General features: G+C 74.1%; 50 protein-coding genes (2 of these 50 running past the window's edge). 18 read left to right on the top strand and 32 right to left on the bottom strand.

The features are described 5' to 3' along the window. Positions 1–84, bottom strand: the 5' portion of a protein-coding gene (locus IEW07_RS08610) for a hypothetical protein (protein ID WP_188536261.1). 240 nt of this gene lie to the left of the window's left edge; only the first 84 of its 324 coding nucleotides appear in the window; it begins with the start codon at positions 82–84; its stop codon lies off the left edge, out of view. 144 nt (positions 85–228) lie between these two features. Here IEW07_RS08610 and IEW07_RS08615 point away from each other — a divergent pair, with 144 nt between their 5' ends. Next, a complete protein-coding gene (locus tag IEW07_RS08615) occupies positions 229–720 on the top strand; it encodes a YajQ family cyclic di-GMP-binding protein (protein WP_188536264.1) in 492 nt (163 codons plus the stop codon). A gap of 99 nt (positions 721–819) precedes the next feature. Here IEW07_RS08615 and htpX read toward each other — a convergent pair whose 3' ends face one another. Continuing rightward, entirely contained in the window at positions 820–1704 is an 885-nt protein-coding gene (htpX, locus tag IEW07_RS08620) for a zinc metalloprotease HtpX (protein ID WP_188536266.1), read from the bottom strand. A gap of 138 nt (positions 1705–1842) precedes the next feature. After that, on the bottom strand, positions 1843–3714 hold the full coding sequence (locus IEW07_RS08625) for a zf-HC2 domain-containing protein (RefSeq protein ID WP_188536268.1): 1872 nt from the start codon (positions 3712–3714) through the stop codon (positions 1843–1845). Positions 3715–3992: 278 nt separating this feature from the next. Here IEW07_RS08625 and IEW07_RS08630 point away from each other — a divergent pair, with 278 nt between their 5' ends. Next, entirely contained in the window at positions 3993–4478 is a 486-nt protein-coding gene (locus tag IEW07_RS08630) for a Fur family transcriptional regulator (RefSeq protein WP_188536270.1), read from the top strand. A gap of 15 nt (positions 4479–4493) precedes the next feature. Here IEW07_RS08630 and IEW07_RS08635 read toward each other — a convergent pair whose 3' ends face one another. Further along, complete coding sequence (locus IEW07_RS08635) at positions 4494–5936, bottom strand: SseB family protein (RefSeq protein WP_188536272.1); 1443 nt, start codon at positions 5934–5936, stop codon at positions 4494–4496. A 246-nt stretch (positions 5937–6182) separates the two neighbouring features. Here IEW07_RS08635 and IEW07_RS08640 point away from each other — a divergent pair, with 246 nt between their 5' ends. Further along, positions 6183–7448: a DUF6882 domain-containing protein gene (locus tag IEW07_RS08640; RefSeq protein ID WP_188536274.1), complete on the top strand. Its 1266-nt coding sequence runs from the start codon at positions 6183–6185 to the stop codon at positions 7446–7448. Positions 7449–7469: 21 nt separating this feature from the next. Then, a complete protein-coding gene (gene rarD / locus IEW07_RS08645) occupies positions 7470–8402 on the top strand; it encodes an EamA family transporter RarD (protein ID WP_229741673.1) in 933 nt (310 codons plus the stop codon). Positions 8403–8511: 109 nt separating this feature from the next. Here the strand turns inward: rarD and IEW07_RS08650 are convergent, their stop codons facing one another. From IEW07_RS08650 to IEW07_RS08670, 5 genes are all read right to left on the bottom strand, one after another. Then, the gene (locus tag IEW07_RS08650) at positions 8512–8661 is read right to left on the bottom strand and encodes a methionine/alanine import family NSS transporter small subunit (protein WP_188536276.1); all 150 of its coding nucleotides are present in this window, start codon (positions 8659–8661) and stop codon (positions 8512–8514) included. After that, positions 8658–10487: a sodium-dependent transporter gene (locus IEW07_RS08655; RefSeq protein WP_188536279.1), complete on the bottom strand. Its 1830-nt coding sequence runs from the start codon at positions 10485–10487 to the stop codon at positions 8658–8660. The genes IEW07_RS08650 and IEW07_RS08655 overlap by 4 nt, the downstream gene beginning before the upstream one ends. Before the next feature lie 93 nt (positions 10488–10580). Next, positions 10581–11636 (bottom strand): polyprenyl synthetase family protein, encoded by a 1056-nt coding sequence (locus IEW07_RS08660; RefSeq protein ID WP_229741674.1) that lies wholly within the window; start codon positions 11634–11636, stop codon positions 10581–10583. Positions 11637–11647: 11 nt separating this feature from the next. After that, positions 11648–12943: a geranylgeranyl reductase family protein gene (locus tag IEW07_RS08665; protein WP_188536280.1), complete on the bottom strand. Its 1296-nt coding sequence runs from the start codon at positions 12941–12943 to the stop codon at positions 11648–11650. After that, complete coding sequence (locus IEW07_RS08670) at positions 12940–13659, bottom strand: demethylmenaquinone methyltransferase (RefSeq protein ID WP_188536283.1); 720 nt, start codon at positions 13657–13659, stop codon at positions 12940–12942. The genes IEW07_RS08665 and IEW07_RS08670 overlap by 4 nt, the downstream gene beginning before the upstream one ends. Before the next feature lie 139 nt (positions 13660–13798). Here IEW07_RS08670 and IEW07_RS08675 point away from each other — a divergent pair, with 139 nt between their 5' ends. The 6 genes from IEW07_RS08675 to IEW07_RS08700 all read left to right on the top strand — a co-directional run bounded on the left by IEW07_RS08675 (position 13799) and on the right by IEW07_RS08700 (position 20441). After that, positions 13799–15283 carry an isochorismate synthase gene (locus tag IEW07_RS08675; protein WP_188536285.1) on the top strand — a complete coding sequence of 495 codons (1485 nt, stop codon included), beginning with the start codon at positions 13799–13801 and terminating at the stop codon, positions 15281–15283. Positions 15284–15471: 188 nt separating this feature from the next. Next, positions 15472–16236 carry an ABC transporter substrate-binding protein gene (locus IEW07_RS08680; RefSeq protein ID WP_188536287.1) on the top strand — a complete coding sequence of 255 codons (765 nt, stop codon included), beginning with the start codon at positions 15472–15474 and terminating at the stop codon, positions 16234–16236. A gap of 50 nt (positions 16237–16286) precedes the next feature. After that, positions 16287–17123 (top strand): ABC transporter substrate-binding protein, encoded by an 837-nt coding sequence (locus tag IEW07_RS08685; protein ID WP_188536289.1) that lies wholly within the window; start codon positions 16287–16289, stop codon positions 17121–17123. Between the two features lie 69 nt (positions 17124–17192). Then, entirely contained in the window at positions 17193–17987 is a 795-nt protein-coding gene (locus IEW07_RS08690; RefSeq protein WP_188536291.1) for an amino acid ABC transporter permease, read from the top strand. A gap of 10 nt (positions 17988–17997) precedes the next feature. Continuing rightward, entirely contained in the window at positions 17998–18816 is an 819-nt protein-coding gene (locus IEW07_RS08695; protein ID WP_229741675.1) for an amino acid ABC transporter ATP-binding protein, read from the top strand. Positions 18817–19058: 242 nt separating this feature from the next. Then, complete coding sequence (locus IEW07_RS08700; RefSeq protein ID WP_188536293.1) at positions 19059–20441, top strand: MFS transporter; 1383 nt, start codon at positions 19059–19061, stop codon at positions 20439–20441. A 145-nt stretch (positions 20442–20586) separates the two neighbouring features. On the opposite strand, the gene menD is transcribed toward IEW07_RS08700, so the two are convergent. The 3 genes from menD to IEW07_RS08715 form a co-directional block, all read right to left on the bottom strand. After that, entirely contained in the window at positions 20587–22320 is a 1734-nt protein-coding gene (menD, locus tag IEW07_RS08705) for a 2-succinyl-5-enolpyruvyl-6-hydroxy-3-cyclohexene-1-carboxylic-acid synthase (RefSeq protein ID WP_188536296.1), read from the bottom strand. Between the two features lie 106 nt (positions 22321–22426). After that, entirely contained in the window at positions 22427–24625 is a 2199-nt protein-coding gene (locus tag IEW07_RS08710; protein ID WP_188536297.1) for a PhoX family protein, read from the bottom strand. Positions 24626–24763: 138 nt separating this feature from the next. Then, positions 24764–25771, bottom strand: a complete 1008-nt coding sequence (locus tag IEW07_RS08715; protein ID WP_188536299.1) for an o-succinylbenzoate synthase — start codon at positions 25769–25771, stop codon at positions 24764–24766. Between the two features lie 159 nt (positions 25772–25930). Between IEW07_RS08715 and IEW07_RS08720 the strand changes: the two genes are divergently transcribed. Further along, positions 25931–26788 carry a phosphatase PAP2 family protein gene (locus IEW07_RS08720; protein WP_188536301.1) on the top strand — a complete coding sequence of 286 codons (858 nt, stop codon included), beginning with the start codon at positions 25931–25933 and terminating at the stop codon, positions 26786–26788. On the opposite strand, the gene IEW07_RS08725 is transcribed toward IEW07_RS08720, so the two are convergent. Next, positions 26712–27614, bottom strand: coding sequence for an MBL fold metallo-hydrolase (locus IEW07_RS08725; RefSeq protein ID WP_188536303.1), 903 nt, complete (start codon positions 27612–27614; stop codon positions 26712–26714). The two genes, IEW07_RS08720 and IEW07_RS08725, sit on opposite strands and share 77 nt — an antisense overlap. Positions 27615–27654: 40 nt before the next feature. On the opposite strand from IEW07_RS08725, the gene gluQRS reads away from it, so the two are divergent. Next, on the top strand, positions 27655–28602 hold the full coding sequence (gluQRS, locus tag IEW07_RS08730) for a tRNA glutamyl-Q(34) synthetase GluQRS (protein WP_188536305.1): 948 nt from the start codon (positions 27655–27657) through the stop codon (positions 28600–28602). Here gluQRS and aceB read toward each other — a convergent pair. Beyond that, positions 28578–30257, bottom strand: coding sequence for a malate synthase A (gene aceB, locus IEW07_RS08735; protein WP_371870223.1), 1680 nt, complete (start codon positions 30255–30257; stop codon positions 28578–28580). The two genes, gluQRS and aceB, sit on opposite strands and share 25 nt — an antisense overlap. Before the next feature lie 139 nt (positions 30258–30396). Further along, positions 30397–31680, bottom strand: coding sequence for an isocitrate lyase (gene aceA / locus IEW07_RS08740; protein WP_188536309.1), 1284 nt, complete (start codon positions 31678–31680; stop codon positions 30397–30399). A gap of 164 nt (positions 31681–31844) precedes the next feature. Here aceA and IEW07_RS08745 point away from each other — a divergent pair, with 164 nt between their 5' ends. Continuing rightward, positions 31845–33326, top strand: coding sequence for a helix-turn-helix domain-containing protein (locus tag IEW07_RS08745; protein WP_188536311.1), 1482 nt, complete (start codon positions 31845–31847; stop codon positions 33324–33326). Between the two features lie 141 nt (positions 33327–33467). Continuing rightward, positions 33468–34976, top strand: coding sequence for a sodium/proline symporter PutP (putP, locus tag IEW07_RS08750; RefSeq protein WP_188536313.1), 1509 nt, complete (start codon positions 33468–33470; stop codon positions 34974–34976). Positions 34977–35084: 108 nt separating this feature from the next. Here putP and IEW07_RS08755 read toward each other — a convergent pair whose 3' ends face one another. From IEW07_RS08755 to hrpB, 3 genes are all read right to left on the bottom strand, one after another. Next, positions 35085–36053 carry an L-lactate dehydrogenase gene (locus IEW07_RS08755; protein ID WP_188536315.1) on the bottom strand — a complete coding sequence of 323 codons (969 nt, stop codon included), beginning with the start codon at positions 36051–36053 and terminating at the stop codon, positions 35085–35087. A 178-nt stretch (positions 36054–36231) separates the two neighbouring features. Then, the gene (locus IEW07_RS08760; RefSeq protein ID WP_229741677.1) at positions 36232–37200 is read right to left on the bottom strand and encodes an HpcH/HpaI aldolase/citrate lyase family protein; all 969 of its coding nucleotides are present in this window, start codon (positions 37198–37200) and stop codon (positions 36232–36234) included. 272 nt (positions 37201–37472) lie between these two features. Further along, positions 37473–40055 carry an ATP-dependent helicase HrpB gene (gene hrpB, locus IEW07_RS08765; protein WP_188536317.1) on the bottom strand — a complete coding sequence of 861 codons (2583 nt, stop codon included), beginning with the start codon at positions 40053–40055 and terminating at the stop codon, positions 37473–37475. Between the two features lie 240 nt (positions 40056–40295). Between hrpB and IEW07_RS08770 the strand changes: the two genes are divergently transcribed. The 3 genes from IEW07_RS08770 to IEW07_RS08780 all read left to right on the top strand — a co-directional run bounded on the left by IEW07_RS08770 (position 40296) and on the right by IEW07_RS08780 (position 43434). After that, positions 40296–41267, top strand: coding sequence for a 1,4-dihydroxy-2-naphthoyl-CoA synthase (locus IEW07_RS08770; protein WP_188536319.1), 972 nt, complete (start codon positions 40296–40298; stop codon positions 41265–41267). Between the two features lie 23 nt (positions 41268–41290). After that, on the top strand, positions 41291–42457 hold the full coding sequence (locus IEW07_RS08775; protein WP_188536322.1) for an AMP-binding protein: 1167 nt from the start codon (positions 41291–41293) through the stop codon (positions 42455–42457). Positions 42458–42552: 95 nt separating this feature from the next. Further along, on the top strand, positions 42553–43434 hold the full coding sequence (locus IEW07_RS08780) for a 1,4-dihydroxy-2-naphthoate polyprenyltransferase (protein ID WP_188536324.1): 882 nt from the start codon (positions 42553–42555) through the stop codon (positions 43432–43434). A 101-nt stretch (positions 43435–43535) separates the two neighbouring features. On the opposite strand, the gene IEW07_RS08785 is transcribed toward IEW07_RS08780, so the two are convergent. Further along, positions 43536–43823, bottom strand: coding sequence for a DUF4229 domain-containing protein (locus IEW07_RS08785; RefSeq protein ID WP_188536326.1), 288 nt, complete (start codon positions 43821–43823; stop codon positions 43536–43538). A gap of 74 nt (positions 43824–43897) precedes the next feature. On the opposite strand from IEW07_RS08785, the gene IEW07_RS08790 reads away from it, so the two are divergent. Next, complete coding sequence (locus IEW07_RS08790; RefSeq protein WP_188536328.1) at positions 43898–44452, top strand: PLDc N-terminal domain-containing protein; 555 nt, start codon at positions 43898–43900, stop codon at positions 44450–44452. A gap of 158 nt (positions 44453–44610) precedes the next feature. On the opposite strand, the gene ccsB is transcribed toward IEW07_RS08790, so the two are convergent. From ccsB to IEW07_RS08855, 13 genes are all read right to left on the bottom strand, one after another. Further along, a complete protein-coding gene (gene ccsB, locus IEW07_RS08795; RefSeq protein ID WP_188536330.1) occupies positions 44611–45663 on the bottom strand; it encodes a c-type cytochrome biogenesis protein CcsB in 1053 nt (350 codons plus the stop codon). A 13-nt stretch (positions 45664–45676) separates the two neighbouring features. Beyond that, positions 45677–47425, bottom strand: coding sequence for a cytochrome c biogenesis protein ResB (gene resB, locus IEW07_RS08800; RefSeq protein WP_188536332.1), 1749 nt, complete (start codon positions 47423–47425; stop codon positions 45677–45679). Positions 47426–47469: 44 nt separating this feature from the next. Next, positions 47470–48231, bottom strand: coding sequence for a cytochrome c biogenesis CcdA family protein (locus tag IEW07_RS08805; RefSeq protein WP_188536333.1), 762 nt, complete (start codon positions 48229–48231; stop codon positions 47470–47472). Beyond that, positions 48228–48848 carry a TlpA family protein disulfide reductase gene (locus IEW07_RS08810; protein ID WP_188536335.1) on the bottom strand — a complete coding sequence of 207 codons (621 nt, stop codon included), beginning with the start codon at positions 48846–48848 and terminating at the stop codon, positions 48228–48230. The genes IEW07_RS08805 and IEW07_RS08810 overlap by 4 nt, the downstream gene beginning before the upstream one ends. Positions 48849–48901: 53 nt before the next feature. After that, the gene (locus IEW07_RS08815; protein ID WP_188536337.1) at positions 48902–49573 is read right to left on the bottom strand and encodes a histidine phosphatase family protein; all 672 of its coding nucleotides are present in this window, start codon (positions 49571–49573) and stop codon (positions 48902–48904) included. Positions 49574–49634: 61 nt separating this feature from the next. Next, positions 49635–49898, bottom strand: coding sequence for a glutaredoxin family protein (locus tag IEW07_RS08820; protein WP_188536338.1), 264 nt, complete (start codon positions 49896–49898; stop codon positions 49635–49637). Positions 49899–50040: 142 nt separating this feature from the next. After that, a complete protein-coding gene (locus IEW07_RS08825) occupies positions 50041–50139 on the bottom strand; it encodes a 30S ribosomal protein bS22 (protein ID WP_005504750.1) in 99 nt (32 codons plus the stop codon). A 177-nt stretch (positions 50140–50316) separates the two neighbouring features. Further along, positions 50317–51111, bottom strand: a complete 795-nt coding sequence (locus tag IEW07_RS08830; RefSeq protein ID WP_188536340.1) for a FadR/GntR family transcriptional regulator — start codon at positions 51109–51111, stop codon at positions 50317–50319. A gap of 114 nt (positions 51112–51225) precedes the next feature. After that, a complete protein-coding gene (gene gdhA / locus IEW07_RS08835; RefSeq protein ID WP_188536342.1) occupies positions 51226–52566 on the bottom strand; it encodes an NADP-specific glutamate dehydrogenase in 1341 nt (446 codons plus the stop codon). 32 nt (positions 52567–52598) lie between these two features. Beyond that, positions 52599–53198 carry an ArsR/SmtB family transcription factor gene (locus tag IEW07_RS08840; RefSeq protein WP_188536344.1) on the bottom strand — a complete coding sequence of 200 codons (600 nt, stop codon included), beginning with the start codon at positions 53196–53198 and terminating at the stop codon, positions 52599–52601. Positions 53199–53289: 91 nt separating this feature from the next. After that, positions 53290–54501 (bottom strand): acetoin utilization protein AcuC, encoded by a 1212-nt coding sequence (locus tag IEW07_RS08845; RefSeq protein WP_188536346.1) that lies wholly within the window; start codon positions 54499–54501, stop codon positions 53290–53292. A gap of 80 nt (positions 54502–54581) precedes the next feature. Beyond that, positions 54582–55292 carry a potassium channel family protein gene (locus IEW07_RS08850; RefSeq protein ID WP_188536348.1) on the bottom strand — a complete coding sequence of 237 codons (711 nt, stop codon included), beginning with the start codon at positions 55290–55292 and terminating at the stop codon, positions 54582–54584. Positions 55293–55401: 109 nt separating this feature from the next. Next, positions 55402–55549, bottom strand: partial view of a TrkH family potassium uptake protein gene (locus IEW07_RS08855; RefSeq protein ID WP_188536350.1) — the 3' end only. The gene runs 1301 nt beyond the window's last position; only the last 148 of its 1449 coding nucleotides appear in the window; its start codon lies beyond the right edge, outside the window; it ends in the stop codon at positions 55402–55404.

Here is a 55549-nt window from a genome sequence, read left to right on the forward strand (position 1 = left end):
CAGAGCGGTGGCCGCCGCAGCGGTTCCGCGCCGGGACCGAGCCGAACCGGGCACCACGTCGTCGGGGTCCATGGTTTTGCTCATGCCACCATCCTCGGAGGCCCACCTGAACGGATCCTTGAGCGCAGGTCACGAAACGGTGACGGAGGCCTCCCGGTAAAGTGGGCCGCAGTCCCGCGGGCGGCGCCGTGCCGCCCGCCCCCGTGGTTCCCCAGCACAGGAGGCAGCATGGCCAGCGATTCCTCGTTCGACGTCGTCAGCAAGGTCGACAAGCAGGAGGTGTCCAACGCCCTCAACCAGGCCCAGAAGGAGATCGCCCAGCGCTACGACTTCAAGGGCGTGGGCGCGGAGATCGACTTCTCCGGCGAGAAGATCCTCATGAAGGCCAACTCCGAGGAGCGCGTCAACGCCGTCCTGGACGTGTTCCAGTCGAAGCTCGTCAAGCGCGGCATCTCCCTGAAGTCCCTCGACGCCGGCGAGCCCTTCGCCTCCGGCAAGGAGTACCGGATCGAGGCCTCCGTCAAGGAGGGCATCGCCCAGGACCAGGCCAAGAAGATCACCAAGCTGATCCGCGACGAGGGCCCCAAGGGCGTCAAGGCGACCATCCAGGGCGACGAGCTGCGCGTGTCCTCCAAGTCCCGCGACGACCTGCAGGACGTCATCGCGCTGCTCAAGGGCTCCGACCTCGAGGTCGACCTGCAGTTCATCAACTACCGCTGAGCCCTCTTTTCCCGACGACGACGGCGTCCCCCACCCCGCGGGTGAGGGACGCCGTCGTCGTTCTGCCGCGGCGCTCCGCGCGGGGCGGGGACGGAGGGGTCAGCGGCGGCCGAGGCCGGCCATGCCCTCGAGCCGGGCCACGCGGTCCGACGTCGGCGGGTGGGTGCGGAACAGGTTCGACACCCCGCCGTTGCGGAAGGGGTTCGAGATCATCAGGTGCGAGGTGTTGACGAGCCGCTGGTCGTGGTCGTCCATCGGCCGGGCGCCCGTGCCCAGCTCGATCTTGCGCAGGGCCGAGGCCAGCGCCAGCGGGTCGCCGGTGAGCCGGGACCCGTCCTCGTCGGCGTCGTACTCGCGGGTCCGCGAGATCGAGAGCTGGATGACCGTGGCCGCGAGCGGCGCCAGGAACGCCATGAGCAGGCCGACCAGCGGGTTGCCGCGGTCCCCGTCCCGCCCGCCGCCGAAGATCGCGGCGAACTGCAGGGCCTGGGCGGCGGCGGTGATGATGCCGGCGACGGCCGCCGCGATCGAGGACGTCAGGATGTCCCTGTTGTAGACGTGCATGAGCTCGTGGCCGAGCACGCCGCGCACCTCCCGCTCGTCGAGCAGCTGGAGGATGCCCTCGGTCACGCACACGGCCGCGTGCTCGGGATCGCGGCCGGTGGCGAACGCGTTGGGGCTCAGCGTGGGAGCGATGTAGAGCGCCGGCATCGGCTGGCCGGCGCTCTGGGACAGCTCCCGCACGATCCGGTGGTAGGCGGGCGCCTGCTGCTCCGTGATCGGGATGGCCCGCATGGAGCGCAGCGCGATCTTGTCGCTGTTCCAGTAGCTGTACGCGGTCGAGGCGAGGCCGATGAGGGCGAAGAGCCAGATGAAGAGGCTGCTGCCGGTGCTGCTGGCCACGACCCAGCCGATGGCGAGCAGCACCGCCCACAGCCCGCCGAGGAGCAGGACGGTCTTGAGGCCGTTGTTGTGGTTGTGCATCGCGGGCGCGACTCCTTCCGCCGGGGCAGGGCTGCTGTCCAGTCCAACCCCGGCGGCCCCACTGCTCTTCCCGCCAGGGCGCGCGTCGGCGAGTTCACAGCGGACTCCCAGCAGGCCCTCGGATCGACTGCGGCCGCGTTACGGCGAGCCGGAACCTCCGGGGAGGGCGGGGTCCAGGAGGCTCGGCCGGGGGGTCGCCGGGGCCTCGAACAGGGTCGGCTCCGGCGTGCCTGGCAGCGGGACCTCGCCGGTCGGCGGGGGCGCCGCGACGTCCTCCAGCGGCACCGGGGACTCGACCGCGGGTTCCGGGGACGGCGCGGGCGGGGACTCGACGAGCGGGGCGGGGGACGTGGTGCCCGGGGCGGTGGCGTCGGGGGTGGCGGCCCCGGGAGTGGCGGCGCCGAAAAAGGTGGTGCCGGGGACAGCGGCGGAACCCGTCGGCGCCGAGGACGGCGTGGCCGAGGCCGCTCCCCCGGAGACGGCACCCGGCGCCGGGCCCGGCAGGACGCCGGTCGCCGGTCCCGGCGCCGTCTCCCGTGCCGTCTCCCGCGCCGTCTCCCGCGCCGGCCCCGGCAGGGTGCCGGGGAGCGGTGCGGCCACCGGTCCGGGGACCTGCGCCACCACCCTTCCGCCGCCGGCGGACCGGTCCTCGGCCCCCGGTCCGGCGGGCGTCCGGCCGGCGGGCGGCGGGGTGCCGATCGCGCCGTCGGCCTGCGCCTCGTCGCCCGGGTCCGCACCCGTGCCCGCGAGCCGGTCCGGGGCCCGGCCGGACCCGCCGGCAGGGGCGGACGGAGCGCCTGCGGAGGGCTCGGCCACGGGCACGGACAGCCCGGGATCGGCCGTGCCCGGCCGCTCTCCGCGCGATCGGTCGCGGGAGCCGTCGTCGTCGCCCTCCCCTGCCTCCGGGGCGTCCGTCCGGGACGCGGAGGCGTCGGCGGCAGGGGTCCCGGCCGCCAGGGTCTCGGCCGCCAGGGTCTCGGCCGCGGGGGCCTCGGCCGGCGGGATCTCCCGGTCCGAGGGGCGCGAGGCCTCGAGGTCCGACCCCGTGTTCCAGGAGACGCCCACGCCGACGAGCACAGCCGCCGCGAGCGCCCCGGCGGCGGCGAGGGACCGGACGCCCCGATGGGGGCGCACGGGGTCCGGCGCCGAGGCGATCGCCGCGAGGGGCGGGTGGGCCTGCGCGGCGCGCCGTCTCCCCGACTCGCGGCCCGCGGCGGACAGGAGGTGCGCGAGCTCCTGCGCCTCCGGCCCCCACGGCGGCACCCCCGCCAGCACCGGGAGCACCCAGGTGCGCAGGCCGTGGCCGATGTCGTCCCGCCGCAGGTACTCGGCGGCGCAGTGCGGACACGTCCCGAGATGCGCCCGCAGGGCGCCGGCGCGCGGCGCGGGCAGGGCGTCACGCAGCAGCGCGCCGAGGTCGGCGGTCCAGCTCGCGCAGTCGGGGCCGGCGGGCCAGGTGGCCCCCTCCTCGCGGTAGGCGTGGCGCAGGGCCCCCGCGGCGTCCCCGTGGAGGGAGGACGCGGCGGCGGGCGTGAGCCCCAGCAGGGCTGCGGCCCGGTCCGGCGGCAGGCCCGCCACCTCGGTGTGCCAGAGCACGGCCTGCGAGCGCTCGGGCAGGCCGGTGAACGCGCGGGCGACCGGAGCCGCCCCGCCGCGCAGGAGGAGCAGGTCGGCGAGGTCCTCGACCGGCCGGTCCGGGCCGGCTCCCGCACGCCGCGCGGCCGCGTGGAACCCGACGGCGGCCACGAACCAGGCGTCCGGGAAGACGCCCGGTCCTCCGCCCCTGTGCAGGGCGCGGTGGGCTCCGCGGAACACGTCGGCGGCGAGGTCGTCCCCCCACGGGCCGGGTCCGAGGTGCGCGCGGGCCACCGCCCGGGCCGTGGCGCTGTGCCGGGCGCGCAGGTGGGCGAAGGCCCCGATGTCCCCGGACCGCACCGCCGCCAGCAGCGCCTCGTCGGTGGGGAGCCCCGCGTCGGGCGGCCCTGGGGCGCGGTGGTCGGGATGGGGCATGGCGTCTCCGGGGCGTGGTCGGGAAGCTCCGCTCGGAGCTTCGACGAGGTCCGGGGGTGCGGCAGGAGCCCGCCGTGGCGGCACGGCCACGCGCTCCGGTTGCGACGGCAACTCGGACCCCAGCCCCCCGGCTCGTTGCGTGCGCAGGTCCGGGCACAGTGTATCCGCGGATCACACCGCGGCCCGGGCTCGCGCGTCACGTTGGGGCCGCCGCACCCCGCCCGCCGGGTGTGACGGCGGCTATTGTGAGTACGTCGTGATAACGCTACGGTGGCCACATGCAGACAACGGAACGCCCCGCACCCGAGGACGCCGGCCGGGCCGCCGCGTGGTCGGACCGGCTGCGCTCCTCCGGCCGCCGGGTCACCAAGCAGAGGCTGGCCGTGCTCGACGCGGTCGACCACCACCCCCACTCCACCGCCGAGGACGTCGCCGCCGCCGTGCGCACCGTCCTGCCCGCCATCACGGTGCAGTCGGTGTACGTGGTGCTCTCCGACCTCACCGCCGTGGGCCTGCTCCGCAAGTTCGAGCCGCCCGCGTCCCCCGCGCTCTACGAGACCCGCACCGACGACAACCACCACCACGCGTACTGCGTGCGCTGCGGGACGGTGGCCGACGTCGACTGCTCGGTCGGCCACGCCCCCTGCCTGACGCCCTCCGAGCACCACGGCATGCAGCTGCTCTCCGCCGACGTCGTCTACCGCGGCGTGTGCGCGAGCTGCCTCGCCGCGGAGGCGGAGTCCCCCTCACCCGTCGAGGGCTGACCGCCCCCGCGCGGCTCAGCCGCGCCCCGGCCCCGTCCCGTCGGCGGGCCCGGCGACGTCCGTGGTCCCGTCCTCCGCCGGCGCGTCCTTCCCCTGGACGTCCTCGCCCTTCTCGTTCTTCTCGTCCTGCTCGTTCTGCTCCACGAGCGCGAGCAGCTCCCGCAGCTGCTCCGCGGTCAGCGTGGCCACCGGCGGCTGCGCGTTGACGCAGACCTTGGCTGCCCCGGAGTCGAGGGCGAAGCGCAGCGCCTGGCGGGAGGGCGCGGAGCGGATCTCGAGCGTCGGGTCCAGCACGGCGACCTCGGCCGCGGACGTGAACAGCAGCAGCGTGTCCGGCGTGGCCCCCTCCTCCTGCGGCTTCGCGTAGATCGGCACGGCGCGCCCGTCCTGCACCCGCGTCCCCAGCAGCAGCACCGCGTCCGGGGCGAGCAGGCCGGCCAGCAGCTGCGACATGTTGTTGTCGAGCATCGCGGCCTTGACGACGTCGTTGCGCGGGGAGCGCATCGCCCACTCCACCTGCGGGCGGCTGATCCGGCAGCCCTTCCGGGCCGGGTCGATCACGACGTGGTCGTACTGCGGGTCGTCGGCGACCATCTGCAGCACCCGCACGGCGGACTCGCGCAGCAGCACCGGCTGCCCGCCGTCCTGGTGGGAGCGCTCGAACATGGCCTGCGCCTCCGCCGCGGAGGTGTAGGCCGCGAGCGAGCGCGTGCCGTCCGGCTCCCCGAGCGCCTGGACGCGCAGCTGGGACTCCGGGCCCACCTTCTCCCCGTTGGGCCCCTCCACGAGGGTGCTGGCGGTGACGTCGAGCAGCAGGGTCCCGGCCATGCACTGGCGGATGACCTCGATCATCCGGGCGTTGTCCGGGGCGCTCGCGAACCGGTCGATCGCGGCGCGCGCGAGGGGGTGCACCACTCCCTCGCGGTCGGCCTCGGGCTCCGCGCCGGGCTCCAGCTCGGGCAGCTCGACGCCGTCCCGTGCGGCCAGCTCGGCGGCCCAGGCCGGGATCCGGGTCCGGGTGCGGGGGAAGCGCTCGAGGTGCTGCAGCACGTCCTGCGCCGTGAACGGCCCCTCGTCCCCCCAGGGGCGCGGCTCGCCGTCGAGGTCGTAGTCCGCCCCGATGCGATAGGTGGGCTCGGGCCACCCCTGGGCGAGGATCACCACGGTGGCGGTGAACCAGGTGCCGCGGCCCCGGACGTAGGAGCGCTCCCGGAGCTGCTCGACCGTGGGCAGGACGGCGCTGCCCTCCTTGATGGGGCCGGCCGTGCCCGGCAGCACCTGGTCCCCGCGGTGCTCCCGGACCCGCAGGTGCACGCGCCCGCCCTGGAACTTCAGGTCCACGACCATCCGGTCCCAGCCGGGCTCGGTGCGCAGGACCGACAGGATCCAGGTGGCGATCGTGTTGAGCAGCTCCTGCCGGCCTGGTCCGGTGGACGGGGTGGCGGTGGTCTCGCTCATGGACGGCTCGTTCCCGGCCCGCGGGGGCCTGTTCGGATCGGGGTGGACGGGGGCCGGCCCGGGGCCGGAGGCGGCGCCGCAGGACTCCTGCGGCCTCCCGCCCAGCCTACCGACCCCGCTCCTCGCGCCGGGGACCCGGGGCCCGTGCCACGCGCCCCGGCGTCCGCCGGGGGGCGCCGTGGCGGGACCGCGGGCACGGGCCGGGGTGACGTTCGTGCACCCGCGATGATTGCTAGCCTGGGAGGCATGACGAAAACGCTGCAGGACTTGATCGACGAGTCGATCTTCATCTCCACCGAGTACCAGGCCAGACTGGCCGAGCTCACCCAGGGCGCCGGGTGGGACGTCGACTTCTCCGCCCCGGCGTTCACCCTGCAGACCGATCCCCCCGTGACCCTCACCCCGTACCTGCTGGGCACCGACTCCGCTCCCCGCGGCTCCTGGATCTGGGCCTGGCAGGAGCTGGGCCACTTCCCCGCCGTGGTCGTCTCCGCGGCCGTGCAGGCCCGCGAGGCCGGCGAGCGGCTGGGCGTCGAGGAGCTCTCCACGGACGAGCTGCCCGTCGCGGACGGCCTGGCCCGCCGGCTGACCCTCGCGGCGAAGGCCGTGACGGGCATCTACGCCCACTACCCGGCCACCGCCGGCGGCGGGGTGACCGCCTGGCTGCTGCTGGACGGCCCGGAGTTCGAGCTGCCCGACCTGACGGTCGAGCGGATGATGCGGGTGATCGCCGAGGCCCTGACCACGGACACCGCGGTGGACCACAACCTCGCCGTGGACTCCTACGCGAAGCTCCGCGGCGCCCACGTCGAGTGGGACACCGCGGCCACCTGCGTGGTGACCGTCTCCGACGGCGCGCAGCGCTTCTGGTTCGACGACCACCAGATCTCCGGCGTCGAGCCCGCCGAGCCGTCCGTGGGCCCCGAGGTCCTCGCCGACCTCGCCGCGGCCGCCCGCGAGCGCGCCGCCCTCCTGCGCGAGGACCGCGCCGCGGCGGAGGCCACGGCGGCCCGCCTGGAGTCGGGGCCGAAGGCCGCCGCCCAGCCGGCCCGCGCCGAGCAGCCCGAGCCCCTCGAGGTGCCCGACTTCGTCGAGACCGAGCACGCCGGGCCCGCGCACGCCGAGCCCGCCCCGGAGGAGGCCCCGGAGCCCGTGGCCGCCCAGTACGCCGGCTCGGCCGACACCGACCTGCCCTTCGACCAGGAGCCCTCCGACCGCGAGGTCCGGCCCGGCCGCGTCAGCACCACGGTCGTCCCCGGCCCCGAGGCCGTCCGGGCCGAGCCCGCCCGTCCCGCGGCGGAGCCCGCCGCCGAGCGCACGGTCGAGCGCGCCCCGGAGCCGGTGCAGGAGCCGGCCCAGGAGCGGGAGGTCGAGCGCGAGGTCGTCGCCGGCCCCGCCGTCCCGGGCGGCCCCTCCGCCGAGCCCGTGGTCGAGGGCGAGGAGACCGAGGAGGAGCGCGAGGAGCAGGGCGAGCGGAAGAAGGGCTTCTTCAGCCGGTTCTTCGGCCTCTGACCCAGGGCGGTACCCTCGAGCGTGACCGCATACAACATCGCACCCGGCCCGGATCCCGCCGCACAGGCAAGGACCCGGGCCGGTCTGCTGGCGGGCTTCGGGGCCTACGGGCTCTGGGGCCTGCTCCCGCTGTACTTCGTGCTGCTGGATCCGGCGAGCCCGACCGAGATCGTCGCGCTGCGCGTCCTCTTCTCCCTGGTGTTCTGCCTGCTGCTGCTCGCGGTGACGCGGCAGCTCGGCCCCCTGGGCCGGGCGCTGCGCGCGCCCAGGACCCTCGGGGCCCTGACCCTGGCCGGCGCGCTCATCGGCGTCAACTGGTTCCTGTACACGGTGGCGACGACCACCGGGAACACCCTCGAGGCGTCCCTGGGCTACTTCATCAACCCGCTCGTGGCCGTCCTGCTGGGGGTGGTGGTGCTGCACGAGCGGATGCGCCCCCTGCAGTGGGCCGCCATCGCCGTGGGCTTCACCGCCGTGGTCGTCATGGCGGTCTTCTACGGCCAGGTGCCGTGGCTCGCGCTGGGCCTGGCCTTCTCCTTCGGCTTCTACGGGCTGGTCAAGAACCTCGTGGGCGGCTCCTACCCCGCGATCGTCACCCTGACCGTCGAGACCATGGCCCTGGCCCCGGTGGCGGCGTGGGCGGTCGGGGCCCTCGCGGCGGACGGGCGGCTGACCCTGGGCACGGAGGGCCCGTCGCACCTGCTGCTGCTCCTGGCCTCCGGCGTGATCACGGCCGTGCCGCTGATCCTCTTCGGGGTCGCCGCGAGCCGCCTGCCGCTGAGCACCGTCGGCATGATCCAGTACCTCGCCCCGATCATGCAGTTCCTCATCGCCGTGCTGGTGCTCGGCGAGCTCATGCCGTTCGTGCGCTGGGTGGGCTTCGGGTTCGTGTGGCTCGCGGTCCTGCTGCTCGTGCTCGACGCGGCGCGCGCGCCCCGCGCCCACCGCGCCTGAGCCCTCCCCGGCAGGAGCCTGCGGCGCCGTGCGCCGCCCCGTGCGAAGGCCCCCGGCGCCGTGCGGCGCCGGGGGCCCTCGCCGTCCCGGGACGGGCCCGGGGCGGGGGTCAGGTGGTGCGCACGTAGTCGTCGGCGCCGAAGCCCTGGTCGTTGTCCGGGACCTCGGGCGAGCGCCGCAGGTGCAGCACGGCGGCGATGAAGCCGCCCCACACCGTGACCATGGCGACGATGAGCATGACGATGGCGGCAGTGGTCATCGGGGGTCCTCCTCGGTTCGGGCGGGATCGGTCGTCCCGGCCGCGCCGGACGTCCAGGGCGCGGTGGCGCCGGTGCCCGCGGTGGTGCCCGGAGCGGGTGCCCCGGGGGTGTCCGGGGCGGCCGGCTCGGCGGCGTGCCGGCCGGGGGACGCGTCGGCCCCCTCCTCCACGGTGCGGTAGGAGAAGTCCTGGCCCAGGGCCGGGGTGCGCAGGGCGGTGTCCGACCACCGGGCCAGCGGCTGGTCGCCGCGCATCCGGTGCCGGTCGACGTGGGCGTCCAGGATGGCCGGGGAGGGGCTGAGGTCCGAGGCCGCCGACGACGCGGGCCACGGCAGCCGCGAGAGCAGCAGCGCGATGATCACCAGCCCGATGGCGGTGCCCCAGCCGAACGTGTTGACGAACCACGTGGGCATCCCGCCGTAGCCCTCAGCCAGGGTGGTGGTGAGCGTGTTGATGAGGATGTAGCCCAGCACGATCGGGGTGACCCCGCCGACCATGACCATCCACGTGCGGCCCAGCGTGAACGAGGACACCGAGTTGAGGTGGTCGCGCAGCGTGGGCAGCGCGGAGAAGCCCGCGGTGAGCAGCATGACGGACACGAGGGCCGCGGCGACGATGCCGAACTGGTTGACGAAGTTGTCCGTGACGTCCAGCAGGTTCAGGCCGGTGGTGGTGGTGAACAGGGCCAGGGAGATGAGCGCCATGGGCACGACCACGCCCAGCACCGCGGTGCGGCGGCGCAGGCCGAGCTTGTCCTGGGCGGCGGCCACCACGACCTCGACGATCGACACGAGCGAGGTGAAGCCGGCGAAGGTCAGCGTCGCGAAGAACAGCACGCCGATCAGCGTGCCGAAGGGCGCCTCGGAGATGATCGTCGGGAACGCGATGAACGCGAGGCCGATGCCGGAGGTCGCGACCTCGTCCACCCCCACGCCGGCGACCCCGGCCATGAAGCCGAGCGCGGCGAACACGCCGATGCCGGCGAGGATCTCGAAGCTCGAGTTGCCGAAGCCGACCACGAGGCCCGAGCTGGCGAGGTCGGTCTTGGGCTTGAGGTAGGACGAGTAGGTGATCATGATGCCGAAGCCCACGGACAGCGAGAAGAAGATCTGGCCGTAGGCGGCCACCCACACGGAGCTGTCCGTCAGGGCCGTCCAGTTGGGCGTGAAGAAGGCGTTGAGCCCGTCCGTGGCGCCGGGCAGGGTGAGGGCGATGACCACGATCACCAGGAACATCAGCACGAGCAGCGGGATCAGCACCAGGTTGACCTTCCCGATGCCGTTCTGCACCCCCAGCAGCAGCACCACGAGGAGCGCGAGCCACGCGATGGAGGTGGCGAGCAGCACGCTCGGGACGAACTCGAGGCCGACGGTGACCTCCTCGGAGGTCTTCAGGACGTCCGAGAGGAAGAACGTGCCGGGGTCGTCGCCCCACGCCTTGCTGAACGAGAAGGTCGTGTAGAGCATCGCGTAGCCCAGGATCACGGCGTAGTAGACCGCGATGACGAAGCTGATCCCCATCTGCCACCAGCCGATCCACTCGGTCTTCGGGTGCAGGCGGCGGAAGGCCAGGGGCGCCGACGCGCGGAAGCGGTGGCCGATCCCGTACTCCAGCATGAGCAGCGGCAGGCCGGCCGTCAGCAGCGCCACGAGGTAGGGGATGAGGAAGGCGCCGCCGCCGTTCTCATAGGCGATGTACGGGAAGCGCCAGATGTTGCCCAGGCCGACCGCGGAGCCGATGGCGGCCAGGATGAAGACGGTGCGGCTGGAGAACGCCTCGCGGGGCGCGCGCTGGGCGGGAGCGCCGGGTGGGGCCTGTTGGGTCATGGGGTCGTCCTCGGGTGCGTCGGATGGTCGTGCGAACGGCACCAGGCTAGTCCCAGTGGACGCCGCGACACACCGTGGGCGGCCGCGGCCGGCTCAGGCGTCGCGGTGGACCACGGCGTGCGCGAACGCCACGAGCGCCCGCTTCGCCACCGAGTCCGGCAGCGGCGCGAGGGACGCGATGGCGTCGTCGGCCCACTGCCGGGCGATCCGCCAGGCCTCCTGCGTGGCGGCGTGCGCGGACAGCGCGGCGACGGCGCGCTCGAGGGCCTCGTCCGTGCTCAGGTCGGCGTCGAGCAGCGCGACGGCGCGCGCGGCCTCGGCGTCGCCCTCCTGGGCCATCCGCCGGAGGATGAGGACGGGCAGCGTGGGCACGCCCTCGCGCAGGTCCGTGCCCGGGGTCTTGCCGGAGACCGCGTCGGCGCCGGTGACGTCGATGACGTCGTCGGCGAGCTGGAAGGCGATGCCCACCTTCTCCCCGTACTCGACCATGACGTCGACGACGTCCTGCGGGGCGCCGGCGAGCACCGTCCCGAAGTGGCCGCAGGCCGCGATGAGGGAGCCGGTCTTGCCGGCGAGGACGTCGAGGTAGTGCTCGAGGGGGTCCTGCCCGGCGCGGGGGCCGACCGTCTCGTGGAGCTGGCCCAGGACGAGCCGCTCGAAGGTGTCCGCCTGGATCTTCAGGGCCCGCTGCCCGAGCTCGGAGACCATGGAGGAGGCGCGCGCGAAGATGAGGTCGCCGGTGAGGATCGCCACCGAGTTGCCCCACACGGTCTGGGCGGTCGCGACGCCGCGGCGCAGGGGCGCGGAGTCCATGACGTCGTCGTGGTAGAGCGTGGCCAGGTGGGTGAGCTCCACGACCGCGGCGGCCTCGAGGACGGCGTCGTTGACGCCGCCGCCGATCTCCCCGGCGAGCACGGTCAGCAGCGGGCGCACCCGCTTGCCGCCGGCCTGGAGCAGGTGGCGGGAGGTGACGTCGGCCAGCTGGTCGGTGCTGCGCACCGCGTGGTCCAGCCGCTCCTCGATCCGGCCCAGCGCCTGCAGCACGACCGGCCCCAGCCGGTCGTCGGAGGCGATGAGGTCGAAACCCGCGGGCAGCTTCACCTGATCGGTGGCGGGGCCGCCGGCGCTCGGGGAGGAGGATTCAGTCACGGTCCACCACTCTAGCGATTTTTCGGGGGGCGGGTGTTGCCGGTCGCGGGCGTCAGGGCGTCCAGCAGGCCGATCACCCGGTCCTCCCACGTGTGCGGCGGACGGTCGGAGAGCTCGGTCATCACGCGGACCACGAAGCGCATGAGCGCCGGCACGGCCATGCCGGTGCGCACGGCGGCCTTCATGACCGCGGGGCTGCCGATGAGCTGGGCGAGCACCCGCCCCTGCGTGAAGTGCGCGCCCCACTCCTGGCGGACCCGGTCCGGGTAGCGGGCCAGGAGGAGCTCCCGCTGGGCGGGGCCGTTCGCGGAGGCGGCCGCCACGACGTGCTCGGCGGCGTAGCGGGCGGACTCCATGGCGTTGGAGATCCCCTCCCCGTTGAAGGGGGAGACGAGCCCCGCGGCGTCGCCCAGCAGCAGCATCCCGGGCACGTGGTGGGGGGTGCGGTTGAAGGCCATGGGCAGGGCCGCCCCCAGCGGACGGCCGCGCCGGTGCTCCTCGTCGAACGTCCAGTCGGCGGGCATCGACGCGGTCCAGTCGGCGAGCACCCGCCGGTAGTCGAGGGAGCCGAAGGCCGGGGACGTGTCGAGGATGCCGAGGCCGACGTTGGCCGTGCCGTCCCCCACGCCGAAGACCCAGCCGTAGCCGGGCAGCAGCCCGCCCTCCGGGTCGGTGCCGTCGGCGAGCTCGAGCCAGCCCTCCATCCACTCCAGGTCCGAGCGCGGGGACTCGTAGTAGGCGCGGACAGCGACGCCCATGGGCCGGTCCTCGCGCCGGTGCAGGCCGGCCGAGACCGCCGCGCGCGCGGAGTTGCCGTCCGCCGCGAGCACGACGTCGGCACGGTGCTCCTCGGTCTCGCCCGTGCGCCGGCCGGCGCCGTCGAGGACGTGGGCGCGGGCGCCGCAGATCCGCCCGGCGCCGTCGCGCAGCACCTCCACGACCGAGCGCCGCTCGAGCACGCGGGCCCCGGCGGCGCGGGCGTGCTCGGCCAGCTGCTGGTCGAAGTCGGCGCGCGTGCGCACGAGCCCGTAGGACGGGAAGTCGGCGAGCGCGGGCCAGGGCACCTCCACGGCGCGCTCGCGCGCCACGAGCCGCAGCCCGCGGTTGCGGGCGTAGCCCTGCTCCGGGCCGTGGGGCAGCCCCATCAGCTGCATCTCGCGCACGGCCCGCGGGGTGAGCCCGTCCCCGCAGACCTTCTCCCGCGGGTAGGCGGTCTTCTCGAGGACCGTCACGTCGATCCCGGAGGCGGCCAGCCAGTAGCCCGCCGTGGCGCCCGCCGGTCCGCCGCCGAGGACCAGCGCCCTCATCGGGCGGCGGAGGGGGTGCCCGCCGCGGGCTTGACGGCGCGGTGGACGGCCACGATGCCGCCGGTGAGGTTGCGGTACTGCACGCTGGTCCAGCCCGTCCGGGCGATCTCGGCCGCGAGCGCCTCCTGGTCCGGCCAGGCCGCGATCGACTCGGCGAGGTACTGGTAGGCCTCGGGGTTGGAGGAGGTCCGCGAGGCGATCCCGGGCAGCGCCTTCATGAGGTACTCCGTGTAGACGGTGCGCAGCGGGGCGAAGGTGGGGGTGGAGAACTCGCAGATCACGAGCCGCCCGCCCGGCTTGACGACCCGCAGCATCTCGGCGAGCGCGCGGCGGTAGTCCTGGATGTTGCGCAGCCCGAAGGAGATGGTCACGGCGTCGAAGGACTCGTCCGCGAAGGGCAGCCGCGTGGCGTCCGCCTGGACGAACTCGATGTCGGGGCGGCGGGCGCGGCCCACCTCCAGCATGCCGAGCGAGAGGTCCGCGGCGACGACGTCCACGCCCGCGTCGGCGTACGGCTCCGAGGAGGTGCCCGTCCCGGCGGCCAGGTCCAGCACCTTCTCGCCCGGCACCGCGGCGACGGCCTCGGCGACGACCCTGCGCCAGCCCCGGGCCCGGCCGAGGGAGAGGATGTCGTTGACGAGGTCGTAGCGGGGCGCCACGTCGTCGAACATGGCGGAGACTTCGTGCGGCTGCTTGGACAGGTCTGCTCGGTTCACCCGGACATTGTCGCACCTCCCTCCGACGCGCCCGCACGCCTCCGCACGGCCCCGCTCCGCCTCCCGGTGCGCCCGGCGGCGCCGCCCGCTCCCCGGGCGGGGGCGGGAGTGTCCGCCGTCCCGCTTAGACTGGAGGGCGATGTCTCCCACCGACCCCGCCGTCGACGCCGCCGTCGCTCCGGTCCCCGTCCTGCACGCGCTCACGGTTCCCCTGTCCGCGCTGGGTGCCGGCGCGCTCCCGGACCTGCGGGACCTGCTCGCCGGCCCGGACCTGCTCACCTGGACCATCGACGGGCGCGGCCTGGTGGCCCACGGCCGCGCCGCGGAGCACGCCGTGCGCGGGGCGGACCGCTTCACCGCCGCCCGCGTGTGGTGGGACGACGTGGTCTCCGCCGCCGTCGTCGAGGACCGCGTGGGCGTGCCGGGCACCGGCCTGGCGGCCTTCGGGGCGTTCACGTTCGCCGCGGACTCCGCCGCGGACTCCGGCCTGGTCGTGCCCGAGCTGCTCGTGGGCCGCGACGAGCACGCCGCGTGGGCGAGCCTCGTGGTGGCGGTGGCCCCCGGGACGCCCTTCCGCCTGACCACCGAGGACGTCGCGGCCGCCTGGGTGCGCCGGTTCGGCCACGCCCCCGGCGCTGTCACGCCCCCCACCGCACTCTCCGCCCCGGCCTCCGCGCCGGGAGCGGCCGCGACGCTGTCCCCCGGGACCCTCGACGAGGAGGAGTGGACCGAGGCCGTGCGGGAGGGCGTGGAGCGGATCCGCGCCGGGCGGCTGGAGAAGCTGGTCCTGGCCAGGGACGTCGTCGCCCGCCTGGCCGCCCCCCTCGACCCCGTGGCCGTGGTCCGGGACCTCGCCCACCGCTACGAGCGGTGCTGGACGTACTGCGTGGGCTTCGGCGCGGACGCCGCGGCCGGGACGGGCCGCGTGCTGGGCGCGACGCCCGAGATGCTCGTGCAGGTGCTCGACGGCGTCGCCCACGCCCGGGTGCTCGCCGGCACCCTGGACCGGGACTCCGCCCCCGTCGGGGAGGACCCGCAGGAGTACGCCGCGCGCGTGCTCGGGGAGTCCGAGAAGCAGCAGCACGAGCACGGCTTCGCGATCGACTCCCTCGTGGCGTCCCTCGCGCCCTACACCGACGTCGTGGCCACCTCCCCGGAGCCGTTCATCCTGGAGCTGCCCAACGTGTGGCACCTCGCCTCGGACGTGACGGCCGTGCTGCGGCCGGGCCCGGCCGGGGACCCGCCGTCCTCGCTCGAGCTGGCCGAGGCCCTGCACCCCACCGCCGCGGTGTGCGGGACGCCCACCGCGGCGGCCGCCGCCACGATCCCCGAGCTGGAGCAGATGGACCGCGGCCTCTACGCCGGCCCCGTGGGCTGGCTCGACGCCGCCGGCAACGGGGACTGGGGCATCGCCCTGCGCGGGGCCGTGCAGGAGGACGAGCGGACCGTGCGGCTGTACGCCGGCTGCGGGATCGTGGGCGCCTCCGACCCCGACTCCGAGCTCGCCGAGACCTGGGCGAAGCTGCGCCCCATGCTCCAGGCGCTGGGCCTGCGCGCCGACCCTCCCGGGGCCGTCCTGGCCGGCGGTCGCGTCGTGCCCACCGGGGGCACGTCCCCGCTCTAGTCCCCGCCCCGGCCACCCCTCCGGCCCCGGCGGGGGCGCGGCCGGGCCCGGCCTCCGCGTTCGCACCGTATCCTTGTGTCCCGAACGCTGTCGGGAGGGTTACCGCCCCGTAGACCGGTGCCGCGCCGCCGCCGACCGCGCCCGCCGTCCCAGCGCCCACAGGCGCCGAACAGGAGAAGCCGCACACGATGCCCGCCGCCCACCGCACCCTCCCCGCCCTGGTCCTCCTCCCCGCCGCAGCGCTCGCCCTCGCGGGCTGCACCTCCGCCGCGGAGGGCGGGAGTGACGCGGACGCCGGCGGGCTGACCGTGTGCACCAACTCCCCGTACCCGCCGTTCGAGTTCGAGCGGGACGGGGAGATCGTCGGCTTCGACATGGCGCTCGCCGACGAGATCGCCGCGGACCTGGGCGTGGAGAAGACCGTCGTGCAGGCGAACTTCGAGACCCTCGAGTCCGGGGCGGCCCTGGACACCGACCAGTGCGACGTCGCGATCGCCGGGATCACCATCACCGACGAGCGCAGGGCCTCGATGGACTTCTCCGAGCCCTACTTCAACGACGAGCTCGCGCTGCTCACCACCGGCGACTCCGGGGTCACCGGCTTCGACGCCCTCGGCGATGCCTCCGTGGGCGTGCAGCAGGGCACCTCCGGCGAGGACCACGCCACCGAGCAGGGCTGGTCCGCCCAGCAGTTCGAGGACGTCGAGCTCATGTTCCAGTCCCTCGAGACGCAGGGCGTGGACGCCGTCGTCGGCAACGTCTCCGCGCTCGGCGAGCGCGCCGCGGGCTCCCCCGACCTCGAGCTCGTGGACACCCTCGACAACGGCGAGGAGCTGGGCGTGGCCGTGCAGAAGGGCGACACCGAGCTGCTCGACCAGGTCAACAGCACCCTGGAGCGCATCCGCGGGGACGGCACCCTCGAGCGGATGCGCGCCGACTGGATGGGCCTGTAGGCCCGCCGCCCGATCCCGCACCCGCCGACCCCATCCCGGAGGAACCGCCCATGCCCCGCCCGACGCTCCCGTCCCGCCGCCTCGCCGCGGCCGCCCTGTCCGCGACCGCCGCCCTGGCCCTGACCGCCTGCAGCCCCGCGAGCTCCCCCGAGGACTCCTCCGAGGGCTCCGGGGACCCCGCGAGCGCGTCGTCCGCGGTGGCCCTCGTGGAGCCGGGCCGCCTCACCGTGTGCTCCGAGTCCAACTACCCGCCCTTCGAGATGGAGGAGGGCGGCGAGATGGTGGGCCTGGACATGGACCTCGGCCGGGAGATCGCCGCGGACCTCGGCGTGGAGATGAAGAACGTCACGCTCGCCTTCGAGTCGATCCAGTCCGGTGCGGCCCTCGACACCGACCAGTGCGACGTGGCGATCTCGGCGCTGTCCATCACGGAGGAGCGCCGGACGGTGATGGACTTCTCGGACCCCTACTACGACAACCAGCTCGGGCTCGTGACGGACGGGGAGAGCGGGATCGGCTCGATCGACGAGGCGCGCGAGCAGCGGGCTCGGGTCGGCGTGATGCAGGGGACCCTCGGCGAGGACCAGGCCGCCGAGCTGGGTCTCGAGGCGGTGCAGTTCGAGGACGCCACGACGATGTTCACGGACCTGAGCACCGGCGGCGTGGACGCCGTCCTCGACGACGTCACCGCGATCTCCGAGCACTCCGAGGCGAACCCCGGCTTCGTGCTGCAGGAGACGCGGGACGTCGACGACCAGCTGGGCGTGGCCGTGCAGAAGGGCAACCAGCCGATGCTGGACCAGGTCAACGCCACGCTGGACCGGATCGAGCAGGACGGCACGCTCGACCGCATCGTCGAGCAGTGGATCCCCGTCCACGAGAACTGACCGAGGGGCCGGCGCCACGGGCGCCGGCCCAGCCACCGACCACCCGTACCACCCAGAACGGACCCCTCCATGGCCATGAGCATGCACCAGAGAGCTCGGCTCTCCCGCGGCATCCAGTACGCCGTCCTGATCCTCGCCGTCGTCGCGCTGATCGCGATCGCCGACTGGCCCCTGCTGGTCGAGAAGGTGTTCAACCCGGACATCGCCGCCCAGCAGTTCCCCGGCATCATCACCACCGCTCTGAAGAACACCCTCATCTACACGCTGCTCGGCTTCGTCGTGGGCCTCACGGGCGGCGTGGTGCTGGCCCTCATGAAGCTCTCGTCCGTGGCGCCCTACCGGTGGCTGGCCACGCTCTACATCGAGTTCTTCCGCGGCGTGCCCGCCCTGCTGGTCTTCCTGGCCTTCGGCTACGGCATCCCGCTGGCGTTCGGCTTCCGCTTCAACCACTACGTCACGGTGATGATCGCCTTGGGGCTGGTGGCCGCCGCCTACATCGCGGAGTCCCTGCGCGCGGGCCTGCAGGCCGTGCCGAAGGGCCAGTACGAGGCCGCCCGCTCCCTGGGCATGTCCCACGCCCGGGCGATGGTGACCATCGTGATCCCGCAGGCGCTGCGGATCGTGCTGCCCCCGCTGACCAACGAGGTCATCCTGCTGACCAAGGACTCCTCGCTGGTGTACCTGCTGGGCATGGGCGTCGGCCAGTACGAGCTGACCAAGTACGGCCGCGAGGCCATCTCCGGGGCCGGCGCGGGCCTGACCCCGCTGGTCGTGGCGGGCGCCTGCTACCTCATCATCACGGTGCCCCTGGGCATCCTGACCCGCCGTTTCGAGTCCAAGACCGACCGCATGAAGAAGTCCTAGGAGCCAGCCGATGAGCACCCAGTCCCCCACGCCCCGGCCCGGGCGCGAGCACGCCGACGGCCTCACGGGCGCCGCGTCCGTCGTCATCGAGGGCCTGCACAAGGCCTACGGCTCCCTCGAGGTCCTCAAGGGCATCTCCCTCACCGTCGGGGCGGGCCAGGTCGTCTGCCTCATCGGGCCCTCCGGCTCCGGCAAGTCCACGCTGCTGCGCTGCGTGAACCTGCTCGAGACCCCGCAGCAGGGCCGGATCACGATCGGCGACTTCGACGTCACCGACCCCGAGGCCGACGTGGACCGCATGCGCCGGCACGTGGGCATGGTCTTCCAGCAGTTCAACCTCTTCCCGCACCTGAGCGTGCTGGAGAACTGCACCGTGGCCCAGGTCAAGGTGCTCAAGCGGGACCGGGCCGAGGCCGAGCGGATCGCCCGGGGCAACCTGGAGCGCGTGGGCCTGGCCGAGAAGGCGGACGGCTTCCCCGACCAGCTCTCCGGCGGACAGCAGCAGCGCGTGGCGATCGCGCGGGCCCTGTCCATGGACCCGTCCCTGATGCTCTTCGACGAGCCCACCTCCGCGCTCGACCCCGAGACCGTGGGCGACGTCCTGGCCATCATGCGCAACCTCGCCGCCGAGGGCATGACGATGCTCGTGGTCACCCACGAGATGGAGTTCGCCCGCGACGTCGCGGACAAGGTCGTGTTCATGGACGGCGGAGTGGTCGTCGAGGAGGGCCCCGCGGCGGAGGTCATCGGCAACCCGCGCGAGCCCCGCACCCAGGCGTTCCTCTCCCGCGTGCTCAACCCCACGCAGGTGGAGGCGCCGGAGCAGTGACCTGCCCCGCCCCCGGGCCCGCCGTCCTCAGGACGGCGGGCCCGACTCATATGCAGTCATTACATCTGACCTTCCTTTGATATCGGAAATCGACACAACACCCCCCTGGTGACACCCTGGGTATTCACCTCATATGACCCGGATCACACCTCTGTCACCCTGGAGGGAGCCAAGGGGACGCTCTGCCGCTCTCCCCCGCTTCCACCTCCTTCCACGCACCGTCCAGAGAGGACCCGGGGAACATGTCCCAACCACACGCGATCGTCGCGGAGAATCCGCAGCTCGAGAAGAAGACGGCCGGTTTCGTCGCCTTCATCATCTTCACCGCCCTGCTGTTCGACGGCTACGACCTGGTCATCTTCGGCGTCGTCCTGCCCGGCCTGCTCAAGGACCCGTCGCAGATCGGACAGCTGGAGCCGGCCGTGGCCGGCCTGCTGGGCTCCTACGCCCTCATCGGCGTACTCATCGGCTCCCTGATCTGCGGGGCGATCGGCGACTTCTTCGGCCGCCGCAGGCTGCTCATCCTCGGCGTCGCCTGGTTCTCGATCGGGATGTTCGTCACCGCCTTCACCCACACGGTCTTCACCTTCGGCGCCATGCGCTTCCTCACCGGCATCGGCCTGGGCATCGTGATCGCCACCGCCGGCGCCACCATGGCGGAGTTCGCCCCGGCGGGCCGACGCCAGTTCTACAACGGCATCGTCTACTCCGGCGTCCCCGCCGGCGGCGTGTTCGCCGCCGTGATGGGCCTGCTGTTCCTCGACGACATCGGCTGGCGCGGCCTGTTCATGATCGGCTCCCTGCCCATCCTTCTCCTGGTCCCGCTCATGCTCTGGAAGCTGCCCGAGTCCCCGCGCTGGCTGCTGGCCCGGGGCCACACCGAGCGTGCCGAGGCCGTCGCCCGCCGCACCGGCGTGCCGCTGCTCGAGGAGAGGGTCATCCAGGAGGTCGGCGCCGCTCCCGCCAAGACCGGTTACGCCGCGGTGTTCTCCAAGCAGTTCGCCCTGGCCTCGATCCTGCTGGGCTTCGTGTCCTTCTCCGGCCTGCTGCTCACCTACGGCCTGAACACCTGGCTGGCCGTGATCATGAACGGCTACGGCCACGCCATCAGCCCGCTGTACTTCGTGCTGGTGCTCAACGGCTCCGCCCTGGTCGGAGGCCTGCTCGCGTCCCGGCTCGCGGACCGGACCGGACCGCAGCGGATGATCGCCACCACCTTCACCCTGGCCGCCATCGCCCTGATCCTGATGACCTTCAACTTCCCGCTGCCCCTGCTGTTCGCGTTCATCGCGGTGGCCGGCGTGGGGACGATCGGCACCCAGGTGCTCGTCTACGGCTTCCAGTCGAACTACTACACCACCAACGCCCGGGCCGCCGGGGTCGCGTTCTGCGCCAGCATGGGCCGGTTCGGCGGGATCTTCGGCCCGATCATCGGCGGCTGGCTCGCCGCGGCAGGTTTCGGTGGCCCCCAGGCGTTCTACGTCTTCGCCGGTGTGGCCCTGTTCGGCGCGGTGATGACGTTCCTGGTCCCCCACCAGCGCAAGCTGGAGGAGGCCGAGCACAAGGTCGAGGAGATCGCGGAGCACATCCCTCACGACGGATCGGCGACCTCTCCCCGCGCCTGATCCCGGAGCACCACCGCGAAGGGCCCCGCCTCCCCAGGAGGCGGGGCCCTTCCGCGTTCCCGGAGCCGCCCGCGCGTTCCCGGAGCCGCCCGTGCGGGGCCGGTCCGCCGGGACCGGGGCGCCCGGGAGAGCGCGGGCCCCGGGTTCAGGCCTCGGCGCCGGGGACGGCTTCTGCGACGGCTCCCGCGACGAGGGCCCGGAGCCGGGCGTGGAGGGGCCGCAGGGCGGCACGGTCCACGGGGACCTCCACGACCGAGCGGCCGCGCACGGGCCCGGCGAGCGCCGCCGCCAGCTCCGCGGCCGTCCCCGCGCGGCGGTGCGGCACGCCGTAGCCCGCGCACAGCTCGGCGAGCCGCGCGGTGTGCGGGGTGCCGAAGAAGCGCTCGACCGTCTGCCGGTACGCGTCCTGCTCCCCCAGCGCCCCGTGCTCCAGGGTCGCGAAGATCCCGCCGCCGCCGTCGTTGAGCACCACGACCTGCAGGTCCGGCTCCTGCTCCCCGGTCCCGAGCAGCAGGGAGGAGGCGTCGTGCAGGAAGGTCAGGTCCCCCAGGAAGGCGCGCACGGGCCGGCCGGCGCCGAGGGCGGCGCCCGCGGCGGTGGCCACGGTCCCGTCGATGCCGGCGAGGCCCCGGTTGGCGAGCACGAGGGGGGAGCCCGCGGCGGGGCGCGCGGCGAGGTCCAGGTCCCGCACGGGGTTGGAGGAGCCCGCGACGAGGACGGCCCCGTCCCGCCGGCACGCCTCCCAGACCTGCGCGGCCACGGCCGGGCCGGTGAGCGGGGCGGTTGCCAGGGCCCGGGCAACGGCGGCGTCCGCGGCGGCCCCCGCCTCCTGCCAGGCCGCGAGCCAGCCGGGTGCGCCGCGACCGGTGAAGGCGGCGGCCGCGGCCCAGTCCGCCAGGACGCGCTCGCGCCGGCGGCCGGGCTCGTACCAGGCCACCGGGCCGGGCCGGACCGCGGCGGTGGCCACGTCCGGGCGGGCCAGCAGCGCCGCGACCGGGCGGGAGAGGGTGGGGCGCCCGACCAGCAGGACCCGCTCGACCTCCCTCCCGAGGGCCGTGCCGAGCAGCAGGCGGTACGCGGCGGGCGCGTTCGGCCCCGACCGGGCGTTCGACGACGGCTCCGCGAGCAGCGGCAGCCCGAACGCCTCCGCGAAGCGGGCGGCGTCCGGCCCGGCGGCGTCACCGGCCACCACGACGGCCCGCGCCTCCTCGGCCCCCGGTGCCGGCTCCGGGACGCCTCCGGCGGCGACGCGGCGCGGCCCCGGTCCCCCGGCCGGCAGCCGGGACGGCGACGTCTGGAGCTCCCGGGCCCAGGCTGCGAGCACGGGGCCGTCCTCCGGGCCGGGGTGCAGGGGTTCGCGCAGAGCCACGTTGAGGTGGACCGGTCCGGCCGGGACCGTTCCGCCGGAGCCGGTCAGCGCCGCGACGGCGGCCGCGAGCCGGGCGGGTCCGTCGTCGTCCCCGGGGACGAGGTCGACGGCGGCGCGCACGTGGTCACCGAAGATCCCCGGCTGCCGGGTGGTCTGGTTGGCGCCGGTGCCGCGCAGCTCGGGCGGGCGGTCGGCGGAGACCACGACGAGGGGCGCCTCGGCGTGGTCGGCCTCCATGACGGCGGGCAGCAGGTTGCCCACCGCCGTGCCGGAGGTCGTGACGACGCCGGCGGGGAGGCCCGTCGCCCGGGCGATGCCGAGGGCGGTGAACGCCGCGCTCCGCTCGTCGACGCGCACGTGGACCTGCAGGGTCCCGGCGGCGTGGGCGGCGGCCGCGGCGTAGGCCAGCGGGGCGGAGCGGGAGCCGGGGGCGACCACGAGGTGGCGCGTCCCGGCCGCCACGAGCGCGGCGAGGACGGCGCGGGCGGTGTCGAGGGAGGGTGTGGTCACAGTGCTCCAGGGTAGCCCCGGAACGCGCCGTCCCCCGGCCCGCCGTGGGGCGGAGCGGGGGACGGCGCGAGCGGTGACCGTGCTCAGCGGGATCTCGGCCAGGAGCTCAGTAGGCGCGGGCGGCGGTCTTCGCGGCCGCCTTCGTCTCCGGGGTGGCCTTGCCGCGGTAGCCGCGGTAGCGGGGCCCGCGCTCGCCGTTCTTGCGGCGCTTCCCCTGGTTGCGGCCCTGGCCGGGCCGGTCGGAGATCGCGCCCGGGAACTCGGGCTCGGCGCCGCGGGCGACGGCGAAGACCTGCGCCACGGACGGGCGGGACAGGGACCACTCGCCCTCGCCCTGGCGGGTCTCCACGACGTAGTCCGGGAAGTAGGAGCGGGGCTCCTCGAAGGAGCCGTCCTCCCCCGGGTGCTGCACGGCCACGTAGACCATGCCCTCGCGGTCGTGGATGACGGGACCGCAGGTCTCGGCGTCCTGGGGGACGGCGAGGAACTGCTCGACGTTGCCGCGGTTGCCCCCGGTCAGGCCCACCTTGAACAGTCCGTCGTCGTAGCCGATGGTCCCCGGCTGGCCGTCGGTGGAGATCCAGAGGTTGCCCTCCGAGTCGAACGCCAGGTTGTCCGGGCAGGAGATCGGGGAGACCCGGTCCGCCGGGAACCCGGAGAAGTAGGTCGAGGCGCTCTTCGCGGGGTCGCCGGCGACGAGCAGGATGTTCCAGTCGAACTCCGTGGCATCGGCGCGGTTGTCCCGCTCGGTGAGCTCGAGGACGTGCCCGTCGCGGTTCTGGGTGCGGGGGTTGGCCTCGTCCGGCCCGGCCTTGCCGGCGGTGCCGCGCTGGGTGTTGTTGGTCAGCGCCACGTAGACCTTGCCGGTCCGCGGGGACGGCTCGACGTCCTCCGGGCGGTCCATCTTGGTGGCCCCGGCCTTGTCCGCGGCGAGGCGGGTGTGGACGAGGACCTCGTCGACGGCCATGCCCTCGACCTTCGACTCCCCGCCCACGACCAGGGGCAGCCACTCGCCGGAGCCGTCGAAGGCGCCGTCGGAGGGCAGCCGGCCGGAGCCGTCGATCTCGGCCGCGGTGTCCCCGGTGAACTTCGCGACGTACAGGTCGCCCTCGGAGAGCAGGGTCATGTTGTGGGCGCGGTCGCCCTCGACGTACGTGCCGGCGGAGACGAACTTGTAGAGGTAGTCGAAGCGCTCGTCGTCGCCGGAGTAGGCCACCACGGTGCCGCCCTCGGCCACGCGCACGTTGGCGCCCTCGTGCTTGAAGCGGCCCAGGGCGGTGTGCTTGACCGGGGTGGAGGCCGGGTCCTGGGGGTCGATCTCCACGATCCAGCCGAAGCGGTTGGGCTCGTTCTCGTAGCCCGGCAGGGAGGAGTCGAAGCGGGGGTCGACCTCGTGCCAGCGGCGGCTCGGGACCTCGGTGGAGATCCCGTAGCGCTTCTGCTCGGCGGAGCCGTTGCCCTTGAAGTACTGGTTGAAGTTCTCCTCGCCGGAGAGGACCGTGCCCCACGGGGTGGTGCCGCCGGCGCAGTTGTTCTGCGTGCCGAGCACCACGGTGCCGGTCGGGTCGTCCTTGGTCTTCAGCAGGTCGGAGCCGGCGGCCGGGCCGTCCACGGCGAACGGCGTGCTCAGGGTGATCCGCCGGTTGCGGGCGCCGCCGCGGACGTAGGACCAGGGCTCGCCGACCCGGGTGCGGGCGATCTCGACGACGGACATGCCGTGGGCGGCCATGGCCACGCGGGCCACGCGCTGGAGGTCGCCCTGCTGCTCGGCCGGGAACATGAGGTTCTCGTTGGTGTACTCGTGGTTGTTCACCAGCACGCCGGTGCGCCCGCCGCGGTCCTGGATGATGTCCAGGTAGTCGGCGTTGTAGCCGAACTGGGCCGCCTGGGACTCGGGGGTCTGGTTGTAGGGGTCGAACTCCGGGGAGTCCGCGAACAGGGGGTCGCCCCAGCGGATGATCGGGGACCAGTCGAAGCCCTCCGGGACGGTGAGGTCGTCCACGGTGTTCGGGACGGGGGCGATGGGGGTGAAGGACAGCCCGGAGCGGCCGCGCCCGGCGGCCTGGGCGGCCTCGGGGGTCGCGCCGACGACGCCGATGGTCACGGCCGCGGCGGCGCCGAGCCCCAGCGCGGACCGGCGGGTCAGGGCGGCGCTCGCGATGTCGCGGAAGTAGCCGTTGCCGGAGTGGTTGCACTCCGGCATGGCGCAGGCGTTGCCGCACTTGAGCCGGCAGGTGAGGGGGCTGCGCTTGCCGCGGGTGTGCCCCAGCAGCGGCAGGAGGGTGCGCTTGGCGGTTTCGGTCATGACTCCCCTGAGGATCGGGCCCGCGGACGACCGCGGCCGGGAAAAGGTGCACCGCCACTGCACCACCGCCCGGTGAGTACTCAGGGGCCCGCCGGTGAAGCCGGGGTGAACGAGGGGTGTCCGGGCGGCGGCGCCCGCTCAGGCTGCGGCGCCCGCCAGGGCGTGCACGCGCCGGATCCGGTCCAGCCACCACTGCCGCCGCTCCGCGGGGACCGCGAGGCGGGCCAGCAGCGCGGGGTCCGGCACGGCGTCGCGCAGCTCCAGCTCCCCGTCCACGGGCCGCAGCGGCTCGCGCAGCACGTCCTCCCGCATGAGGGAGACGGTGCCGAGCCCGCAGGCCCACGGCAGCTCGGGCAGCGCCGCCGCGAGGGCCAGGCCGGCGCGGATGCCCACCGAGGAGTCCAGGGCGGAGCTCACCACCGCGGGCAGCCCGGCCTGCGCCACGATCTCCAGAGCGCGGCGCACCCCGCCCAGCGGGGCGGCCTTCACCACGAGGAGGTCCGCGGCCCCGGCCCGCGCCACCGCGAGCGGGTCCGTCTCCTTGCGCACCGACTCGTCCGCGGCCACGAGCACCGGGATCCCCCGGTCGGCGAGACCCTCCCGGACCGCGGCGAGGCCCTCGATCGTGGGCGCCGGCTGCTCCGCGTAGGCCAGCCCGTGCTCCCCCAGCCGCTCCAGCGCCACGAGGGCCTGCGCCACGTCCCAGCCGCCGTTGGCGTCCACCCGCAGCTCCGCGTCCGGCAGCAGGGCCCGCACGGCGGCGACGCGGGCGGCGTCGTCGTCGAGGTCCTGGCCGCGCTCGGCGACCTTGATCTTCACCGCGACCGTGCGGCCCTCGAATCGGGCGAGCACCGCGGGCACCTGCGCGGCCGGGACGGCCGGCACCGTGGCGTTGACGGGGACGCGGGTGCGCACCGGGGCGGGGAAGCCGTGCCACGCGGCGTCGACGGCGGAGCGCAGCCACGCGACCGCCTCGGCGTCCCCGTACTCCGGGAAGGGGCCGAACTCCCCCCACCCCGCGGGCCCGCGCAGCACCACGGTCTCCCGCACGTCGACCCCCCGGAAGCGCACGCGCATGGGGAGGGCGACGACGTGGGCGTCGGCGAGCAGCTCGGCGGGCTCCGGCAGGGGCGGGTGCGTGGTCATGCGTCCCAGCCTAGGCGGGAGCCCCCGGTGCTCTCCCGCAGCAGGCCCTCTCCACGGGCCCTCTCAGCGGCCTCTTGGCCGCCCGTGGCAGGATGGGGCCTCGCCCGTCCCCCTCGGCCCCTTTCGCCTCCTCTGCTCCTCCCTCGTCCCCGGAGATCCATGACCACGACCGTCCACCGCCCCGTCCTGCCCGCCGCCCTGGTGCTGGCCCACCTCCTGGGAGCCGCCCTCCCGTGGGCGCTCGCCGTCCTGGTCGGGGTCGTGGCGCTGACCACCGCACCTGGTCAGGGGCTCGACGAGCTGGCCCTGCAGCAGGCGCAGGGCGCCTTCCCCGGCCTGTCGGAGCGCGCCCGGGAGCTGCTCGACCTGCTCCCGTGGGTCGTCGGCCTGGTCTGCGGGCTGTGCGTGACGGTGCTGGCCGTGCGCTCGCGCCGGCTCGCCCCGGCAGTGACGGGCGCGGCGGTGGTCGTGCTGTCCAACGTCACGGTGCAGCTGCTCAAGCGGGTCTTCGTGGAGAAGCCGGACCTGGGCCTGCAGGAGGCCGTGGTCAACTCGTTCCCCTCGGGCCACACCGCGGCGGCGGCCTCCGCCGTGGCGGTGGTGGTGCTTGCGTCGCCGGCGCGGGTCCGCCCGGTGGTCGCGCTGCTCGGGGCCGGCGCCACGACGGCGACCGGCACCGCCACGCTGCTCAACGGCTGGCACCGGCCCTCGGACGTGCTGGCCTCCCTGCTGGTCGTGGCCGGGTGGGCCGCGCTGGGCGGGCTGGTGCTGCGGGTGACCGGTCCAGCGGAGCGCCAGGGGCGCCGCGGCGGGCTGCTCGCGCTGATGGCGGTCGCCGGGGTGGGCGCGCTGCTGCTGGCCGCGGTGCTCGCCGGGGCGGGGCTGCGGCTGCCCGGCGGGGGGCACGCCGCCGCGGCCGGGTGCGCGGCGGTGCTGGGCGTCAGTCTGCTGACGGCTGCGGGACCCGCAGCGCTGCAGGCGCGGCGGCCGGCGCGTCCGCGGCGCCTTCGGTCCTGATCCGCTCGAGCCGGTCCAGCAGGACCCGCGCGGCCCCCGGGTTGTAGGGCAGCCGGAACATCGAGGCGGTGACGGGCCGGGCGCCGCCCGGCTGCGCCGCGGCGGCCTCGCTCGCGTCCACCCGCTGGATCGCCGTGCGCATCATCTGGGCCTGCTGGCGGACGAAGGTGCGCTCGACCGGGCGGCCGTGCCCGGGCACGAACACGCGGTACCGGTCGAGGCCGGCCAGGTGCTCGAGGGCCTCGGCCCAGCCGCGCGGGTAGGAGTCCTCGAAGCTGGGGTCGGCGCCCTCCTCCACGAGGTCCCCCGTGAACACGACGTCGTCGGTGCCCACGCAGATGTCGTTGTCGGTGTGCCCGCGGCCCAGCGAGAACAGCACGGCGCTGCGCTCCCCCAGGTCGATCCGGGTGAGCGCCGGGCGCCGGCCGGTGCCGGGCAGGTGCCGGTTCGGGACGACGAGCTGGGTGTCGGGCCCGTCGGCCGCGGCCATCTCGGGCTCGTGGGTGCCGACGTACGAGCGCTGGTAGTCCCCGTGCTCGAGGATCGCCTCCGCGCAGCCCCGGTGGGCCCAGAAGTCCTCGGCCCCGGCGCGCCGGAAGACGGCGTTGCCCATGTAGTGGTCGTAGTGCGCGTGGGTGTTCACGACGGCCAGGGGGAGGTCCGTCAGCGAGCGCACGGCCTCGAGGATCTCGCGCCCCTGCCGCGGCCCGGCGCCCGTGTCGATCACGAGGGCGCGACGGGTCCCGAGCACGAGACCGGAGTTGAGCCTCCAGTTGTCCGTGCACACGGCGAAGACGCCGTCGCGGAGTTGGTTGATGCGCACCACGCCTCCAGGGTACCGACCCCCGCCCGATATCCTGGCACCCATGACTTCCTCCCGTCCGGACCGCGCGGCGCGGGGCGCCGGGCGCTATGCTCCGTCCCCGTCCGGGGACCTGCACCTGGGCAACCTGCGCACGGCGCTGCTCGCCTGGGCGTTCGCGCGCTCGACGGGCCGCCGGTTCGTCCTGCGGATCGAGGACATCGACCGGGTCCGGCCGGGGGCGGCGGAGCGGCAGCTGGCCGACCTGGCGGCGCTCGGCCTGGACTGGGACGGCGAGCCGCTGCTGCAGTCCGCGCGGGAGGCCGAGCACCGTGCGGTCGTCGCCCGTCTGACGGCCGGGGGCCGCACCTACGAGTGCTACTGCACGCGGCGTGAGATCCAGGCCGCCGCGAGCGCGCCCCACGGGGCGCCGGGGGCGTACCCGGGCACGTGCCGGGACCTCGACGACGCCGAGCGGGCGCGGCGCCGCGCCGAGCGGCCCCCGGCGGTGCGGCTGCGCGCGGAGGTGGGCTCGTTCACGGTCCAGGACCGCCTCCACGGGGCGCACACCGGCCTCGTCGACGACTTCGTGCTGCTGCGCAACGACGGCCGCCCCGCCTACAACCTGGCCGTGGTCCTGGACGACGCCCACCAGGGCGTGGACCAGGTGGTGCGCGGCGACGACCTGCTGCCCTCCACCCCGCGGCAGGCGTACCTCGCCGCGGTGCTGGGCCTGCCGGAGCCCGAGTGGGTGCACGTGCCCCTCGTCCTCAACCCGCACGGGCAGCGCCTGGCCAAGCGGGACGGCGCCGTGACCCTCGCGGACCTCGCGGCGGCGGGGCACGGCCCGGCCGAGGTGATGGGCTGGATCGGGCGGTCCCTGGGCCTGCCGGGCCGGGTCCGCACGGCGCAGGACGTCCTCGCCGTGTTCGACGAGGACGCCCTGCCCCGGGAGCCGTGGGTCGTGGACCCGGCCGGCTGGGCCGCTCAGCGCGCCGTCGGGACCTCCTGACGCCCCTCCGTCTCCTCGGGGGCGTGCGGGTCCTCGGGCTCGGCCAGGAACCGCTCGTAGGCGGGAGTGGTCAGGAACGCCGGGTAGTCGTCGCCCAGGGCCACCTCCTCGAAGATCGAGCGGGCGTCGTCGAAGCGGTCGCCCTCGGCGCGCTCGATCCTCCCGAACTCCTCCTCCACGAGCTCCTGCACCCACTCCCGGGTGATCTCCTCGCCCTGGTCGGTGATGGCCCGGGTGTTGACCCACTGCCAGATCTGGGAGCGGGAGATCTCCGCGGTGGCGGCGTCCTCCATGAGGTTGTGGATGCCCACGGCCCCGTTGCCGCGCAGCCACGCCTCGATGTAGCGGATGCCCACCTCGACGTTGTTGCGGATCCCCTCCTCGGTGATCTTCCCCTCGGCGGAGGCGATGTCGATCAGCGCCTTGTCGTCGGGCACCACGTCCTCGCGCAGCCGGTCGAGCTGGTTCGGCCTGTCCCCGAGCACCTCGTCGAAGACCTCCCGGCACACCGGCACCAGGTCGGGATGGGCCACCCAGGAGCCGTCGAACCCGTCGTTGGCCTCCCGGGTCTTGTCCGCGCGCACCTTCTCGATGGCCGTGCGGTTGACCTCCTCGTCCCGGCGGGACGGGATGAACGCGGCCATGCCGCCGATCGCCATCGCGCCGCGGCGGTGGCAGGCGCGCACGAGCTGCTCGGTGTAGGCCCGCATGAAGGGCTGGGTCATGGTCACCGCGTTGCGGTCGGGGAGGATGAAGCGCGGCCCGCGGGTGCGGAAGTTCTTGATGATCGAGAAGATGTAGTCCCAGCGCCCGGCGTTGAGCCCCGCCGCGTGCTCGCCCAGCTCCCAGAGGATCTCCTCCATCTCGAACGCGGCGGTGATCGTCTCGATCAGCACGGTGGCGCGGATGGTGCCGCGGTCCACCCCGAGCATCGACTCGGCGCGGCTGAAGATGTCGTGCCAGAGCCGGGCCTCCTGGTGGGACTCGGTCTTGGGCAGGTAGAAGTAGGGGCCCAGGCCCAGCTTCTTCAGCCGGCGGGCGTTGTGGAAGAAGTAGAGGCCGAAGTCCACGATCGCGCCCGCGATCGGCTCGTCGCGCACCGACAGGTGCCGCTCCTCGAAGTGCCAGCCGCGGGGCCGGACCACGACGGTCGGGTTCTGCCGGGCGTCCCCGTTCTTCAGCGCGTACTTCTTGCCCTCGGGGCTGGTGAACTCGATGGTCCCCTCGAGCGCGTCGATGAGGTTGAGCTGGTTGGTCACCACGTTGGTCCAGTGCGGGGTGTTGGCGTCCTCCATGTCCGCCAGCCACACCTTCGCCCCGGAGTTGAGCGCGTTGATGGTCATCTTCCGCTCGGTGGGGCCGGTGATCTCCACCCGGCGGTCCTCGAGCCCGGGCGGGGGCGGCGGGACGCGCCACGAGTCGTCCTCCCGGATCCGCTTCGTCTCCGGCAGGAAGGTGGGGTCGGTGCCGCGGGCGATCGCCTTGCGGCGCTCCTCGCGGGCCTGCAGCAGCTCGCGGCGGCGCGGCTCGAACTCACGGTGCAGCGCGGCCAGGAAGCCGAGCGCGTCCGGGGTGAGCACGCTGTTCTGCCGCGGCACGTGGTGGCCGGTGAGGGTCACGCCGTTGATCGTCACGGGGTTGCTGGTCATCGTCATCATGGCTTGTTCCTCGTCATGGCTCGGTCGTCGCCGGGGGAGATCGTGCGGTGGTCGGCCGCGGCCCGGCGTCGTCGTCGGGTGCGGTGCGGCCGGGGGCCCCGTGGGACCCCCGGCCGGTCGGCTCGCGCGCCGCGGACTAGAACTGGGCGGTCTCCGTGGAGCCGGCCAGCGCCGTCGTGGAGGACGCGGGGTTGAGGGCGGTCGAGATGAGGTCGAAGTAGCCGGTGCCGACCTCGCGCTGGTGGCGGGTGGCGGTGTAGCCGCGCTCCTCGGCCGCGAACTCGCGCTCCTGCAGCTCGACGTAGGCGGTCATCTGGTTGCGGGCGTAGCCGTGGGCCAGGTCGAACATCGAGTAGTTGAGGGCGTGGAAGCCGGCCAGGGTGATGAACTGGAACTTGAAGCCCATCGCCCCCAGCTCGCGCTGGAACTTGGCGATCGTGGCGTCGTCGAGGTGCTTCTTCCAGTTGAAGGACGGCGAGCAGTTGTAGGCGAGCATCTGGTCCGGGTGCTCGGCGTGGATGCCGTCCGCGAACTTCTTGGCCAGCTCGAGATCGGGGGTGCCGGTCTCCATCCACAGCAGGTCGGCGTACGGGGCGTAGGCGTTGCCGCGGGCGATGCAGGCCTCGAGGCCGTTGCGGACCTTGTAGTAGCCCTCCGCCGTGCGCTCGCCGGTGATGAACGGCTGGTCGCGCTCGTCGACGTCGGAGGTGATCAGGGTGGCCGCCTCCGCGTCGGTGCGGGCGATGATCAGCGAGGGGACGTCGGCGACGTCGGCCGCGAGGCGGGCGGCGTTGAGGGTGCGGACGTGCTGCTGGGTGGGGATGAGGACCTTGCCGCCGAGGTGGCCGCACTTCTTCTCGGAGGCCAGCTGGTCCTCCCAGTGCACGCCGGCCGCGCCGGAGGCGATCATCGACTTCATGAGCTCGTAGGCGTTGAGCGGGCCGCCGAAGCCGGCCTCGGCGTCGGCCACGATCGGGACCAGCCAGTCCTCGACGGTCCTGATGCCCTCGGAGTGCTCGATCTGGTCGGCGCGCATCAGGGCGTTGTTGATCCGCCGTACGACCGCCGGGACGGAGTTGGCGGGGTAGATCGACTGGTCCGGGTAGGTCTGCCCGGCGAGGTTGGCGTCACCGGCCACCTGCCAGCCGGAGAGGTAGATCGCCTTGAGGCCGGCCTTGACCTGCTGCACCGCCTGATTGCCGGTGAGGGCGCCCAGGGAGTTCACGAAGTCCTCGGAGTGGAGCTTCTCCCACAGCTGCTCCGCGCCGCGGCGGGCGAGGGTCTGCTCCTCCTGGACGGTGCCGCGCAGGCGGACGACGTCCTCGGCGGAGTAGTCACGGGTGATCTGGGCCCAGCGGGGGTCCGCCTCCCACTCCTGGCGGATCTCGTCGGCGGTCTTGGGGGTGCGCTGGAAGGACATGTCGGCTCCTCGTTGAGTTGTCCGGGACGGTTGCTCGTCAGGTTCTCGGGTCACCGGAGAAGTTCGCGTTCCCGTGGTGACACACACCACTTTGCCCCATTTCGGGGCGTCCGGACCCCATATTTCCCGGTGAACTTTTCCGTTTTTTCACGTATGGTGAAGAAATGACGACCAGCGCCTGGGGCCACGAGGAACCGACGTCGACCGAGCAGGGCGGGGCTGCCGATCTGATCGGCCTGGGCCGGCGGATCCGCTCGCTGCGCAAGGAGCGGGGGCTGACCCTCGCGGAGCTCGCCGAGCGCGCGGGCACGGCCACGTCGCAGCTGTCCGTGATCGAGAACGGCCGGCGCGAGCCCCGGCTGAGCCTGCTGCGGCGGCTGGCGGAGGTGCTGGGCACCAGCGTGGACGCCCTGCTCGGCGCCGCGCCCGCCAACCGGCGCGAGGCGCTGGAGATCCAGCTCGAGCGCACCCAGCGCTCCCCCTTCTACGAGCAGCTGGGCCTGCCCACGGTCCGCGTCAGCTCGGCGCTGTCCACCGAGGTGCTCGAGGCGCTCGTGGCCCTGCAGGAGAAGCTCGCGCAGGCGCTCGAGAAGAACTCGGCCACCCCGGAGGAGGCCCGCCGCGCCAACGTGCAGCTCCGGCGGCTGATGCGGGAGCAGGACAACTACTTCCCGGACCTGGAGCAGGCCGCGAAGCAGCTGCTGACGCTCGGCGGCTACTCCTCGGGGCCGGTGTCCAACTCGACGATCTCCGAGATGGTGGGCAAGCTCGGCTACAGCATCCACCACGTCACCGACCTGCCCCACTCCACCCGCTCCGTCACGGACCTGCTCAACAAGCGGATCTACCTGGTGCAGAGCCCGCGCGCCGACCACGACCCCCGCGCCGTGCTCCTCCAGGCCGTGGGCCACCAGGTGCTCGGCCACGAGCCGCCCAAGGACTACGCCGAGTTCCTGTTCCAGCGGGTGCAGGCGAACTACTTCGCGGCGGCCGTCATGCTGCCCGAGGACAAGACCGTCCCCTTCCTCACGGAGGCGAAGAAGAACCGCGATCTTTTCCTGGAGGACCTCAAGGACCGGTTCGCGGTCTCGCACGAGACGGCCGGGCACCGCTTCACGAACCTGGCGACCCGGCACCTGGGCATCCGGACGCACTTCCACAAGGTCGACTCCTCCGGAGTGATCCACAAGGCGTACGAGAACAACGGTCTGGTCTTCCCCATGGACCACACCGGCGCGATCGAGGGCCAGATCTCGTGCCGGAAGTGGTCCGGGCGGACGGTGTTCGACCAGCCCAACCAGTTCACGGCGTTCGCCCAGTACACGGACACCCCGTCCGGGACCTTCTGGTGCTCCACCCGCACGGAGCTCTCGAGCCAGGGCGCGTTCTCGATCGGCGTGGGCGTCGCGTTCACCGACGCCCGCTGGTTCCGCGGCCGCGACACCCCGCACCGGACCGTCTCCACCTGTCCGGACCCCTCCTGCTGCCGGCGGCCGCCGGAGGAACTCAGCCGGGTCTGGGCGGGGCACGCCTGGCCGAACACCCGCGCCCAGTCCCACGTGCTCGCGGCCCTGCCCGAGGGCGCCTTCCCCGGCGTCGACGAGCGCGAGGTGTACGAGTTCCTCCAGGCGCACGACGACGCCTGAGCCGCCCACGCGACCGGCGGGACACCCCCTCCGAAGCTGGCAACACGCCGGGGGCGGGCGTACAGTTGACCGGGACCTTTGTCCCTCCCATCCCCCTGGCCGCTGCGCTCCACCGGGCCGGCGCCGGGCGGAAAGGACGCCATGACCCAAGAGATATCCCAGACGATCGCGATCGTCATCTACTTCGCCGGCATGATCGCGATCGGGCTGTACGCCAACAGCAGGACCAAGAACCTCGACGACTACATGCTCGGCGGGCGCAACCTCAAGCCGGGCGTGGCGGCCCTCAGCGCCGGCGCCTCCGACATGTCGGGCTGGCTCCTCCTGGGCCTGCCGGGCGCGGTCTACGTGTCGGGTCTGGTGGAGGCGTGGATCGCCATCGGCCTGACCGTCGGTGCCTGGGTGAACTGGAAGTTCATCGCCCCGCGGCTGCGCTCCTACACCGAGGTCTCCCACAACTCGATCACCATCCCCTCCTTCCTGGACAACCGCCTCAAGGGCGGGTCGCGGCTCCTGCGGATCGTCTCCGGGCTCATCATTCTGGTGTTCTTCACGTTCTACGTCTCGTCCGGCATGGTCGCGGGCGGGCTCTTCTTCCAGTCCTCCTTCGGCTCGACGTACCACGTGGGCATGCTGCTGGTCGTCGCCGTGACCATCTCGTACACGCTCTTCGGCGGGTTCCTCGGCGCCACCTACACCGACGTCGCCCAGGGCCTGCTGATGTTCGCGGCCCTGCTGCTCGTGCCGATCGTCGGCGTGATCAACGTCGGGGGCTTCGGCCCGATGGCGGAGCGGATCACGGCCGTCAACCCCGACGCCCTGTCCCTCGTGTCGGGCGCCACCGCGGTCGGCGTCATCTCCGCGCTCGCGTGGGGCCTGGGCTACTTCGGCCAGCCGCACATCATCGTCCGCTTCATGGCCATGCGCTCCCCCGCGGACGCCAAGCAGGGCCGCCGGATCGGGCTCTCCTGGATGATCCTCAGCGTGCTCGGCGCCATCGCCACGGCGCTCGTGGGCATCGCCTACTACGGCAACCGCCCGGACGAGTCCCCCACCGACCCCGAGTCCGTGTTCCTGGACCTGGCGCAGGTGTTCTTCCACCCGGTCATCGCCGGCTTCGTCCTGGCCGCCGTGCTCGCGGCGATCATGTCCACGGTGTCCTCCCAGCTCATCGTCTCCTCCTCCGCCCTGGTGGAGGACCTGTACAAGCTGACCGTCAAGCGGCCCCCGTCGGAGCGCAAGCAGGTGTGGATGGGCCGTGCGGGCGTCGGCCTGGTCGCCCTCGTGGCCACCGTCCTGGCCTGGGAGCAGAACAACACGATCCTCGGCCTGGTGGCCTTCGCGTGGGCCGGCTTCGGCGCCTCCTTCGGCCCGATCGTGATCCTGTCCCTGTTCTGGCGCAAGCTCACGAACGCGGGCGCCATCACCGGCATGATCCTGGGCGCGGTCACCGTGTTCGTGTGGACCACGACCCCGTGGGCCGATCTCTACGAGATCATCCCCGGCTTCGTCGTCAGCACCGTGGCCGCGATCGTCGTGTCGCTGCTCACCTACCGGCGCGACGAGGACATCGAGCGCGAGTTCGACGCCGCGGTGCGCCTGGCGCACGCCGCCGAGGACGAGATGAAGGCGGCCAAGGCCGGGGCCTGATCCGCCGATCCCTCCCCCGACGACCGGTGGCCCGTCCCTGCAGGGACGGGCCACCGGTCCCTGTCGTCACCGGTCCTCCCGGCAGCCGGCCTCCGGGCGCCGGCGCGCTCAGTGGCCGATCGTCTCCAGCGTCCGCCGGATGGCCTCCGCGGAGCGGTGGAGCAGCGTCAGCTCCTGGGCGTCCATGGGCACCCGCAGGAGCTCGACGACGCCCTGCCGCGCCACGACCGAGGGCACGGACAGGGCCACCCCGCTGATCCCGCGGTAGTCCTCGAGCACCGTGGACACCGGCAGGACGGCGTGCTCGTCGCCGATCACCGCCTCGGCCACGCGCACCCCGGCCAGGCCGATCGCGTAGTTGGTGGCGCCCTTGCCGGCGATCACGGTGTAGGCGGCGTTGACCACCTGGTCGGTGAGCTGCGCGAGCCGCTCCTCCGTGAAGGGGCGCCGCCCGTCCACGCTCCACTCGCGCAGCGGGACCTGGCCGATGTTGGCGCTCGACCACAGCGGGAACTCGCTGTCCCCGTGCTCCCCCACGATGGTCGCGTGCACGCTGGTGGTGGACACCCCGCCCTCCTCGGCCAGCAGCCAGCGCAGGCGGGAGGTGTCCAGCACCGTGCCGGAGGCCAGGACCCGGGACGACGGCAGGCCGCTGATGCGCTGCGCGACCACCGTGAGCACGTCGCACGGATTGGTCACCAGCACGTAGACGGCGTCGGGCGCCTGCTCGAGCAGCCGGGGCAGGAGGCCCTCTAGGATGGCGGCGTTGGCCCCGGCGAGGTCCATCCGGGTCTGCCCGGGCCTCTGCTTGGCCCCGGCGGTGATCAGCACGACGTCGGAGCCGGCGAGCACCGCGACGTCGTCGGAGCCCGTCACCCGGGACCCGGGCGTGAACATGGTGCCGTGGGCGAGGTCGAGGGCCTCGGCCCGGACCTTGTCGGGGTTGAGGTCGTAGAGAGCGACGTCCCGGGCCGCGCCCCGGATCAGGGCGGCGTAGGCGAGGGACGTGCCCACGGAGCCGGCGCCGACCACGCCGATCTTCGAGCGGGCGGCGACCGCGGGGGTGGACTCGGACACAGGGGCTCCTCCGGTTCGGCGACGGGCGCTCCGCCCGACTCCATCCTGCGCCACCCGGGCCGGGCACGGAAGGACCGGTGGGCGCCGTGTCTGCACGGCGCCCACCGGTCCTCGGAACGCGCGGGCAGGGGGTGCGCTGCCACGCGAGACGGGGCCGGGGCGGCCCCTCACCACCGGATCAGCAGTGGTACGTGTCGGTCGGCGCCTCGAAGTGGACGTCGTAGCCCTCGGGGACGGTCAGGCCGAAAGCGTTGGCCAGGCCCAGGATCTTCCTGGCGCGGGCGAGCCGGGGCAGGTCGGAGCCGTTGCGGATCTCCCCGCCGTCGGCGTCGAACTCCTGCAGGAACTCGGTGGCCCAGGACATCTCGGACAGGGACGGGCTCAGGCCCTCGTTGACCGTGGCGGTCTGCTCGGGCATCAGGCACAGCTTGCCGGTCATCCCGAACTCCAGGGTCACCCCCGTGGCCTCGGCCAGCTTGGGGCCGAGCGCGCCGACGGCCGGGCCGTCGATCGGGCCGGGCAGGTTGGCCGCGCGGGAGGCGATGGTGAACTGCGAGCGGGTGTAGGCCAGCGTCATCGGGCTCTCGCCGAAGCCGGTGTCGCGGCGGAAGTCGCCGAGCCCGAAGCCGAGCCGGTAGGTGGAGCGGGCGCCGGCGATCGCCTGCAGGTTCTGCACCCCGCGGGCGGTCTCCACGAGCGCGACGATCTTCGTGTCCTTGAGCAGCTCCGCGGTGCGGGTGACGTGCTCCGGGGACTCCACCATCGCGAGCATGACCCCCTCGAGGCCGCGGACGCCGGCGAGGGCGCGGAGGTCCTCCTCCCACCACTGGGTGCCGAAGCCGTTGACCCGGACCCACGCCCGGTTCTGCACGCCGTGCTCGTCCTGGTCGTCGAGCCAGCTGATGACGTTGCGGCGGGCACGCCCCTTGTCCTTGGGCGCGACCGAGTCCTCGATGTCCAGGACGACGACGTCCGCCGCGCTTGCCTTCGCCACCGCGAAACGCTCGGCCTGGGCGCCGTTGACGAGCAGCCAGGAGCGGGCGAGCTCCGGGCCGACCGCGGGGGCTGCGACCTGGGGGACCAGCGGCAGGGAGGAGGTGGTCGGGGCGGTGGTCGTCGAGGTGGACTCGATCGAGGTGGCAGTCATGAGTGCGTACCTGTTCCGTGTGGTGCTGCGTGAAGCAGTGCGGGTGCGTGCCGGGGCGCCCGAGATCTGGGGCGGGTGCTCCTCGGCGGAACCGTGACCGGCGACGGCCCGCGGGAACGATCGCGTCGCGGGGGTCCGTCGGGTCCGTGCCTCGGGCCGGGGGTCGCAAGGTGGGCGAGCCGGTCCGTGCGTGCTGGATAGACGCGCATCGGCAGGTGCGGTAACACCATGGTAACGCAGATCACAGCGCCGCACCACCCGCGCGGGGCGGCTCAGGCGCGCCGCTTGGTCCGGGCGGTGGCGGGCGCCGTCCACGGGTCCTCCGGCCACGGGTGCTTCGGGTAGCGCCCGCGCATCTCGGCGCGCACCTGCGCGTAGGGCCCCGACCAGAACGACGCGAGGTCGTCGGTGACCGCGAGCGGCCGGCCGGCCGGGGAGAGCAGGTGGAAGAGGATGGGCACCCGCCCGTCGGCCACCGCCGGGGACGCGGCCCACCCGAAGCACTCCTGCAGCTTGACGCTCACCACGGGCCGGCCGCCGGGGTCGTCGGCGGCGGGGTAGGAGATCCGCACCCGCGAGCCGCTGGCCACGCCCAGGCGCTCCGGGGCGAGCCCGTCGAGCCGGGCGGCCTCGGGCCAGGGCAGCAGCCGGCGCAGGGGGTCCGTGAGGTCGGTGCGGGCGGTCCGGGCGCCGTCGGCGAGGGCGTCGAGCTCCGGCGCGAGCCACTCGTCGAGCCGCGCGAGGAGCGCGTCGTCGCCCACGTCCGGCCACGGGTCCCCGAGGTGGTGGTGGAGCAGGGCCAGCCTGCGGCGGAGCTGGTCGGCCGCCGCGGACCAGCCGAGGAGGTCGAGGCCCCGGTCCGCGACGGCGGCCCGCACGGCTCCCCGGGCCGCCGCCGGGGTGGGGCGCACGGGGGTGGCGGACAGCTCCACGGCCCCGAGCGCCCGGACCCGGCGGGCGGTGACGCGCCCCGCGTCGAAGCTGGCCCGCACCTCGTCGCTCAGGAGGTGCTCGGCGCTGCGCTCGGCGACGGCCCGGTCGATGGCCGCCGCGGCACGGATCACGGCACCGGTGCCGGCGGCGGCCCGCCCCGCCGCGCGGGTGACGTCGGCGACCGCCAGCCACTCGTGGCCGGCGAGGGCGCTGCCCGCCGGCAGCCCGGCGCGCGTGCCGGAGGCGAGCAGGTAGGTGTCCCCCACCTTCCGGGCGATCCGGTCGGGCAGGGCGAGGGCGACGACGGCGCCCGCGGCCGTCTCCGCCGGCGGGGCGCCGCCGGCGGCGGGAGGGGCCCCGGCCGGGGCCGTCGCGGGGAGTTCCTCGGCGATCGCGCGGAGGCGCCGCGCCTCGTCGGCCCAGCGGCGGGCGCCCGGGGCGCGGCCCGAGCGCAGGTCGGCGAGCAGCCGCGCCAGGTCCCCTCCGGGCGGGCGGTGGTCGTCCGAGACCATGGCGACCACCTCGGCCGCGGTGCGGGCCCCGACCGTCCGGGCGCCGTCCAGCAGACCGCGGGCCAGCCGGGGGTCGACGGGCACCCGGGCGAGCAGCCGGCCGGTGGCCGTGGCACGGCCGTCCTCGTCGAGGGCGCCGAGGCCGTGCAGGACCTCGACCGCGTCGGCCAGGGCCCCCGCCGGCAGCGGGTCGGGCAGGGACATGCCCCGGCCGCCCGGGGCGCCCCAGCAGGCGAGCAGGAGGACGGCGCCCGTGAGGTCGGCGGCGGCCAGCTCGGGGGTGAGGTGGGCGGGCATCGCGGCCCACGTCCGCTCGTCGTAGCAGCGCACCACCTCGCCGGGGCCGAGGCGGGCGGCCCGGCCGGCGCGCTGCTCGGCCGAGGCGCGGGACGCGGCCACGGTGACGAGGCCGGTCATGCCGCGGCCGGCGTCGCGCCGGGGCTCGCGGGACAGGCCCGAGTCCACGACCAGGCGCACGCCGGGCACGGTCAGCGACGACTCCGCGAGGGAGGTCGAGACGACGACGCGGGGCGGCTCGCCGGGCCCCCTCCCGGCGGTGGCACGGTCCTGCTCGGCCGGCTCGACCCGCCCGTGCAGCTCGAGCACCTCGACGCCGCGGACCCGCTCCCGCAGCCGCCCTGCGACCTGGGCGACCTCCCAGGCCCCGGGCACGAAGACGAGGGCGTCCGTGGCGGCGTCCCGGGCCAGGGCCTCGGCGTGGGCGGCGGCCGCGGTCCGGGCGACGTGGTCGAGGAACTCCCGGGTCACCCCGCGCTCGTCCGTGCGCCGGCCGGGTGCGGGCGTCCACCGGACCGTGAGCGGGTGGAGGGCCGCGGGGCAGTCGACGACCGGGGCCGGGGCGCCGTCGCCCAGCAGGGCGGCGAAGCGCGGGGCGTCCAGGGTCGCGGACATGGCGACGAGCACGAGGTCCTCGCGCAGCTGCCGGACGTCGGCGAGCATGCCGACCAGCAGGTCGGACTCGAGGCCGCGCTCGTGGACCTCGTCGAGGACCACGGCGCCCACGCCGGGCAGCTCCGGGTCCTGCAGGAGCCGGCGCAGGAGGACGCCGGGGGTGACGAACTCGACGAGGGTGCGCGCGCCGGTGCGCCGGTCCCCGCGGACGGTGTGGCCCACGAGGTCGCCGACGCCGGTGCCGGCCAGGTGGGCCAGCCGACGGGCGGCGGAGCGTGCGGCGACCCGGCGCGGCTGGGTGACGACCACGCGGCCGGCGCCTCCGCGCCCGTGCAGGAGGTCGGCCACGAGCGGGGGCACCAGCGTGGTCTTGCCGCTGCCGGGCGGGGCCTGGACCACGGCGGTCCCGCCGGCCAGCGCCGCGCGGAGGTCGTCGAGCACGCCGGCGACGGGCAGGCCGGCGCCGATCCGGGCGAGGTCGAAGGGGGTGGGGCTCACCGCTCCAGTGTCTCACCGGCGGCTGCGGCCCGGCGCGGTGCCCGAGGGGCCGCGATCGGCCCGGCGGCCGCGCCGAGGGGTCCCGACCAGCCCGGCCACCGCGCCGAGGGGTCGGCATCCGCCGGAATGCGCGACGGATGGCGGCAGCATGCGACCCCTCGCCGCACGGGCCCGCGATCAGGCCGGCGCGCGGCCCGGCCGGCAGGATCCCGGAGCGCGAGCCGTCGTAGACTCGGAGGCGTGAGCGAACCGGCACAGCACCCCACCGACCTGCCCGAGCGCGTCTCGGAGATCTTCGACCCGGCCCAGTGGCGGACGGTCGACGGCTTCGAGGACCTGAGGGACATCACCTACCACCGCGGCGTGGAGCGCGACGCGGACGGTGCCGTCGTGCGGGACCTGCCGTGGGTGCGGATCGCCTTCCACCGCCCCGAGGTCCGCAACGCCTTCCGGCCCGGCACCGTGGACGAGCTCTACCGCACGCTCGACCACGCCCGGATGAGCTCCGATGTGGGCGCGGTGATCCTCACCGGCAACGGCCCCTCCCCGAAGGACGGCGGCTGGGCCTTCTGCTCCGGCGGGGACCAGCGCGTCCGCGGCCGCGACGGCTACCGGTACGCGGAGGGCGAGACCGCCGAGTCCATCGACCCCGCTCGCGCCGGCCGGCTGCACATCCTCGAGGTGCAGCGGCTGATCCGCACCATGCCGAAGGTCGTCATCGCGGCGGTCTCCGGGTGGGCCGCGGGCGGCGGGCACTCGCTGCACGTGGTCTGCGATCTCACGATCGCCTCCCGCGAGCACGGGCGGTTCAAGCAGACCGACGCCACCGTGGGCTCCTTCGACGCCGGCTACGGCTCCGCGCTGCTCGCCCGGCAGGTGGGGCAGAAGGCCGCCCGCGAGATCTTCTTCCTGGCCCGCGAGTACGACGCCGAGCGGATGCGCGCGATGGGCGCCGTCAACGAGGTGGTCCCGCACGCCGAGCTGGAGGCCACCGCCATCGGCTACGCCCGGGACGTCGCGGCGCAGTCCCCGCAGGCGATCCGGATGCTGAAGTTCGCGTTCAACCTGCCGGACGACGGCATGGTGGGCCAGCAGGTCTTCGCCGGCGAGGCCACCCGCATGGCGTACATGACCGACGAGGCCGTGGAGGGCCGGGACGCGTTCCTGGGCAAGCGCGACCCGGACTGGTCCGGCTTCCCCTACTACTTCTGAGCCGGGCGAGGAGGAGGGCCGGGATGGCCGAGCTGCACGTCCCCGACGACGCCGTGGTCCTCGACGGGCCCCTCGCCGGCGACCCCCTCGACCTGCTGCCCCGGCTGACCCGGGCGCTGGGCCGGGAGGGTCCCGCCGTCGTGGTGCGCACGTCCGGGTCCACCGGCCGGGCGAAGCGGACCGTCCTCACCACGGACGCCCTGGCCGCGTCCTCGCTGGCCACCGCCGTGCGCACCGGCGGCGTGGGGCAGTGGCTGCTCGCGCTCCCGGCCCACCACGTGGCGGGCCTGCAGGTGCTCGTGCGCTCCCTCTACGCGGGCACCACGCCCGAGGTGCTCGACCCCGCGGCGCGCTTCACCCCCGGGGCGTTCGCCGCGGCCGTCCAGGAGATGAAGGACCCCGTGCGGTTCGCCTCGCTCGTCCCCACCCAGTTGCAGCGGATCCTGCAGCCCGCCTCGGGGCCGCGCGACGGGGACGCCGTGGCCGCGCTGAAGAGCTTCCAGGCGGTGCTGCTGGGCGGCTCCGCGGCCCCCCCCGCGCTGCTGCGGGCGGCCCGGGAGGCCGACGTCAACGTGGTCACCACCTACGGGATGTCCGAGACCTGCGGCGGGTGCGTCTACGACGGCGTGCCCCTCGACGGGGTGGCCGTGCGCATCGGGGCGCCCGGCGCGGACGACGACGCCCCGGCTCCCGGCGCCCCGCGCCCCGCGGGCCCGGGCCGGATCTGGCTGGGCGGCGCCGTCGTCGCCGCGGGCTACGCCGGGGACCCGGAGCAGACCGCGCGGCACTTCCGGGATGCCGGGGGCACGCGCTGGTACCGCACCGACGACCTCGGCGAGCTGTCCCCGGAGGGCGTGCTGAGCGTGCACGGGCGGGTCGACGACGTCGTGAACACGGGTGGGGTCAAGGTCTCCGCGGGCCTGGTCACGGCGGCGCTGCTGCGCCACCCCGCGGTGCGCCAGGCCCTGGTGCTGGGCGTGCCGGACCCCGAGTGGGGCCAGGCGGTGGGCGCGGCGGTCGTCGCGGTCCCCGGCGCCGACCGGGAGGCGCTGCGCGCGGAGCTGGCCGAGACGGTGCGCGGCGAGCACGGCGCCGCCGCGGTCCCCCGCCGCTGGGCGTGGCCGGACGAGCTGCCGCTGCTGCCCACGGGTAAGCCGGACCGGGCGGCGGTCGCGGCGCTGCTGGGCTGAGCCCGGTCCTCCCGGGCGTGAAACAATGATCCCCGCCCGCACCCCCGTGCCGGGCCGCGTCCCGCGCGACATCGTTCTTCCCCGGAGGTAAGCCCGTGGCCACGCCCGCACAGTGGATCGAGGGGGCCCGGCTCCGGACCCTCCCCATGGCTCTCGCCCCGGTCCTCGCCGGCTCCGCCGCGGCGCAGGCGCTGCACTCCTTCGGGCCGGTCCGCGCGCTGCTGGCCCTGCTGGTGGCGCTGCTCCTGCAGATCGGCGTGAACTACGCCAACGACTACTCCGACGGCGTCAAGGGCACGGACGACCACCGCGTGGGGCCCCTGCGCCTCACCGGCTCCGGCGCCGCCCGGCCCGGCCAGGTGAAGGCCGCCGCGCTGGTCTGCTTCGGCCTCGCGGCCGTGGCCGGGGCTGCGCTCGTGGTGCTGAGCCGGCAGTGGTGGTTCATCCCCGTGGGGCTCTCGGCCGTGCTCGCCGCGTGGGGCTACACCGGCGGGCGGGTGCCCTACGGCTACCTGGGCCTGGGCGACGTCTTCGTGTTCGTCTACTTCGGCCTCGTGGCCGTGCTCGGCACGACCCTCACCCAGGCGGGCACCCTCAACCTCGAGGCCTGGATCGGGGCGCTGTCCACGGGGCTCATCGCCTGCGCGCTGCTGATGGCCAACAACATCCGGGACCTGCCCACGGACCGCGAGGTCGGCAAGCGCACCCTGGCCGTGCGGCTGGGCGACCCGATGGCGCGCGTGGTGTTCGCCGCCGAGATCGCCGTGGCGCTGCTGCTCGTGCTGTTCCTCGTGCCCTACAACCCGTGGATGCTGATCGTGCTGCTGCTCGTGCCGATGGCGCTGCCGCCGATCGCCACGGTGCTGCGGGTGCAGGACCGGCGCCAGCTCATCCCGGTGCTCAAGCAGTGCGGGGTGCTCAACGTGGGCTGGGCCGTGCTGTTCGCGCTGGCGGTGCTGCTGCGCCAGTGGCTGTGAGCGGCCGCCGAGCCGGCCGCTGATCCCGCCTCGGGGCCGGTCACGAGCCGGCCGCTGGGCCGGTCGCCGGGCCGCCCGTTGAGCCGGTCACGGCGAGGGGCTCAGACCTCGCGGCCGTCCTCACGGAGCTTGCGGTCCACGTAGGCGTCCTCGACCGCCTGGTCCTCGAGGGCCACCCGGTTGCTGGGCTTCGGGGCCCGCGCGGTCCAGCGGCGGAACTCCTCGCCGGCGGCCGCGTGCAGGCGCGGGAAGAAGAGGTAGGAGACCGCGAAGGAGACGGCCACCGCGGCGATCCCGGACAGGATCAGCCCCACGTCCAGCGCCGTGCAGACCAGGAAGACCAGCACCAGGACGGCCAGCCGGAGCAGGGAGTACTTGAGGAAATTCACCCGCCCAGTGTACTGAGCCCAGCTGGGAGCGAGCGCCGAGCCCGCGTCCAGGCAACTCCCCTACGATTGACGGCATGGGCAGAGCGATTCTCATCATCGGTGCGGCCGCCTTGGCGGTGGGCGTCATCGTCTACTCCCTCATCGAGTGCGCCCGCACCAGCAGCGCCGACATGCGCGGCCTGCGCAAGGGCGGGTGGATCGCGGTGATCCTCCTCCTCCCCCTCCTGGGCGCGCTCCTGTGGCTGTTCCTGGGCCGGCCCCAGGGATCCGGGGAGGGCGGCCGGAGCGTGCGGCCCAGGGGTCCCGACGACGACCCCCAGTTCCTGCGCAACCTCGAGGAGCGCCGGCGGCAGAAGGAGCAGGCGGAGAAGCTGCGGCGCTGGGAGGAGCAGCTGAAGCGCAACGGCGGGTCCGGCGCCGCCGGCCGGCCGGGGGACGGCTCCGGGAAGCCCCCCGCCGGAGACTCGGACAAGGACCACGAGAAGGACCTCGACAAGAACTTCGACAAGAACTTCGACAAGGAGTTCGAGCAGGAGTTCGGGCAGCAGTTCGGCGAGGAGCCCGACGAGGGCCCCGCCGACGGCCTGCCGGACGACACCTCGGACAGCAACCGCCCGCCCCGCGACTGACGTCCGGTGGCTCCTGAGAGGCGAGCGACCGGCGTCCGACGGCCGAGAGTCCGTTGGCCAAAGTCCGGTGGCCGAGAGGCCGGTGACCGGCGCCCGGACACAGGAACGGCCCGCACCCCACGGAGGGTGCGGGCCGTTCGTGCAGGAGCGGCGCCGGGTCAGACCCCCGCGTAGGAGTGCAGGCCCGCGAAGACCGTGTTGACCACGGTGAAGTTGAAGATGATGCACAGGTAGCCGACGATCGACAGCCACGCCGACCGGGTGCCGGTCCACCCGCGGGTGGCACGGGCGTGCATGTAGGCCGCGTAGACCACCCAGATCACGAAGGTCCAGACCTCCTTGGTGTCCCAGCCCCAGTAGCGGCCCCAGGCCTGCTCGGCCCAGATGGCGCCGGCCGCCAGCGTGAAGGTCCAGAACGCGAAGCCCACCGCGTTGAGCCGGAAGGACAGGTTCTCCAGGGCCTGCGCGGAGGGCACCAGGCGCAGGAACGGCATGCCGGGCCGCTCGCCCGCCAGGACGGCCCTCTCCCGGTGCGCCTGCAGCAGCTGCAGCACGGCCATGGCGAACGTGATGGTGAAGATGCCGGAGGCGGCCACGGCGATGGACACGTGGATCACGAGCCACCAGGACTGCAGCGCCGGCTGCAGCGGCCCCACGGGGGTGGGGAAGCCGATGGTCGCCGCGCACAGCATGATCACCACGAGCCCGGAGACCAGGGTGCCCACGAAGCGCAGGTCCTTGGCCAGCAGCGCGGCCAGGTACACCCCGGCGACGACGAGCGCGCCGCTGGTGCAGAACTCGTACATGTTGCCCCACGGCACCCGGTCGGCGGCCACGGCGCGGGTGACCACCGCGGCGGCGTGGACCACGAAGGCCAGGACCATGACGGCCACCGCCACGCGGGCCGCCGGGCGGCGCTCGCCGGTGTAGCGCATCTCGGCGTCCGCCACGTGCCCGGCCAGCTCGGAGCGGGCGGTCGTGCGGAAGCCGCGCCCGGCGTCGTCGGCGGACCCGCCCGCCGGCGCACCGCGGGAGGCGCCGCCGGACGCGGCGCCCACCAGCTCGCGCTCGCCCGCGCCCTCGGCGCCCCGCAGGGCCTTGGAGTGGGACGCCAGGTCCCAGGCGAAGGCCACGAAGCTCACCAGGTAGGTCATGGCGGCCAGGAGCATGAACAGCTCGCTCCAGGTGCCCAGGGTCTCGTTGACGTTCATGCCCGCTATCCTCTCACTCGTTCCCGGCCGGGGTGCCGGCCGGGGTCGCGGTGGCCGTGGTGCGCCCGGCGCCACCGGTCTCGCGCACGCCCGCGGACTGCCACTGCTCGGTCCACAGCTCGGCGAGCCGCTCCGCCTCGGTGTGCAGCCGCGGGTCCTCGCCGCGGGCCAGCAGGCCGTACTCCAGGACGGTGGTCGGGCGCCCGTCGTCGTCGGTGCCCCGCGCGGCCCGCACCCACACGCGGCGGCGGGCGATGAACATCGACATCAGCAGGCCGGCGAACGCCGCCAGGAAGGACACGAACGCCCCGGTCTTGCCCGGGTCGTAGTGGATGTCCAGGCCCACGTAGCGCTTGACGTCCAGGAACTCGATCGTGCCCTTGCCCTCGGGCAGCTCGTAGGTGCGGTTGGCGCCGTCCAGCTTGATCGCGCCGTTGGAGCTCATCATGGCGTTGAGCTCGGTGAGCGGCTCGACGTCCAGCACGAACACGTTCTGCGGGTCGCCCGAGTCCAGGCCCAGGTCCCCGTAGTAGGAGGACAGGATCAGCTGCGGGTTGGCCAGGCCGGGGTCCACGGAGCGGGGCATCGTGCCCTCCTCCCCCACGGCGGTGGGCAGCAGCAGGCCCACGAGGCCGAGCTGGTCGGGGCGGGCGTCCGGGACCTTGAGCACGAACGAGGAGGTGTACACCCCGTCCGTGGGGATGGTGACCACGGGTCCCTCGAAGGCGACGTCCCCGTTGCCGTCGGTCACCCGGACCACCGGCGCGTAGCCGTTGCCCACGAGGTAGGACTTCACGCCGTTCACCTCGACCGGCTGGTTGACCTTCAGGACCTCCTGGCGCGGCTCCGCGCCGGGCTCGTCCTGGACGGTGACCTCGGCCGTGAAGTCCAGGGGGGCGCCGTAGTTCTGCGGGACGGTGGTGTCCCGGTTGAACTCGGCCTCGAAGCGGTCCAGGCGCAGCGAGAACGGCTCGAGCCAGTCGGCGTCGTAGTTGGTGCCCGGGGTGAAGGAGTCGTAGCCGATGAGGGTGTTGACGAAGGACTCGCCCTCCACCAGCACCCGCTGGCCCTTGTAGCCGAACAGGGAGCCGACGGCCACGGACACGAGCACGCCCAGCAGCGCGAGGTGGAAGACGACGTTGCCGACCTCCTTCCACATCCCGCGCTCGGCGGCCACGGAGGGCGCGGCGGTCCCTGCGTCCCGCACGGCCACCCGGTAGCCGCGCTTCTTCAGCAGCCGGGCGGCGTCGGCGACGACCTCGTCCGGGGCCGGTTCCGCGGCGCCGTCGCGGCCGCCGAGGGCGAACGCCCGGTGCTCGGGCAGCCGCTCGAGCCGCCGCGGGGTGCGCGGGGGCTGGGCCCGCCACGCGCGCCAGTGCTTGGCGGCGCGGGGCAGCACGCAGCCGACCAGGGAGACGAAGAGCAGGAGGTAGATCGCGGAGAACCACGCCGAGGAGAACACGTCGAACAGCTGCAGCCGGTCCAGCCACTCGCCGAGCACGGGATTGTTGTCGATGTAGTCGCTGACGGCCGTGGGATCCTGGATCCGCTGCGGGAAGACCGAGCCGGGGACCGCGGCGACGGCGAGCAGCAGCAGCAGGAACAGCGCGGTGTTCATCTTGGTGAGCTGCGTCCACGCCCACCGGAGCATCCCGAGGGGGCCGAGGGAGGGCAGCTCGACGCCGGGCTCCCCCTTCCGGGGAGGCTCCGGGGACGTCCCGGGCGAGGGGCCCGACGACGACGGGGGCGCTGAGGTGCTCATGCCGGCCTTTCTGGTGTCGGTGTCGGGGCGGGGCTCGGAGGTGCTCAGATCGGCATCACCCAGTCGGTGACGAGCTCGGCCTGGATCCAGGAGACGAGGGCCGTCCAGGCACCCGTCATCATCAGCAGGCCCACGAGGACGAGCAGGCCGCCGCCGGCGCGCTGGATCGCGAGGCGGTGGCGGCGGAAGAAGCCCATCGCGCCCATGCCGCGGCGCAGGGCCAGGGCCAGCAGGACGAAGGGCACGCCCAGGCCCAGGCAGTAGGCGACCGTGAGGACGGCCGCCTTGCCGCTCGAGGCGCCGTCCACGTAGACGAGGGCCTGCACGGCGGCGAAGGTGGGGCCGATGCAGGGGGCCCAGCCGAGGCCGAAGGTCACGCCGAGCAGGGGCGCGCCCCACAGCCCGGGCGGGGGACGGCGCTCGATCTTGCGGTCGCGCTGGAAGAAGGAGAACCCGCCGAGGAAGACGACGCCCATGAGGACCACGAGGGCGCCCAGGAGCACGGTGATCCAGTTCTGGCCCAGGAACCACGCGTACGCGCCCAGCTGGGCCAGCAGGACGGACATCAGCAGGAACACGGCGGAGAAGCCCAGCACGAAGAGCAGGATGCCGCCGAGCACGCGGCCCCGGCGCTGCTCCTGGAGGTCCGCGCCGGTCAGGCCGGTGACGTAGCCGAGGTAGCCGGGCACGAGGGGCAGCACGCACGGCGAGGCGAAGGAGACGAGGCCGGCGAGCAGCGCCACGGGCAGCGCGGCGAGGAGGGAGCCGTCGAGGACGATCTCGGCGAAGGGGTTGCCGGACGTCATGCCGCCTCGGCCACCGTGTCCTCGAGGAGGGTCTCGAGCACGGAGCGGTCCGCGATCCCGAGGATGCGCGCGGCGACCCGGCCCTCGGCGTCGAGCACCAGCGTGGTGGGCACCGCCTGCGGGGGCACGTACGCGCTCAGGGCCATCAGCACGCCCCCGTCCTTGTCCCGGAAGGAGGGGTAGGGGATCTCGAAGGTGCGCTCGAACGCCTCGGCGGTGGGGCGCTCGTCCCGCAGGTTCACCCCGTAGAACGCGGCCTGCCCGTCGAACCGCCGGGCGAGCTCCTTGAGGTCCGGGGCCTCCACCCGGCACGGGGCGCAGCCCGCGTACCAGAAGTTCAGCAGCACGGGCCGGCCGCGCAGGTCCTCGGCGGAGAGCTCGGTGCCGTCGAAGAGGGTGCCGGAGAACTGCACGGGCTCGCCCCGCTCCCCCGCCGGGTACTCGGAGACGGTGCCGTCCCCGGCGATGTAGCCCTTCTGGTCCCCGGAGTTGGCCTGCTGGGCCAGCGAGTCCTCCTCGGCGCACCCGGCGAGGGCGAGCCCGAGGACCCCGAGGCCGGCGAGCGAGAGGACGCGGCGGCGGGACGGGCGGGCGGAGGGCGTGGTGCGGGAGCTCACGGACGGATCACCTGGTGGTCTGGAGGGGACGGGAGGGCGGCGGCGCCCGGTCATTATGAACCGGGAAGCTGGTTGACCCCTGGGTAGAAGCGGGCCGCGGGCTCGCTGTAGACGATCCGGGGCGGGCGCCCGGCGCCGAGGTCGTCGAAGACGAGGGAGGTGAGGGAGGCGAGATTGCAGCGGCGCCGGCGCGGGTCGTGCGGCAGGGGCCGGCCCTCGGCGGAGCGCCGGGTGAGCCAGATGGGCAGCTGGTGCGAGACGAGCACGGCCTCGGCGCCGTCGCCGCCGCGCTCGACGGCGGTGCGCCCGGCGTCGAGCACGGCCTCGGCCATCCGGGCCACCTGGTGGCGGTAGGGCTCGCCCCACGAGGGGCGCAGGGGGTTGAGCAGGTGCGGCCAGTGCCGGGGCTTGAGCAGCTCCGGGCCGTCGACGTGCAGGCCCTCGAAGTGGTTGCGGGGCTCGATGATCCGCTCGTCGGGGTGCACCGGCAGGTCGAGCTCCCGGGCCACGGGGGCCGCGGTCTCCCGGGCGCGCAGCAGCGGCGAGGAGACGAGGTGGACGATGCGCGAGCCCCCGCCCACGCGGGCGGCCAGCTCGGCCGCGGCGGCCTCCGCCATCCGCGCCCCCAGCTCGGTCAGGTGGTAGTTCGGCAGCCGCCCGTAGACGAGGCGGTCCGGGTTCGCGACCTGGCCGTGGCGCAGCAGGTGGACGGTGGTGGAGGGCATGGCTCCCATGATCCCAGACCGGGGGGCGGAGCCCCAAAAAGCCGGCGGCGGCGGACCCTGCTCAGCCCGCCAGGCGCTCGCGCAGCACCCGCTCCAGCCGGCGCTCGTCGATCCGCCAGAAGTCGCGCGGGACGCCGTCGACCATGACCACGGGGATCTCCTCGGCGTGCCGGCGCAGCAGCTCGGGGTCGGTATCGACGTCGACCTCCTGCCAGTCGAGGCCGAGACCCGCGGTGACCCGCCCCACGGACTCGCGGGCCGCCTCGCAGAGGTGGCAGCCCGGGCGGGTGAGGAGGGTCACGACGGGCGGGGCTGGTGAGCTCATGCGCCCATGCTACGACGGCGCCCTCGACCGCGCTTCACCGCACCCTCGACGGCGCGGTGACCCCGCCCGCCGGGGCCCGGAACGGCACCAGGGCCGTCGTCCCGGTGGGGACGACGGCCCTGGTGGCGGTCTCAGCGCAGGCTCACTTCTTGTTGCGGCGCTGGTGACGGGTCTTGCGCAGGAGCTTGCGGTGCTTCTTCTTGGACATCCGCTTGCGGCGCTTCTTGATCACTGAACCCATAGGATCCCTCGCATCTTCATGTCTCGGTGGTGTCCCCCGGGCGCTCCGCGCGTCGGGCGGGCACGACGGGTGCCGGCCCTCGGACGGGTGACGGCCGGGCAAACGTTCACTGACACCCTACCGTCTTGCGGGGAAATTGCCGCACTCGGCCGGCGGCCGGCGCCCGCCGGGCCGGGCTCAGGCGCTCCGCGGCACCCGCGCGGGGCTCTCCTCCGGCTCGTCCTCCAGGTGCGCGGGCAGCTCCGTGGGCGCGTCCGGAGCGGGTCCGGGGGTGCGCTGCTCCTGGTCGGGGTCCACGCCGGCCTCCCGGTACTGGTACTCGATGTGCTCGGCGACCAGCCGGGCGGCCAGCCTGCGGTCCCCCGCCGCCAGGGCCGAGTAGATGGCCTGGTGCTCGGCGCGCAGCCGCTCGGCGGTCGCGCTCCACAGCGGCACGTGGCCCACGAGGGCCATCGTGTACTCGTAGATGGAGTCCCGCAGCGAGGTCATCAGGGCGGAGACCACCGAGTTGCCGGCGGTCTTGCACAGGGCGATGTGGAAGCTGACCTCGAGGTGGTGGAACTCCTTGAGGGACAGGTCCTCCCGGCCCATCTGGCCCAGCAGCGCGCGCAGCTCCTCCATGGCCGGGTGCGCCGGGTCGGCGCGCTCCAGCGCCCACGTCTCGAGCAGCACCCGGGTCTGGACGATGTCCCGCAGGGGATAGTCCGAGGTGGCCATGTGCAGCTGCAGGGCGGGGCCGGCGGAGGCAGCCGGCTCGCGCACGAGCATCGGCAGGATCGACTTGCGCGGCCCGTCGAAGAGCCGGACGATGCCCTGCGACTCGAGCGTCTTCAGCGCCTCGCGCATGTTGTTGCGGGAGACACCGTGGATGGCCGCGAGGTCGCGGTCCGAGGGCAGTTGTTGGCCCAGCACGAGGTTGCCGTCGAACAGCTCGTTCTCCAGCCACTGCAGGACCTGTCGATGCGTTGCCATAGTCTCCAGGGTAGGACGTTCGCGGGACGTTGGGGGCGATCGCGGGACCTACGTGTCGGGGGGCGGACGGGGGGGAGGGCTTCCGGGCCCGGCGTCGGCCGGGCCCGGAAGGGGTCAGATGAGGCCCTGGGCCATCATGGCCTCGGCGACCTTCATGAGCCCGGTGATGTTCGCGCCGGCCACGTAGTTGCCCGGCATGCCGTACTCCTCCGCCGTGGCGGCGCAGTCGTCGTGGATCGACGTCATGATCCGGGCGAGGCGCTCCTCGGTGTACTCGAAGGTCCACGAGTCGCGGGAGGCGTTCTGCTGCATCTCCAGCGCGGAGGTGGCCACGCCGCCGGCGTTGGCGGCCTTTCCGGGGCCGAAGAGCACCCCTGCGTCCTGGAACAGGCGGGTGGCCTCGGCGGTCGTGGGCATGTTCGCGCCCTCGGCCACCGCGATGACGCCGTGGTCGAGCAGCTTCTTGGCGTGCGAGCCGTCGAGCTCGTTCTGGGTGGCGCAGGGCAGCGCCACGGTCCCGGGGACCTCCCACACGGAGCCCTTGGCGATGAAGCGGGCCCGGCCGCCGCGGCGCTCGGCGTACTCGGAGATGCGCCCGCGCTCGACCTCCTTGACCTCGCGCAGCAGGTCGAGCTCGATCCCGTCGGGGTCCACCACGTAGCCGCTGGAGTCGGAGGCGGTGACGACCGTGGCGCCGAGCTTCTGGGCGCGGCCGATGGCGTGGATCGCCACGTTGCCGGAGCCGGAGACGAGGACCGTCTGGCCGTCGAAGGACTGCCCGCGGGTGCGCAGCATCTCCTGGGCGAACATCACGGTGCCGAAGCCGGTGGCCTCGGGGCGCACCAGGGAGCCGCCCCAGCTGAGGCCCTTGCCGGTCAGGACGCCGGACTCGTAGCGGTTCGTGATCCGCTTGTACTGCCCGAACAGGTAGCCGATCTCCCGGCCGCCCACGCCGATGTCCCCGGCGGGGACGTCGGTGTACTCGCCGATGTGGCGGTAGAGCTCGGTCATGAAGGACTGGCAGAAGCGCATGACCTCGGCGTCCGAGCGCCCGCTCGGGTCGAAGTCCGACCCGCCCTTGCCGCCGCCGATCGGCATGCCGGTGAGGGCGTTCTTGAAGATCTGCTCGAAGCCGAGGAACTTCACGATGCCCAGGTACACGGACGGGTGGAACCGCAGGCCGCCCTTGTAGGGGCCCAGCGCGGAGTTGAACTCCACCCGGAAGCCGCGGTTGATGTGCACGCGGCCCTGGTCGTCGGTCCACGGCACCCGGAAGATGATCTGGCGCTCGGGCTCGCAGATCCGCTCGAGCACCGCGGACTCCAGGATCCCGGGGTGGCGTGCCACCACGGGGCCGAGGGACTCGAAGACCTCGTCCACGGCCTGGTGGAACTCGGCCTCGCCCGGGTTGCGGGCGAGTACGGCCTGGCGGATGGGGATCAGGTCCTCGTGCATGGTGCTCCTCGTTGGGGTCTCTGGTGCGGCGGTCACCGCCGCCGTTGCTGCCTGCCGCGGCGCCTGAGCCCCGACAGGGTGGAGAGCAGATCCGCCGCTCGTGCCCCCGCCCCCCGGGCGGGTCGACCGGGCGTCGCGCCCGCAGGGTGCCCGGGCCCGGTCCCGGCGGCCTGCCGCGGGACGGGCACCGGTGCGGCGACCGGCACGGCCGCCGGGGTCACCGGCACCGGCTCGGACTCCGCTGTCCCGGGCTCCGTCGCCGGCTCGGGCTCCGGTGTCCCGGGCTCGGGGACCTGCTCGGTCACCGGCGTCGTCGCGGGGGTCGTGGGCTCGGGCGCCGTCGTGGGCTCCGGGGTGGCCGGGGCGTGGGCGGCGCCGCCGACGACATCCTGGACCCAGTCGGTGACTGCGGCCAGGGGCTCCGGTTCCACGGCGTAGAGGCGTCGTTGCCCCCGTGCTTCCATGGACACCATACCGGCCTCGCGCAGAATCTTCAGATGCTTGGAGACGGTGGGCTGGGAGACGCCGAGCTCGGCCACGAGGTCTCCCACGGGCCGCGCCCCGTCCTTGAGCGCGGTGAGGATCGCCCGACGGGTCTTGTCGGCGATCACCGCGAAAACGTCGTTGGCCATTCGATCACTGTAAACGGGATGCCCCGCGGGGCACCGGAGCGGCACGTTCCCGCGCCCCGGCCCGTGTCCGCGGGGCCGCCCGGAGCGGAGCTCAGTCGTACCAGGGGTCCAGTCCCCACGTGGGGAAGATCTCCTTGCGGGTGGCCATGATGGTGCGGTCGGTCTCGTCGTTGGGGTCGAATCCGACCTCCCACGAGCGCCACCACAGGTCCACCTCGTCGCCCATCACTCGGGGGGCCTCCGTGCCGTACCTCTCCCGCACGTGCTCGCGCCACGGCTGCGGCACCGGCGTGGTCACGTCGATCGGGTGGCCGGCGGCCACCGCCACCAGGTGCGTCCAGGACCGGGGCACCACGTCGTAGCAGTTGTACCCGCCGCCGCCCGTGGCGATCCACCGGCCCTCGCACAGCTCGTGGGCGAGGCCCGCGAGCGCGACGGCGGTCTGCCGCTGGGCGTCCACGCTGACCCGCAGGTGGGTGAGCTCGTCGGCGAAGTGGGAGTCGCAGCCGTGCTGGCTCACGATCACCTCCGGCCGGAACTGGCGCAGCAGGGGCGGGACCACGGCGTCGAACGCCCGCAGCCACATGGAGTCGTCGGACCGGGTGGGCATCGCGACGTTGACGGAGGTGCCCACGGAGTCCCCGCGGCCGGTCTCGTTGGCGAAGCCCGTGCCCGGGAACAGGGTCAGGCCCGTCTCGTGCAGGGAGATCGTGAGGACGCGGGGGTCGTCGTAGAAGATCGACTGGGTGCCGTCCCCGTGGTGGCCGTCGACGTCCACGTAGGCGACCCGCCGCACGCCCTGCTCCAGCAGGTGCTGGACGGCCACGGCGCAGTCGTTGTAGATGCAGAACCCGCTGGCCTTCTCCGCGAAGGCGTGGTGCATCCCGCCCCCGAAGTTCACGGCGTGCACGGCCTCCCCCGCCAGGATGGCGGCGGCGCCCTGGTAGGTGCCGCCCACGAGCCGGGCGCTGGCCTCGTGCACCCCCGGGAAGGCGGGGGTGTCGTCGGTGCCCAGCCCGCACTCGGGAAGGTGCAGGGACGGGTCGGCGCTGACCGCCCGCACGCAGTCGACGTAGGACCGCGGGTGGACCAGGTGCAGCACCTCGTCCGGGACCACCTCGGGCGCCTCCACCACGACGTTGTCCTGGCGGTCCAGGCCGAACTCGCGGACCAGGCGGTACGTGACGTCCAGGCGGGACGGGTGCATGGGGTGGTGGTCCCCGAAGTTGTACTCGAGGAGGGCCGGGTCCCAGTACAGGCGGGTGGGATACGGGGCGCCGCTGCCGGATGTCGCTGAGGTCACACGGCCATTAGACCACCTGCGCCGCCGGCGGGACCGCGCGGACGTCGCTCCCCGCTCTTTGTGTCCGCCCCGAGCCGGTGTCAGTCCAGGTTGCTGAACGCCTCGACCTTGCCGGTGGGGCCCGTGACGAGGATCTGGTCGTTGTCGTAGAGCACGGTCCCGGGCTCGGTGGCGTCCCAGGCCTCGTGGGGGCGGCGGACCGCGACGACGGACACCCCGTAGGTGCGCCGGACGTCGAGGGTGTCCAGCGGTCGCTGCTGGATCGCCTCCGGCGCCGGGCAGCGGATCAGCGCGAAGCCCTCGTCGATGGTCACGAAGTCCAGGACCCGGCCCTGGATGAGGTGGGCCGCACGGATCCCCATGTCGTGCTCGGGGCTGATGACGTGGTGGACGCCGAGCTGTTCGAGGATCTCGGCGTGGGGTCCGGTGATGGCCTTGGCCCAGATCTCCGGGTGGCTGAACTTCAGCAGCCGCGAGGACACCAGGATGCTGGCCTGGACGTCGGAGCCGATCCCGACCACCGCCTTGTCGAACTCGTCGACCCCCAGCTGGCGCAGCACCTGCTCCTGCGTGGCGTCGGCCCGCACCGTGGTGGTCAGCAGCCCGTTGAGCTCCTGGACGACGTCCTCGTCGGTGTCGATGCCCAGCACCTCGGCGCCGTTGCGCATCAGCTCCAGGGCCAGGGCGCTGCCGAAGCGGCCGAGGCCGATGACGGCCACGGCGCCGGGACCGGTGCCGCGGCGGCCGGTGGGTCGGCGGGGTGCCGAGGGGGCAGGACGGGACGGGAACATCGGGGACCTCCGGTCGGAAGCGGGACGGAATGCTGGGTCTGGGAATGCTGGATCTGGGAGCGCTGGGTCTGAAAGTTCTGGGTCTAGCGCGCTGGGGGGACGGCGGCGCTCAGCCGATCAGGGGGCGCTCCTCGGGCAGCTCGTAGAGCAGTCGGCGGTGCCGGTAGGCTGTGGCGGTGGCGACGGTCACCGGGCCCAGCCGGCCGAGGAACATCAGAGCGACGAGCACGAGCTGGCCCGGTCCGGACAGCTCCGCG

The sequence above is a fragment of the Kocuria dechangensis genome (assembly GCF_014636775.1).
Classification (GTDB): Bacteria; Actinomycetota; Actinomycetes; order Actinomycetales; family Micrococcaceae; genus Kocuria; species Kocuria dechangensis.

What these genes read in the sequence shown, in the direction of transcription:
- IEW07_RS08615 (WP_188536264.1), top strand. Translation starts at nt 229, where the DNA reads ATGGCCAGCGATTCCTCGTTCGACGTCGTCAGCAAGGTCGACAAGCAG.
- htpX (WP_188536266.1), bottom strand. Translation starts at nt 1,704, where the DNA reads ATGCACAACCACAACAACGGCCTCAAGACCGTCCTGCTCCTCGGCGGG.
- IEW07_RS08625 (WP_188536268.1), bottom strand. Translation starts at nt 3,714, where the DNA reads ATGCCCCATCCCGACCACCGCGCCCCAGGGCCGCCCGACGCGGGGCTC.
- IEW07_RS08630 (WP_188536270.1), top strand. Translation starts at nt 3,993, where the DNA reads ATGCAGACAACGGAACGCCCCGCACCCGAGGACGCCGGCCGGGCCGCC.
- IEW07_RS08635 (WP_188536272.1), bottom strand. Translation starts at nt 5,936, where the DNA reads ATGAGCGAGACCACCGCCACCCCGTCCACCGGACCAGGCCGGCAGGAG.
- IEW07_RS08640 (WP_188536274.1), top strand. Translation starts at nt 6,183, where the DNA reads ATGACGAAAACGCTGCAGGACTTGATCGACGAGTCGATCTTCATCTCC.
- IEW07_RS08650 (WP_188536276.1), bottom strand. Translation starts at nt 8,661, where the DNA reads ATGACCACTGCCGCCATCGTCATGCTCATCGTCGCCATGGTCACGGTG.
- IEW07_RS08655 (WP_188536279.1), bottom strand. Translation starts at nt 10,487, where the DNA reads ATGACCCAACAGGCCCCACCCGGCGCTCCCGCCCAGCGCGCGCCCCGC.
- IEW07_RS08665 (WP_188536280.1), bottom strand. Translation starts at nt 12,943, where the DNA reads ATGAGGGCGCTGGTCCTCGGCGGCGGACCGGCGGGCGCCACGGCGGGC.
- IEW07_RS08675 (WP_188536285.1), top strand. Translation starts at nt 13,799, where the DNA reads ATGTCTCCCACCGACCCCGCCGTCGACGCCGCCGTCGCTCCGGTCCCC.
- IEW07_RS08680 (WP_188536287.1), top strand. Translation starts at nt 15,472, where the DNA reads ATGCCCGCCGCCCACCGCACCCTCCCCGCCCTGGTCCTCCTCCCCGCC.
- IEW07_RS08685 (WP_188536289.1), top strand. Translation starts at nt 16,287, where the DNA reads ATGCCCCGCCCGACGCTCCCGTCCCGCCGCCTCGCCGCGGCCGCCCTG.
- IEW07_RS08690 (WP_188536291.1), top strand. Translation starts at nt 17,193, where the DNA reads ATGGCCATGAGCATGCACCAGAGAGCTCGGCTCTCCCGCGGCATCCAG.
- IEW07_RS08695 (WP_229741675.1), top strand. Translation starts at nt 17,998, where the DNA reads ATGAGCACCCAGTCCCCCACGCCCCGGCCCGGGCGCGAGCACGCCGAC.
- IEW07_RS08700 (WP_188536293.1), top strand. Translation starts at nt 19,059, where the DNA reads ATGTCCCAACCACACGCGATCGTCGCGGAGAATCCGCAGCTCGAGAAG.
- IEW07_RS08710 (WP_188536297.1), bottom strand. Translation starts at nt 24,625, where the DNA reads ATGACCGAAACCGCCAAGCGCACCCTCCTGCCGCTGCTGGGGCACACC.
- IEW07_RS08715 (WP_188536299.1), bottom strand. Translation starts at nt 25,771, where the DNA reads ATGACCACGCACCCGCCCCTGCCGGAGCCCGCCGAGCTGCTCGCCGAC.
- IEW07_RS08720 (WP_188536301.1), top strand. Translation starts at nt 25,931, where the DNA reads ATGACCACGACCGTCCACCGCCCCGTCCTGCCCGCCGCCCTGGTGCTG.
- gluQRS (WP_188536305.1), top strand. Translation starts at nt 27,655, where the DNA reads ATGACTTCCTCCCGTCCGGACCGCGCGGCGCGGGGCGCCGGGCGCTAT.
- aceB (WP_371870223.1), bottom strand. Translation starts at nt 30,257, where the DNA reads ATGACGATGACCAGCAACCCCGTGACGATCAACGGCGTGACCCTCACC.
- aceA (WP_188536309.1), bottom strand. Translation starts at nt 31,680, where the DNA reads ATGTCCTTCCAGCGCACCCCCAAGACCGCCGACGAGATCCGCCAGGAG.
- IEW07_RS08745 (WP_188536311.1), top strand. Translation starts at nt 31,845, where the DNA reads ATGACGACCAGCGCCTGGGGCCACGAGGAACCGACGTCGACCGAGCAG.
- putP (WP_188536313.1), top strand. Translation starts at nt 33,468, where the DNA reads ATGACCCAAGAGATATCCCAGACGATCGCGATCGTCATCTACTTCGCC.
- IEW07_RS08760 (WP_229741677.1), bottom strand. Translation starts at nt 37,200, where the DNA reads ATGACTGCCACCTCGATCGAGTCCACCTCGACGACCACCGCCCCGACC.
- IEW07_RS08775 (WP_188536322.1), top strand. Translation starts at nt 41,291, where the DNA reads ATGGCCGAGCTGCACGTCCCCGACGACGCCGTGGTCCTCGACGGGCCC.
- IEW07_RS08790 (WP_188536328.1), top strand. Translation starts at nt 43,898, where the DNA reads ATGGGCAGAGCGATTCTCATCATCGGTGCGGCCGCCTTGGCGGTGGGC.
- ccsB (WP_188536330.1), bottom strand. Translation starts at nt 45,663, where the DNA reads ATGAACGTCAACGAGACCCTGGGCACCTGGAGCGAGCTGTTCATGCTC.
- resB (WP_188536332.1), bottom strand. Translation starts at nt 47,425, where the DNA reads ATGAGCACCTCAGCGCCCCCGTCGTCGTCGGGCCCCTCGCCCGGGACG.
- IEW07_RS08805 (WP_188536333.1), bottom strand. Translation starts at nt 48,231, where the DNA reads ATGACGTCCGGCAACCCCTTCGCCGAGATCGTCCTCGACGGCTCCCTC.
- IEW07_RS08815 (WP_188536337.1), bottom strand. Translation starts at nt 49,573, where the DNA reads ATGCCCTCCACCACCGTCCACCTGCTGCGCCACGGCCAGGTCGCGAAC.
- IEW07_RS08820 (WP_188536338.1), bottom strand. Translation starts at nt 49,898, where the DNA reads ATGAGCTCACCAGCCCCGCCCGTCGTGACCCTCCTCACCCGCCCGGGC.
- IEW07_RS08825 (WP_005504750.1), bottom strand. Translation starts at nt 50,139, where the DNA reads ATGGGTTCAGTGATCAAGAAGCGCCGCAAGCGGATGTCCAAGAAGAAG.
- IEW07_RS08830 (WP_188536340.1), bottom strand. Translation starts at nt 51,111, where the DNA reads ATGGCAACGCATCGACAGGTCCTGCAGTGGCTGGAGAACGAGCTGTTC.
- gdhA (WP_188536342.1), bottom strand. Translation starts at nt 52,566, where the DNA reads ATGCACGAGGACCTGATCCCCATCCGCCAGGCCGTACTCGCCCGCAAC.
- IEW07_RS08840 (WP_188536344.1), bottom strand. Translation starts at nt 53,198, where the DNA reads ATGGCCAACGACGTTTTCGCGGTGATCGCCGACAAGACCCGTCGGGCG.
- IEW07_RS08850 (WP_188536348.1), bottom strand. Translation starts at nt 55,292, where the DNA reads ATGTTCCCGTCCCGTCCTGCCCCCTCGGCACCCCGCCGACCCACCGGC.